The sequence below is a fragment of the Halomonas hibernica genome, assembly GCF_013183775.1.
Lineage (GTDB): Bacteria > Pseudomonadota > Gammaproteobacteria > Pseudomonadales > Halomonadaceae > Vreelandella > Vreelandella citrativorans.
This window is the reverse complement of record NZ_VIFN01000002.1, coordinates 288,181-345,851: the sequence shown is the minus strand read 5'-3', so window position 1 is coordinate 345,851 and position 57,671 is coordinate 288,181. Positions and strand designations below refer to the sequence as shown.

48 protein-coding genes and 2 pseudogenes (2 of these 50 only partly in view) are annotated in these 57,671 nt (G+C 50.0%); 17 read left to right on the top strand and 33 right to left on the bottom strand.

Going from position 1 to position 57,671, the window contains the following annotated elements; genetic code table 11:
* The 28 genes from FKN99_RS18100 to FKN99_RS05750 all read right to left on the bottom strand — a co-directional run.
* Positions 1-551: the 5' portion of a glutamine--fructose-6-phosphate aminotransferase gene (locus FKN99_RS18100; RefSeq protein ID WP_406565415.1), read on the bottom strand. It extends 433 nt beyond the left edge of the window; only the first 551 of its 984 coding nucleotides appear in the window; it begins with the start codon at positions 549-551; its stop codon lies beyond the left edge, outside the window.
* Positions 552-797: 246 nt separating this feature from the next.
* Positions 798-2,777, bottom strand: coding sequence for a polysaccharide biosynthesis protein (locus FKN99_RS05880; protein ID WP_172117018.1), 1,980 nt, complete (start codon positions 2,775-2,777; stop codon positions 798-800).
* Between the two features lie 165 nt (positions 2,778-2,942).
* Positions 2,943-4,109 carry a nucleotide sugar dehydrogenase gene (locus tag FKN99_RS05875; RefSeq protein WP_172117017.1) on the bottom strand — a complete coding sequence of 389 codons (1,167 nt, stop codon included), beginning with the start codon at positions 4,107-4,109 and terminating at the stop codon, positions 2,943-2,945.
* Positions 4,110-4,139: 30 nt separating this feature from the next.
* The gene (locus FKN99_RS05870) at positions 4,140-5,366 is read right to left on the bottom strand and encodes a DegT/DnrJ/EryC1/StrS family aminotransferase (protein WP_172117016.1); all 1,227 of its coding nucleotides are present in this window, start codon (positions 5,364-5,366) and stop codon (positions 4,140-4,142) included.
* An 83-nt stretch (positions 5,367-5,449) separates the two neighbouring features.
* Complete coding sequence (locus FKN99_RS05865) at positions 5,450-6,457, bottom strand: ATP-grasp domain-containing protein (RefSeq protein ID WP_172117015.1); 1,008 nt, start codon at positions 6,455-6,457, stop codon at positions 5,450-5,452.
* A complete protein-coding gene (locus tag FKN99_RS05860) occupies positions 6,454-6,987 on the bottom strand; it encodes a GNAT family N-acetyltransferase (RefSeq protein WP_172117014.1) in 534 nt (177 codons plus the stop codon). The genes FKN99_RS05865 and FKN99_RS05860 overlap by 4 nt, the downstream gene beginning before the upstream one ends.
* Positions 6,977-7,600, bottom strand: a complete 624-nt coding sequence (locus FKN99_RS05855; RefSeq protein ID WP_172117013.1) for a sugar transferase — start codon at positions 7,598-7,600, stop codon at positions 6,977-6,979. The genes FKN99_RS05860 and FKN99_RS05855 overlap by 11 nt, the downstream gene beginning before the upstream one ends.
* A gap of 27 nt (positions 7,601-7,627) precedes the next feature.
* On the bottom strand, positions 7,628-8,344 hold the full coding sequence (locus FKN99_RS05850; protein WP_172117012.1) for a hypothetical protein: 717 nt from the start codon (positions 8,342-8,344) through the stop codon (positions 7,628-7,630).
* A complete protein-coding gene (locus tag FKN99_RS05845; RefSeq protein WP_172117011.1) occupies positions 8,344-9,384 on the bottom strand; it encodes an AAA family ATPase in 1,041 nt (346 codons plus the stop codon). The genes FKN99_RS05850 and FKN99_RS05845 overlap by 1 nt, the downstream gene beginning before the upstream one ends.
* Positions 9,378-10,463, bottom strand: coding sequence for a DUF262 domain-containing protein (locus tag FKN99_RS05840; protein ID WP_172117010.1), 1,086 nt, complete (start codon positions 10,461-10,463; stop codon positions 9,378-9,380). The genes FKN99_RS05845 and FKN99_RS05840 overlap by 7 nt, the downstream gene beginning before the upstream one ends.
* A 49-nt stretch (positions 10,464-10,512) precedes the next feature.
* Positions 10,513-11,658, bottom strand: coding sequence for a glycosyltransferase (locus tag FKN99_RS05835; protein ID WP_172117009.1), 1,146 nt, complete (start codon positions 11,656-11,658; stop codon positions 10,513-10,515).
* Positions 11,659-11,673: 15 nt separating this feature from the next.
* The gene (gene wecB, locus FKN99_RS05830; RefSeq protein WP_319941238.1) at positions 11,674-12,807 is read right to left on the bottom strand and encodes a non-hydrolyzing UDP-N-acetylglucosamine 2-epimerase; all 1,134 of its coding nucleotides are present in this window, start codon (positions 12,805-12,807) and stop codon (positions 11,674-11,676) included.
* Positions 12,808-12,821: 14 nt separating this feature from the next.
* Positions 12,822-13,940 carry a UDP-2-acetamido-2,6-beta-L-arabino-hexul-4-ose reductase gene (gene wbjC / locus FKN99_RS05825; protein WP_172117008.1) on the bottom strand — a complete coding sequence of 373 codons (1,119 nt, stop codon included), beginning with the start codon at positions 13,938-13,940 and terminating at the stop codon, positions 12,822-12,824.
* 3 nt (positions 13,941-13,943) lie between these two features.
* Positions 13,944-14,981 carry a polysaccharide biosynthesis protein gene (locus FKN99_RS05820; protein WP_172117007.1) on the bottom strand — a complete coding sequence of 346 codons (1,038 nt, stop codon included), beginning with the start codon at positions 14,979-14,981 and terminating at the stop codon, positions 13,944-13,946.
* 12 nt (positions 14,982-14,993) lie between these two features.
* A complete protein-coding gene (locus FKN99_RS05815) occupies positions 14,994-16,136 on the bottom strand; it encodes a glycosyltransferase family 4 protein (protein ID WP_172117006.1) in 1,143 nt (380 codons plus the stop codon).
* Positions 16,137-16,219: 83 nt separating this feature from the next.
* Positions 16,220-17,176: a hypothetical protein gene (locus FKN99_RS05810; RefSeq protein ID WP_172117005.1), complete on the bottom strand. Its 957-nt coding sequence runs from the start codon at positions 17,174-17,176 to the stop codon at positions 16,220-16,222.
* An 80-nt stretch (positions 17,177-17,256) separates the two neighbouring features.
* Positions 17,257-18,141: a glycosyltransferase gene (locus FKN99_RS05805; protein ID WP_172117004.1), complete on the bottom strand. Its 885-nt coding sequence runs from the start codon at positions 18,139-18,141 to the stop codon at positions 17,257-17,259.
* 259 nt (positions 18,142-18,400) lie between these two features.
* Complete coding sequence (locus FKN99_RS05800; RefSeq protein ID WP_172117003.1) at positions 18,401-19,963, bottom strand: hypothetical protein; 1,563 nt, start codon at positions 19,961-19,963, stop codon at positions 18,401-18,403.
* Positions 19,964-20,539: 576 nt separating this feature from the next.
* Positions 20,540-22,345: a tetratricopeptide repeat protein gene (locus tag FKN99_RS05795; protein ID WP_172117002.1), complete on the bottom strand. Its 1,806-nt coding sequence runs from the start codon at positions 22,343-22,345 to the stop codon at positions 20,540-20,542.
* Positions 22,346-22,366: 21 nt separating this feature from the next.
* Positions 22,367-23,176, bottom strand: a complete 810-nt coding sequence (locus FKN99_RS05790; RefSeq protein WP_172117001.1) for a DUF3037 domain-containing protein — start codon at positions 23,174-23,176, stop codon at positions 22,367-22,369.
* Positions 23,173-23,910: a HipA family kinase gene (locus tag FKN99_RS05785; RefSeq protein ID WP_172117000.1), complete on the bottom strand. Its 738-nt coding sequence runs from the start codon at positions 23,908-23,910 to the stop codon at positions 23,173-23,175. The genes FKN99_RS05790 and FKN99_RS05785 overlap by 4 nt, the downstream gene beginning before the upstream one ends.
* The gene (locus FKN99_RS05780) at positions 23,907-24,767 is read right to left on the bottom strand and encodes a hypothetical protein (protein WP_172116999.1); all 861 of its coding nucleotides are present in this window, start codon (positions 24,765-24,767) and stop codon (positions 23,907-23,909) included. The genes FKN99_RS05785 and FKN99_RS05780 overlap by 4 nt, the downstream gene beginning before the upstream one ends.
* A gap of 293 nt (positions 24,768-25,060) precedes the next feature.
* A complete protein-coding gene (locus tag FKN99_RS05775) occupies positions 25,061-25,975 on the bottom strand; it encodes an ATP-grasp fold amidoligase family protein (protein ID WP_172116998.1) in 915 nt (304 codons plus the stop codon).
* Positions 25,975-27,096: a CapA family protein gene (locus FKN99_RS05770; RefSeq protein WP_172116997.1), complete on the bottom strand. Its 1,122-nt coding sequence runs from the start codon at positions 27,094-27,096 to the stop codon at positions 25,975-25,977. The genes FKN99_RS05775 and FKN99_RS05770 overlap by 1 nt, the downstream gene beginning before the upstream one ends.
* The gene (locus FKN99_RS05765; RefSeq protein ID WP_319941237.1) at positions 27,097-28,350 is read right to left on the bottom strand and encodes a lipopolysaccharide biosynthesis protein; all 1,254 of its coding nucleotides are present in this window, start codon (positions 28,348-28,350) and stop codon (positions 27,097-27,099) included.
* Between the two features lie 172 nt (positions 28,351-28,522).
* Entirely contained in the window at positions 28,523-30,724 is a 2,202-nt protein-coding gene (locus FKN99_RS05760) for a polysaccharide biosynthesis tyrosine autokinase (RefSeq protein WP_216657980.1), read from the bottom strand.
* A 51-nt stretch (positions 30,725-30,775) separates the two neighbouring features.
* A complete protein-coding gene (locus FKN99_RS05755; RefSeq protein WP_172116994.1) occupies positions 30,776-31,213 on the bottom strand; it encodes a low molecular weight protein-tyrosine-phosphatase in 438 nt (145 codons plus the stop codon).
* Positions 31,214-31,256: 43 nt separating this feature from the next.
* Entirely contained in the window at positions 31,257-32,363 is a 1,107-nt protein-coding gene (locus tag FKN99_RS05750) for a polysaccharide export protein (protein WP_172116993.1), read from the bottom strand.
* Positions 32,364-33,015: 652 nt separating this feature from the next.
* Between FKN99_RS05750 and FKN99_RS05745 the strand changes: the two genes are divergently transcribed.
* From FKN99_RS05745 to FKN99_RS05700, 10 genes and pseudogenes are all read left to right on the top strand, one after another.
* The gene (locus tag FKN99_RS05745) at positions 33,016-33,369 is read left to right on the top strand and encodes a hypothetical protein (RefSeq protein WP_172116992.1); all 354 of its coding nucleotides are present in this window, start codon (positions 33,016-33,018) and stop codon (positions 33,367-33,369) included.
* A gap of 85 nt (positions 33,370-33,454) precedes the next feature.
* The gene (locus FKN99_RS05740; RefSeq protein WP_172116991.1) at positions 33,455-34,186 is read left to right on the top strand and encodes a YjbF family lipoprotein; all 732 of its coding nucleotides are present in this window, start codon (positions 33,455-33,457) and stop codon (positions 34,184-34,186) included.
* Positions 34,177-35,049, top strand: coding sequence for a capsule biosynthesis GfcC family protein (locus FKN99_RS05735; RefSeq protein ID WP_172116990.1), 873 nt, complete (start codon positions 34,177-34,179; stop codon positions 35,047-35,049). The genes FKN99_RS05740 and FKN99_RS05735 overlap by 10 nt, the downstream gene beginning before the upstream one ends.
* Entirely contained in the window at positions 35,034-37,199 is a 2,166-nt protein-coding gene (locus tag FKN99_RS05730; RefSeq protein WP_253926972.1) for a YjbH domain-containing protein, read from the top strand. Before FKN99_RS05735 ends, FKN99_RS05730 begins: the two co-directional genes overlap by 16 nt.
* A gap of 395 nt (positions 37,200-37,594) precedes the next feature.
* Positions 37,595-38,097, top strand: a pseudogene (locus FKN99_RS18095) (transposase family protein); the annotation flags it as partial.
* Between the two features lie 199 nt (positions 38,098-38,296).
* Positions 38,297-39,377: pseudogene (locus FKN99_RS05720) on the top strand (IS3 family transposase).
* A 292-nt stretch (positions 39,378-39,669) separates the two neighbouring features.
* Positions 39,670-39,987 carry a hypothetical protein gene (locus FKN99_RS05715; protein ID WP_172116989.1) on the top strand — a complete coding sequence of 106 codons (318 nt, stop codon included), beginning with the start codon at positions 39,670-39,672 and terminating at the stop codon, positions 39,985-39,987.
* A gap of 809 nt (positions 39,988-40,796) precedes the next feature.
* Complete coding sequence (locus FKN99_RS05710) at positions 40,797-41,186, top strand: hypothetical protein (protein WP_172116988.1); 390 nt, start codon at positions 40,797-40,799, stop codon at positions 41,184-41,186.
* A gap of 13 nt (positions 41,187-41,199) precedes the next feature.
* On the top strand, positions 41,200-43,581 hold the full coding sequence (locus tag FKN99_RS05705) for a hypothetical protein (protein WP_172116987.1): 2,382 nt from the start codon (positions 41,200-41,202) through the stop codon (positions 43,579-43,581).
* Positions 43,578-46,967, top strand: a complete 3,390-nt coding sequence (locus FKN99_RS05700) for a tyrosine-type recombinase/integrase (protein ID WP_319941236.1) — start codon at positions 43,578-43,580, stop codon at positions 46,965-46,967. Before FKN99_RS05705 ends, FKN99_RS05700 begins: the two co-directional genes overlap by 4 nt.
* Before the next feature lie 67 nt (positions 46,968-47,034).
* Here FKN99_RS05700 and FKN99_RS05695 read toward each other — a convergent pair whose 3' ends face one another.
* Genes FKN99_RS05695 through FKN99_RS05680 form a run of 4 tightly spaced genes read right to left on the bottom strand, consistent with a single transcriptional unit; the run spans position 47,035 to position 49,032 of the window.
* Positions 47,035-47,319, bottom strand: a complete 285-nt coding sequence (locus FKN99_RS05695) for a hypothetical protein (protein ID WP_172116986.1) — start codon at positions 47,317-47,319, stop codon at positions 47,035-47,037.
* Positions 47,310-47,630, bottom strand: a complete 321-nt coding sequence (locus tag FKN99_RS05690; RefSeq protein WP_172116985.1) for a hypothetical protein — start codon at positions 47,628-47,630, stop codon at positions 47,310-47,312. The genes FKN99_RS05695 and FKN99_RS05690 overlap by 10 nt, the downstream gene beginning before the upstream one ends.
* A gap of 9 nt (positions 47,631-47,639) precedes the next feature.
* Positions 47,640-48,803, bottom strand: coding sequence for a site-specific integrase (locus FKN99_RS05685; RefSeq protein ID WP_172116984.1), 1,164 nt, complete (start codon positions 48,801-48,803; stop codon positions 47,640-47,642).
* Positions 48,796-49,032 (bottom strand): hypothetical protein, encoded by a 237-nt coding sequence (locus tag FKN99_RS05680; protein ID WP_113270533.1) that lies wholly within the window; start codon positions 49,030-49,032, stop codon positions 48,796-48,798. The genes FKN99_RS05685 and FKN99_RS05680 overlap by 8 nt, the downstream gene beginning before the upstream one ends.
* A 148-nt stretch (positions 49,033-49,180) precedes the next feature.
* On the opposite strand from FKN99_RS05680, the gene FKN99_RS05675 reads away from it, so the two are divergent.
* The 7 genes from FKN99_RS05675 to FKN99_RS05645 all read left to right on the top strand — a co-directional run bounded on the left by FKN99_RS05675 (position 49,181) and on the right by FKN99_RS05645 (position 56,816).
* Positions 49,181-49,402, top strand: a complete 222-nt coding sequence (locus FKN99_RS05675) for a helix-turn-helix domain-containing protein (protein ID WP_172116983.1) — start codon at positions 49,181-49,183, stop codon at positions 49,400-49,402.
* 233 nt (positions 49,403-49,635) lie between these two features.
* Positions 49,636-51,072, top strand: coding sequence for an IS1182 family transposase (locus tag FKN99_RS05670; protein WP_172116982.1), 1,437 nt, complete (start codon positions 49,636-49,638; stop codon positions 51,070-51,072).
* A 404-nt stretch (positions 51,073-51,476) separates the two neighbouring features.
* Positions 51,477-52,802 (top strand): hypothetical protein, encoded by a 1,326-nt coding sequence (locus FKN99_RS05665; RefSeq protein ID WP_172116981.1) that lies wholly within the window; start codon positions 51,477-51,479, stop codon positions 52,800-52,802.
* A gap of 94 nt (positions 52,803-52,896) precedes the next feature.
* Positions 52,897-53,754, top strand: coding sequence for a pentapeptide repeat-containing protein (locus tag FKN99_RS18050; RefSeq protein WP_172116980.1), 858 nt, complete (start codon positions 52,897-52,899; stop codon positions 53,752-53,754).
* 209 nt (positions 53,755-53,963) lie between these two features.
* Positions 53,964-54,500, top strand: coding sequence for a hypothetical protein (locus FKN99_RS05655; protein ID WP_172116979.1), 537 nt, complete (start codon positions 53,964-53,966; stop codon positions 54,498-54,500).
* A gap of 403 nt (positions 54,501-54,903) precedes the next feature.
* The gene (locus FKN99_RS05650) at positions 54,904-55,881 is read left to right on the top strand and encodes a quinone oxidoreductase family protein (RefSeq protein WP_172116978.1); all 978 of its coding nucleotides are present in this window, start codon (positions 54,904-54,906) and stop codon (positions 55,879-55,881) included.
* A complete protein-coding gene (locus tag FKN99_RS05645; RefSeq protein ID WP_172116977.1) occupies positions 55,881-56,816 on the top strand; it encodes a hypothetical protein in 936 nt (311 codons plus the stop codon). Before FKN99_RS05650 ends, FKN99_RS05645 begins: the two co-directional genes overlap by 1 nt.
* A gap of 23 nt (positions 56,817-56,839) precedes the next feature.
* Here FKN99_RS05645 and FKN99_RS05640 read toward each other — a convergent pair whose 3' ends face one another.
* A protein-coding gene (locus tag FKN99_RS05640) for a LysR family transcriptional regulator (protein WP_216657979.1) crosses the window boundary here: on the bottom strand, positions 56,840-57,671 show its 3' portion. It continues 83 nt past the right edge of the window; 832 of the gene's 915 nt are visible here — the last part of the coding sequence; its start codon lies beyond the right edge, outside the window — the gene reads right to left on this strand; its stop codon occupies positions 56,840-56,842.

Sequence of the window (57,671 nt, the reverse complement as noted above, 5' to 3'; positions counted from 1 at the left end):
GTTAACCGCGCCACATCGCCGTTTTCCAGGTACACCATGCGCCGAGTGACCGAGAGCAACGCCGAGGCATCTGAGGCAGAGTAATGGCCCTGTTCGCCCACCCCCAGCATTAGCGGCGAGCCCTCCCTGGCCACCACCAGGCAGCCCGCTTCTTGTTCACTAACAACCGCCAAGGCATAAGCGCCTTTCAAGTAGGCCACGGCGCAACGCACGGCGCTGAACAGATCCTTCGCAGGCTCGCCTGTTTTTCCTGCCCCGCCTATCTGGCCTTTCCAGCACGCCTGAATCAGATGGGCAATGGTTTCGGTATCGGTATCAGAGGTAAATTCATAGCCCAACGCCTGCAGCTGGGCCTTGAGTTCGGCGTAGTTTTCGATAATGCCGTTATGCACCACCGCCAAGCCACCAGAGATATGCGGATGGGCATTACGCTGTGCCGGCACGCCATGGGTGGCCCAGCGGGTATGGGCAATGCCCACACTGCCGGCCACGCCCTGTTCCGCAACGCAGGCTTCCAGTTCTGCCACCCGGCCCTTGGCGCGAGCACGCACCAAGGCACCAGAAGCCCCGTTAGCACCGCTAACCCCGCCGAATCATAACCGCGATACTCCAACACCTTCAGGCCCGAAAGCAAAAAAGGGGTACATTCCATTGCGCCCACGGCGCCAACAATTCCGCACATAATCAATCTTGTACAAACAGGTTAAAACACAAACAGGCTAAAACGACGAAGGCCCAGGCGTTAAACGCTTGGGCCTTCGAGGGAAAACTTTTACTTCTCAGCCAAGCGTATGCCTTTACGCTTCAGCGTCAAGCAGGGTGTTCTGGCCTGGGTTAATCAGCTCGCTACGAGACTTCCACAGCCAATCGGCAATCTCACCCGTTGGTTGATACTCCAAGGGCGCCTCTAACAGCAATTCACGTAAGGCATCATAGTCAAACTGTTCGCAGGCATCGCAAAGGCGCTTCAACAACGGCTTCAATTCAGCCCATGAAAGCGACACTTCGTGGGCAGTCATCACCCGTGAATGGCGCGTTTTACTCACGTTATTGCCAATCAATAGCTCTTCATAGAGCTTTTCGCCTGGCCGCAAGCCGGTGAAAACAACCTCTACATCCCCTTCTGAGGCAGCATGGGGAAATACCTGCCCTTCATCACTCTGCGGGAAGGTGGGCTCTAACCCTGAAAGCCGAATCATATGCGCGGCAAGCTCAGCAATTTTGACAGGCTCACCCATATCCAGCACAAACACATCCCTCCCACGGGCCATTGCGCCAGCCTGCATTACCAGTTGGGCCGCTTCGGGAATGGTCATGAAATAGCGGGTAATTTCAGGGTGGGTTACGGTTAGCGGCCCACCGGCTTGAATTTGGCGGCGGAAAAGCGGCACAACAGAACCGCTAGAACCCAACACATTACCAAAACGCACCATCGAAAATAGCGTGGTTTTTTGCTTAGCCCCAAGCGCCTGGCACACAAGCTCAGCTAAACGCTTGCTCGCACCCATAACATTCGTGGGGCGCACCGCTTTATCGGTAGAAATTAAAACAAACGCTTCCGCCTTCGCGGTTATGGCCGCTTCCGCACAGGCCAAGGTGCCCAACACATTATTGCTTAAGCCTTCAACCATATTGTGCTCAACCATGGGCACATGCTTATAGGCCGCCGCGTGATACACCGTTTGAACACCAAAGGCGCACATAACCGCCTCTAAACGCGGGCGATGCTGCACCGAACCTTGCAAAGCACGAATAGGGAAATTCATGCCACCGGCATGCGCCAATGCCCTAAGCTCTTCTTCGATTCGATAAAGGCCGAACTCAGATACCTCTAACAGCAGCAGTTCACGCGGCGCTTGATAAAGAATTTGCCGGCATAACTCACTGCCAATGGAACCCCCGGCCCCGGTAACCATCACCACTTTACCGCGAATATTGGCACTTAATAGCACAGGGTCTGCTGGTACTGGGTCGCGCCCTAAAAGATCCTCCACTGCTACATCGCGCAATTCTGTTACACGCGACTTACCTGAAACTAAATCTGAGGTGCCTGGAATACTTTGCACAGGTACACTCAACGGCTCTAACATTTCCAAAATTTCACGACGCCGCGCCCGCGTAACGCTGGGCATCGCTAATAAAATTTTCTCGATGCCATAGTTTTCAATAAGCCGAGCAATGTCGTTTGGCGCATACACTTTTAAACCTTGAATAAAGGCACCCTGCAGCGGTTTATGGTCATCTAAAAAGCCAACGGGTTCATGTTCACGCCCATGGCGAAGTGACATCACCAGCTGGCGGCCCGAAAAGCCCGCCCCATAAACCAACACGCGTTCTTTATAGCGCAGTTGGTTTTTTAAATAGACCGCACGTAAAGCAAACCGCACACCGCCAATGGAAATTAAAGCCAACATGGCATAAATCGCGGGCACTGAGCGTGGCACCGGCAATTGTAATAAATAGTTAATCGCAATTAACGAAAGCGCAGAAGCACCCACCCCTGCCGCCACGGCCTTAAACGCCCGCATGCTCATGTAACGAATTACCGCGCGGTAAAACCCCAGCCGCACAAAAATCAGCAAACTGACAGGCAACATAACGGGCAACACCCACCACACGCGGGGCTCATGAATAAATGCCCAGTTATCTAACCGCAGCAACATCGCAATAAAGAAGCTTGCGCTGATAAGCCCAGCATCTACACACAGCTGAATAAAGCGCTTATAAGGGCGAGGTAACCGAAAAAGAGGCCGAAGAACTGCAGTGACTATTCCCATCGCTTTCTTCCCTAGAATCGAAGTGTTCATAAACAAATTGGCGACTACGCTTGGCGGCAGCGCAAAGAATTATCGCCACCGTAAGGGGCGCTAATAATGACAGCAGTGCTATTGGGGAAAACACAGTGCTATGGGGAGGGTCAGCATCTTTTATTGTTAGTGAGATTAATCGCTGCCGAACAGATCTCGCGTGTAGACTTTTTCCGCTATGTCATCAAGTTCAGATGCCATGCGGTTGGTCAGCACGATATCGGCCTCGGCTTTGAAAGCTTCAAGATTACGCAACACACGAGAGCCGAAAAAGGTGTCGTCTTTCAATGCAGGCTCAAACACCACCACCTCAATGCCCTTGGCTTTAATACGTTTCATCACGCCTTGCATAGCGCTGGCACGAAAGTTATCAGAGCCAGTTTTCATAATTAAGCGATAAACACCAACAACCTTGGGCTGCTGCTTGATGATTTGCTCGGCGATAAAATCCTTACGCGTGCGATTGGCATCAACAATCGCCTGAATCATGTTGTTAGGCACTTCATTGTAATTCGCCAGCAATTGCTTGGTGTCTTTAGGCAGGCAGTAGCCACCATAGCCAAAGCTGGGGTTGTTATAGTGCTTGCCGATACGTGGGTCTAACCCTACCCCTTCGATGATTTGGCGGGTATCAAGCCCGTGGCACTCAGCATAGCTATCTAACTCGTTGAAGTAGGCCACGCGCATTGCCAAGTAAGTGTTGGCAAATAACTTAATGGCTTCTGCTTCGGTGCTGTTAGTAAATAGCACTGGTGCATCTTGCTTAACAGCGCCTTGCTGTAGTAGCCCAGCGAAGGTTTCGGCGCGTTCGGAACGCTCGCCAACAATGATGCGTGAAGGGTAAAGGTTGTCATAAAGCGCTTTGCCTTCACGCAAAAACTCCGGCGAGAAGATGAGGTTTTGCGTGTTAAAGCGCTCACCAGCCTCAGCGGTGTAACCCACCGGCACCGTAGATTTAATGACCATCACCGCATCAGGGTTGATCGCTACAACATCTTGAATCACGGCCTCAACGCTTTGCGTGTCGAAGTAGTTGGTGGCAGGGTCATAATCCGTTGGCGTGGCGATAATGACAAAATCTGCCCCACGATACGCCGCTTCTTTATCAAGCGTGGCGGTAAAGTTCAGCTCACGCGTGGCCAGAAACTCACTCACTTCAGCATCTTCAATGGGCGACTGGCCCGCATTCAGCAAAGCCACTTTTTCAGGCACGATATCAAGCGCGACAACGTTATTGTGCTGAGCCAGCAGCATGGCATTAGAAAGGCCGACATAACCGGTGCCAGCAATGGCGATTTTCATTAAAACTCCCTTTAATTCATTCAATAAGCGCTATTGCACTGCCTTAGCCATCACATCGTTCAGAACACGGCAGGTTTTATCAATTTCAGCTTCAGTAAGCGTGGGATGACAAAGAAACATCAAGCTTGTTTCACCCAACTCGTGCGCTACGGGCAGTGGTTTCTCTGGGCGCCAGCCGGTGCCATCAAAAGCTTTTTCAAGGTAAACCTCAGCGCAGGAACCCGAAAAACACGGCACGCCCCTAGACACCATTTCATTCATAATGCGGTCGCGGTTCCAGCCTTCACCTAGCTTCTCAGGCTCCACAAATACATAGCACTTGTACGCTGCGTGTTCGCAACCTTGTGTTTCTGTGCAACCGCTAGCGCAAGCCGCCTGGCAATGAAGGGTGGGTACTCTTAGCCCAGGGCATTTGCTTGCGGCTTGCCATATACGTTGCGCGTTAGCTTGGCGTGCGGCCTTCCAAGCGGGCATGCGTTTAAGCTGAATGCGGCCAATGGCACTTTGCATTTCAGTCATCCGCCAGTTGGTGCCAAAGCTTTCATGCAGCCAGCGAAAACCCGGTGGGTGCTGGCGTTCGTAAACGGCTTCCCAGCTTTTACCGTGATCTTTATAGGCCCACATGTTGCGCCACAGCGCTTCATCATTCGTGGTGACCATGCCGCCTTCACCGCCAGTGGTCATAATCTTATCTTGGCAGAACGACCAGCAGCCCACGTGGCCGATAGAGCCAACTGAACGGCCCTGATAGCGCGCACCATGGGCCTGGGCGCAATCTTCAATCACTACTAAGCCATGCTGTTCGGCCAGGGCCATTAAGGCCGCCATTTCGCAGGGCCAGCCCGCCAAATGCACGGCAATAATCGCCCGCGTGTTGGGGGTAATTTTCTCGGCGACTGTGGCCGCCGTTATGTTTTGTGAATCGCGGCCTACATCGGCAAACACCGGCACCGCACCCGCCGTCACAATGCTAGAAACAGACGCTAAAAACGTGCGCGAGGTAACAATCACTTCATCTCGGCCACGCCCTTCACCTTCCCCAATGCTGAAGCCTTTCAGTGCAAGGTCTAACGCTGTGGTGCCGTTAGAAACCGCAATGGCGTATTCACACTCAGCAAACTGGGCAAACTCACGTTCAAACTCTCGGCCTTCTTGGCCTGTCCAGTAGTTCACTTGGTTAGAAAGCAGCACACGCTGCACCGCTTGGGCTTCTTGCTCAGTGAAAGAAGGCCAGGGGGAAAAGGGTCCGTTAAGCATAATGTCTCTGTTAATAGCTAAAACTTGATAGAAAGCTTGGCAGGAGGTTTAAGCGGCGGCAGGTGGGAATAAATTGATTGCCTTTAAATTTGGGCAGGCACTTCAACCAGAGTATCGCACTTGGCAAAGCCCTTACCCACTTCATACCCATAATCTCCCAGCGCTACGCCCTGATAGTCATCTAGAAGCATCTGAACGTGATTAGCGCCCGCAAGGTGGGTGAAAGGATAACCACCACCGAATCTTGGATTAAATTCCAGCAGGTAGAATTTTCCGTCCCGCTCCAGGAAGTCACAGTCCAGGTTGCCACGGTGGGGCAACGTGCTGGCAATCTTTGCAACAATGGCTGCAAACGTCTCGGGAGCGACGGTAACAGCCTTGTCAGTTTCGCCGGCCCGCATTGCCAGCTTCTTTTTTGCGGCAAAGCCAATAAAGCGCTCGTTCTTACCGTAGAGCACATCTACACCGTACTCCGGCCCTTCAATCACTTCCTGAATGATCACTGTGCTTTCGGCACCCAGGGCCACCAAAGCGCTTTTGGCAACCGCTCTCTGGCAAGCCTCAAAGCCTGCAACTAGGTCTGTTACCGAATCAATAATAAACAGGCCAATAGACGCACTGCCCCAGCGAGGCTTTACGATTAATGGAAAACGCACATCGCCAGCGTTAATGGCAGATGTTGCATCGTCAATGGAAAGGTAGGTAGCTGGGGTATGGATACCGATTTCTCTGGCGAACTGGTAGGTACGCCACTTGTCGGCACACACCTCAAGGGTCTCGACAGGAGGAACATAAACCGTTGCACCAGTTTCTTGCTCAATCAACTCTCGATTTTCGGCCAGTAAGCCTATTTCGAGATCATTTAAAGAAAAAACCATGTCGATTTTTTCTTTAATGATTACTTCTTTCAGGGTATCGAGATAACTATCTGCAAACACCCCCGGCACCTTATAAGCGGCGTCGCAGGCTTCCAGTGCAGGTGCCGATAAATCCATATCAGTGCCGACGACCCTGCCTGAATTGGATAATGCTTTCTGGAAGTAAGTTGCTAGATAGTGGCGGCGACCAGCGCAGGTGAGAAGAATGTTCATACAGTCTCGTTATAAAATTTGTCTGCGTTCAGCCCCAAGCCATCAAGGAAGATCGCCATAATAACGCGGTCCCTGTATGCGCCTCGAAACCATACGTGTTTCCTCAGCACCCCTTCGATCTCAAACCCGTTTTTCTCGTAATAACTGATTGCCTTTGTGTTATCAGCAGTAACGAACAGAGATACTTTTCGAAGATTCAGTTCAAATTCTCCATAACTCAATAGCTGTTTTAAAAACTCAGAGCCCAGGCCTTTCGAGAAAAAATCCGGATGGAGAAAAATATACAGCTCAGCAACCGCGCTTTTAGAATCAACGTTAACCAAGCCCGCAAAGCCTGCTGGCACACCATCTACTTCAAAACAGAAGTCCGCCCGGTTTGGCCGGTTGCCAACAGATTCACACCACTCCTGAGTCTTTGTATATGAAACAGGTAGGTCGATAAAAACCCATTTGGACACTTCGGGGTGAGCGAGTGCATCCCAACGGCTCTTCGCATGAATGCCATTAATATGAACCATTTTAACCGCCATCTTGCTCCCTCTCAGCCTTATGCTTTGCGCGATAACTGGATAACGAACCCTGTGGCGCGGCGTCCAGAATGTCCTCACGCTTAAAAACTTTCTTAATCGTGGTCAGGATAATCTTGAGATCAAAAAGAAGACTTTGCTTTTGCACATATTCCACATCAAGCCCAAGTTTTTGTTCCCAAGTCAGAGCATTGCGCCCAGTAACCTGCGCCAATCCAGTAACCCCAGGCCGAACACTATGCCGCAGCATTTCCTCTTCCGTGTAGTAATCCATGTATTCCATCAAAAGCGGGCGGGGGCCAACTATGCTCATTTCCCCTTTCAGCACATTCCATAGCTCGGGTAGCTCATCCAAACTGGTTGAGCGCAAAAACCGGCCAAAGGGTGTGATGCGTTCAGAATCTGGCAGCGGGTTGCCTTGTTTATCTACCGCATCGCGCATGGTGCGGAATTTGATCATCTTGAACGGCTTACCATCTTTGCCTGGGCGGGTCTGGCGGAAGAATACGGGGGAGCCGAGTTTGCGGCGTACCTGCCAAGCAACGATGAGGATAACGGGGGAAAGCAAAAGCAGGCCGCAGGCGGCGGCGAGTATGTCGAAAATACGTTTCAGCATGAAGGGCCTAATCAGAAGGGGTGGAACTTACTGGGTTACTTTCCGCACTAACAGCGTGCATTCTTTATCGGTATCGAACAGGTAATCAATGCCGCTGGTAATAACCACCTCCATCTCGCCATCAATCCTCAGGTAGCGGTCGTGGACGTTCCTGTACGCGGCGCTTGTGTCTTTCTTAACCGACCAGTCGCCGCAAATTTTCTTGATGTCGGAAATGGTTTTCTGCTGAGCGCGAGACAAAAAAATAGAAAGCGACTTCCGGGGCAACAACCCAAAAAATTTCTTGCCGCTCGGCTTCAGTGCCCCTGTTTGGCTATCGCAAAGATAGCCATCCACAACTGTGATGCTTGTAGCATCGGCCAGCAAAGCTGTAAGCCAGTCGTGAGCTTTACCACGATGCTCGCCGGCCTTACACGACATCACAAACTGGCTACTAACGTGATCGCTCTGCACACTCACATTCGGGTAAGTGGTTTGGTCTTCACTCAGCAGTATCTTGTAGCGGGTTTTACCTGCCAGTTCTTCAGCTGTTTGCTTTGTTAATCCTACACTCGCCAACTGCTGCAGTGCCGCAGGATCTTCGACACCCACCCGCATGAGCTGAGCGGCGCTGGTAATATGTGGAGGATGATACAAGCGCAAAAGATTCTGAAGGGTCGCGGTGCTGGTTTCCCCTACTGCGCCTCGTTTGAAATCGTGAAAAACCTTCAGCATTTGGTCATCCATGGCCAAGGTGTAGTCCATTACCCCATCTCCAGAAGCTCGCCGAGGGTGGAATCAAAAAAGCCCGTGGGGAAATTCACTTGCTCGCCATCGCTATTGCAAAAATGGCCCGTAGGCAGAAATCCAAGCTGCAGAAAGCGTTCTTCGGACGACTGCTTGTAGTACACCAGCGCGCCATCGGCCTTTAGCCTCTTGTGATAAACCTCATATCGAACACGGTTGATCAGGTGTTCGCAATGGGTTTCAACCACCAGCTGCACACCACGACTGGCCAAAAAGGCAAAGAACTCACCTAAGCGAGACTGAGCGCCGGGGTGCAGGTGAATTTCCGGGTTTTCGATCAGCAACAAATGCCCCGGCCGGGCTGCCAGGCACATAATCAGCAGCTTCAGCAAATAACTGTTACCGGCGCCGGTATTTAGTGGAGACACTTCACCCAAATCGCCCATCACAAAACTCAGTTTTATGCGGGTGCTGGTTACCTTGCTGGTAACCGCTTCGCATTGAGTGCCGGTTATATATCCCAGCCACCAGGCCAGTTGCGCTTTCAGGGTTTGCGCCGGCGCTTCAGAGCGACAAAGTTCGGGGCTAATTGGCTTATCCTTACGCTGCTCCAGATAACCCAAAGCGTATTGGCCCTGAGCGCCTATCTTCAGCTCTTTACTCAGTTCTGCCAGCTCTTCGGGGCCGCTACGGTTGGCCGACAGGTAGAACAGGGTTTCTTCGTACTCGTAGAGATCATCCCGATCACCAATTACCCCCTGAAGACTCTCGGTAATGAATGTCTGAAACTTGCAGTCGCCTTCACTTGTTAAGCCAATACCCACCTGATCTGCATCTGCGGTGCGGCACAATACGTCATCCAGTTGCACATAAGGTTTCACCAAGTCCCGAAGGTACGAAAGCTTCTCCTGCTTGAGATAGCTCATACCCACCAGAATGGCCTGCAAAACCGTCGATTTTCCGGAAGAGTTGGTGCCCGTTATCAGAGTTAACGGCGCAAGATCGAAGCTCTCGGCTTCAATACACTTGTAAGCCGTCACATCCAACGTTTTTAACATGCTAATTCATCCTTGAGTTGTTCAACGCGACCAAAGCGGTAGTCCACACTGCTAGTGCTGTCTACACGGTTGCGGAAGTAGTCCCCCGCATCAAATGCCCGCTTCAGCTCGTTAAGCCTGTCAGCCAGCTCTCCCTGAGTAAGCCCTTCCTGCGGCAAAATCACAAAACCATACGCCAGGCATTCAAACAGAGCCATGTTGATCGGGCGGCGGTGCGCATTTTTCATGGCAAAGCGGAACGCATCTTCACCAAGGCAATTAAAAGCGCGCTGCATGGCCCGATCAAACACCGCTTCCAATTCGTCAAACAGCTCAGCGCCGGCACTGTTCAAAAACTGCATCACAAAGGCCAGTAGCTCTTCCAGATTGCTCTTGTACGCAAACTCAATGCGATGCTGTCGCAACAGATAGAACGCCAGAAAACGCAAAATCACATACTGATCCCGCATACGTTTGGGCTGAATACTGCCGCCGGTGGCTTGAATGAAAGATGGCAGGGTGCTCAGCTCATTCAAAAAGCGAGTAGATTCGCCACAATACAGCGCATTACGCATTTCCTGGTTGTTCAGGCGTGTGCCGCCCCGGTTTACCCTGTCGAATATGTCGTACTTCACCCGCTCTGGTGTGGGAGGTTCAATCACATACACCAGCAGCTGGTAGCGTTCCAGCTTGCTGCGATACAGAGGCGGCAAATCGGCAAACCGTGCGCCGTTAAACTGGTGCAAAAGCCCCAGCTTACTCAGCGCAAACTTGTTGTTCATAAAATCAATAATGGTGCTCACACGTTGGCGGCCATCCACCATCTGTTTAATACCAAGTTCGTTTTCGAACACGTAAATAACGGGAATGGGAATGCCCATCAACAGGCTTTCAATCAGCTCTTGTTTCTGGTCGGTTCCCCATACCTTGCGCCGTTGAAAATCCGGGGCCAGCACCAGTTCTTTGGTTTCTTCCACCATGCGTTTTACTTCAAACGCGCTGTACTGATCGCGGCTGACCTTGATTACCGCATCCGGATAGACTTCCGAGGAATCGAGTTCAAAGCCGTGTTCGGCTTCGAGCTTGTCAGTGTCAGTCATTCGGGCAGGGCTCCGGGGAAATGTTCATAAGCGGCCTGTCAACAATCATTCAGGCAAACACAATATCACGTAACCTGTTGGCAAAATAAGGTATCAACAACCGTTCCCGCACCTCATCACCAACAACAAAACTCTCCCCACCACGCCCCTCAAGCGAAAAAAAGCACTTAACCAACGCACCATGGTCCGCCGGGCACACTACCCCAACCTCCAGCTGCTCCACCCACCGGGCAACACTGGTATCTTCCCCGCAAACGGCCAGCACCCCGGCACCAGACAGTGCATAACCAGACGATTTACTAGGGAAGGCGTACTTAGTAACTTCATCATCAATCGGCAGCAAAGCCCAGCGGTGTTGGTTCACCAACTCTGCTGCGTCGGTCGCTGGGATAATGCCCAGATAATCAACCTGACTATAAGCTTCAGCCAGCGCCTTCACATCTGGCACATGCACACCGCCACCGGCGAAGGTGAAGCGCAGTTTTCCGCCCTGTTGCAGGTAGTCTTGAATGGCGCTCATCAACAACGGTATTCGCTGCAAGCGGCCAGCGTTACCACAAAAAACGATATCTTTGGTACGCTGTGCCATGGGTACTGGCGTTACTTCAAAAGAGGGGTTATCCAGCAGATGAATGAGGCTTCGGGTGTCGTTGCGTTGCTGGATATACGCCTTCATATCCTCAGAGAGGGTAATAATCGCACCTGCATGGCGCAGGGTGTAATTGTCCACGGCTTTCAGCAACCGAAACACCAACCCATTCAGCTGCACCACAATGTTGGCGGCTTCCGGGTGAATGTCTTGCAGATGGTACACATACCTGGCGCCAAACAACCGGCAATACACAGCCACAATGAATGGCACCACCACAGGTGGGTTGGTGGCTACATACACATTGGCCGGTTTGGCACGCACCAGGCTGATGAACGTCCACAGCATAAAGAATATGGCTTCGGCGATGCGCTTGATCAGGCTACTGGCAGAAGTGGTATAAGCTTTACAGGCACGGATCTGAACCCCCTGACCTCGTCCTGCTGCGGTAAGCTCCTCTTTGAGGTCGCTTTCGGCCTGTGTGATAACACACACCTTACCCTCTGCCACCGCCGCTTCTGCTAACTGCAACAGGCCTTCGCCGATTGGGCTGTCATACTTAAAACTCCGATTAACAATCGCCAGAGCCGTTTTCTTACGCGCCATGGGTGGCATCCTTCCTTAATACTGCTTCCAAACTGTCTGCATTACATAATCACGATAACTATGAATAATGCGTACAACTTTATCCGCTACGTTCGGCATGCTGTAATCAGCCACCAACCGCAGGGTGCGTTCATCGCCGCAGCCCTGGGTTTCCAGAATGGCCAAGCCCTGTAATACACGTTCTTTGCTCAGGCCCACCATCATGGCGGCGGCTTCTTCCATGCCTTCGGGGCGTTCGTGGGCCTCACGGATATTCAGGGCCGGAAAGTTAAGAATGGAGGCTTCTTCGTTAATGGTGCCGCTGTCAGACAACACCGCCTTGGCGCTCAGCTGCAGCTTGTTGTAATCCTTGAAACCCAGCGGCTTCAGCAGGCGCACATTCTCATGGAACTGAACACCCATAGCATCTACTCGCTTCTGGGTTCTGGGGTGGGTAGAGACAATTACCGGGTAGTCATATTGCTCTGCCACCGCATTTAGGGTGTCGACCAGCGCCTGAAAGTTCTTGTCAGAATCCACGTTCTCTTCTCGGTGGGCGCTGACCACAAAGAACTGCCCTTCCGTAAGGCTAAGGCGCTCCAGAACATTGGAAGACTCAATGCCCTCGCGGAAGTGGTTCAGCACTTCAAACATCGGGCTGCCGGTTTTGATCACTCGGTCTGGCGGAAGGCCTTCACGCAACAGGTAATCGCGGGCGATGGTGCTATAGGTGAGGTTGATATCAGCGGTGTGATCGACAATGCGGCGGTTGATCTCTTCCGGCACCCGCATATCAAAGCAGCGATTACCGGCTTCCATATGAAAGGTGGGGATCTTGCGGCGCTTAGCGGGAATTACCGCCATGCAGCTGTTGGTATCGCCCAACACCAGCAGGGCTTTTGGCTGCACTTCGGCCAGAAGCCTATCGACGGCGATAATCACGTTACCGATGGTTTCTGCGCCACTGGCTCCGGCGGCATTCAAGAAATAATCCGGTTTGCGAATACCCAGATCCTCAAAAAAAATCTCATTTAGTTCGTAATCGTAATTCTGACCGGTGTGAACCAGAATATGGTCGCAATGTTGATCCAAAACCGGGATCACTCGCGAAAGCCGAATAATTTCAGGCCTTGTGCCCACAACAGTCATTACTTTCAGTTTTTGCATCATTGTTTCTCAACCTTTCAGGCTTTGGTGCCCACCGGGCAGGTAAACGTATCGGGGTGCTCACGGTCGAAAATCTCGTTGGCCCAAAGCATGCACACCAGCTCGCTTTCGCCTTCGTTGGTGATGTCGTGGGTCCAGCCCGGCACGGTTTCCACAATTTCCGCTTTATCGCCAGAGGTGCGCAGCTCATAGAACTCGCCCGTTAGCATGTGGCGGAAACGGAAACAGGCCTCACCTTTAATCACCAGGAATTTTTCAGTCTTGGAATGGTGATAATGGCCGCCACGGGTAATGCCGGGGTGGGCGGTAAAAAAGGAGAACTGGCCAGCATCTGGGGTTTTCAACATTTCCACAAACACACCACGCTCATCGCCATGCTGGGGCACGGTGTAGGTGAAGCTTTCCGGTGGCAGGTAACTCACGTAGGTGGAATACAATGCGCGTGCTAAGCCGGTGCCTACTGGCTCGGTAATCAGATTATCCCGGGTCGCTTTGAAGCGGTTAAGTTGGTCGACCAGTTCACCCACGGTGATGTGGTAAACCGGGGTTACATCGGCAAAGGGAGTGGGCGGCGCTACGCCTTCCAGCAGCGTCATAAAGCTGGCCACCACATCATCAACGTAAACCAGCTGAATAACGGCGGACGGATCGTTGATCTGCACCGGCAAATCCCGGGCGATGTTATGGCAAAAGGTCGCCACCGCTGAGTTGTAATTGGGCCGCGCCCATTTCCCGAAAACGTTGGGCAGGCGATAGATGTAAACCGGGCAATCTGTGGATTGGTTAAGCTCCAGCAAGGCGTCTTCTGCTGCACGCTTACTGGTTCCGTAGTCGTTATCCCGTTCCACCTGAATAGACGAGGTGTAAACTACAGGGATGTTACGACCCGTTTCTTTTAGCGCGTTACACAGCGCCTGAGTAAGGCCAGCATTGCCAGTCACGAATTCCGAAGGGTCTTGCGGGCGATTAATACCCGCCAAGTGAAACACCCAGTCCACGCCTTCCAGCAGGCCGGGCAAATCTGCCTCGGTGTGTTCACGAGTGAATGGCACAACCTCGACACCGCCCCGTTCACGCAAATGCATGTTCAGATTCTTGCCGATAAAACCGTTAGCACCGGTTACCAGTACCCGCATGGCTCACTCCTCCGTGTTGAGGTATTCACCCCGTTCCAGGGCACGAATGAAATCCAGCTTACGCAACAAGGTTTGCATACCGGCTATATCTAGGCGTTCGGTGTTGTGGGAGTTGTAATCCTCGGTGTGGGAAATTTTTTCCTCACCCTGTTCCACAAACTTGCCGTAGTTCAGATCCCGTAGATCCGGTGGTATTTGGTAATAGCCGCCCTTGTCCTGCGCGCAGGCCATTTCTTCGCGGCTCAATAACGCCTCAAACAGTTTCTCGCCGTGACGGGTACCGATCACGTTAATAGGGTGATTAGGCTTATCCATCAAATCGGTAAGTGACCGAGCCAGAGTTTCGATGGTGGCGGCAGGCGCTTTTTGCACAAACAGGTCACCATTGGAGCCATGTTCAAAGGCATAAAGCACTAGGTCCACCGCATCTGACAGGGTCATCATGAAGCGGGTCATGTTAGGGTCAGTGATAGTAATGGGCTGACCAGCACGGACCTGATCGACAAACAGCGGAATCACAGAACCACGAGAGGCCATGACGTTGCCATAACGGGTGCCGCAGATAACGGTCCTTTCTGGGTTCACATTACGGGACTTGGCCACCATTACCTTTTCCATCATCGCCTTGGAAATGCCCATGGCGTTGATGGGGTACACGGCCTTATCGGTACTCAAGCACACCACGCGTTTCACTTCGTTCTGAATGGCGGCTTCCAGCACATTTTCGGTGCCGAGAACGTTAGTTTTTACCGCTTCCATAGGGTGAAATTCGCAGGAAGGCACCTGCTTAAGCGCAGCAGCGTGAAAAATATAATCCACACCCCGGGTGGCATTCAGAATGCTTTGATAATCGCGCACATCGCCAATGTAGAACTTAAGCTTGGGATTGGCGTAGCGCTTGCGCATGTCATCCTGTTTTTTCTCGTCCCGACTGAAGATACGGATCTCTTCAATATCAGTATCTAAAAAGCGGTTGAGAACGGCATTGCCGAAGGAGCCGGTGCCGCCGGTAATCAACAGGGTCTTCTTCTTGAAGGGCATGTGGAGTAGTCCTTACTTCTTTTCGTAGGCGTATTTGAACAGGGCGATATTGGCGTCTATAGCGTCGCGTTGTGAGAATTTATTTTTGGCCCATGCAAGGACATTCTCGCGCATGTGAAGATGATCGTTGGCTGGCATAGAGGCCAATTCATCGAGCGCGGTGCTAAAGGCATGCGGGGTGTTAAGGGGAAGATCCCAACCGATACCCAGTGTTTGCAGGTTTCGCCAGGGAGTCGTGTCTGCAATTAAAATTGGTAGGCCCGCGCAAAGCGCCTCCGCAATAACGTGACCGTAGTTCTCACCCTTAGTGGGCATAAAAAATACATCGTACTCAGACATAGTTTTTACTACGATATCTGGTTTTAATTCACCTTTGTGTTCAACTTTAATGTGAGAAGGCAGTGTATTAATGATTTTCAAGCACTGCTGCCAATAATCATAATCTTCGACCGGCCCGTAAATATCATAGGTAAGTGGGTGATTAAGCTTCTGCAACATCTGCAGTGCTGCTAACAGGTTCTTCATTGGTGATATACGTGAAACAAAAACAGCCTTCAAAGGGCTTGAATCACGCAACTCTAGGCGCTCCGCAAACTCTTGCGCACCAATATCCTCAGCAACCTGAATGTCCACTCCCGAACCCAGAGCACGACGAATGTCTTCTGCTTCAAAATCACTAGACGCCTGAAACACCGTGCCCCGATGCAGCCCAAGCAACTTAAACACCGTAATGAAAACGCGTTTCTTAAAGGATTTAAGTGACAGCGCACCTTCCGAAAATTCCCCCCTTGGGCCTAGAACTACCTTTTTACGAAGTGCTTTAGCCAGCAGTAATGGGAAAAAGGAAAAACGAGGCGAGAAGAAACTGTTCAAATACACTACGTCGTAATCTTTAGCGCGCAACTGACGGGCGATCTGTGCGTAGCCGGTTTTGCCGGCTTGGGCGTAGAACACGGAGGCGTTGCCTACCGGATTCCAAGTGCCGCAGATTACCGAGGTGTAAGGTGAGGTATCGCCCAAATCTCTGTCGCTGGTGATAAGTTTAAAAGTTATTTCATCACCGGCCTGGTCGAACAGATTTTTGATGGTTTTTATGGGGCCACCGCCTTTGTAGCCGGGGAGGTAGTAGCCGGTAAACACTAAAACACTAATCATATAACTCTTCAAACCCCTTGACAGGACTTAGTTATTGAGGCTACCCATAAGGCTAGCATAGGCGCCTAAAGTAATAATCAAAGCTATGCGAAACCGTTCCCGAACAATAAAATATTGCGCACAAAACTAAAACTTTTAAATGAGAAATATAGAAGCATTAAAAGCACAAGCGGATGACGCAAACGATTTTCAGTCATCAATACCCATAGAGACAAAGTAATAGCCACCATATTTACTCTTTCTCCACCTAAAATAAGAACCAGAGGATAAAAAGGCAATAACACTACAAGCATTCTTTTCCAGTTTCTCGACGCTAATAAAGCAACAACCGTAAGCACCAGTAAATTTAAAATTACTAAAGGTGATCTATCTGCTGATGCATAAGCTAACGCTTTACTGGCTAAAGATGGAAAGAAAATTGCAAGAAAAAAAACAAAAATCACAGTAACCGAAAACAAAAAAAACAAAAACCTTCTACTAAAAAAACCTTTCTTTAAAAAAGCACGCACCTCTTCATAAAATTTACTCAAAAGTAGCGAAGGAGCAAAAACGAGAGATTGAAAGTGGGCAAGCGGCGCTGCAAAGAAAAACAACCTACTCATATTGCTGTTAAGCAAAACAGACATTAGCAAAAAAATATAGGCAAATTTAAGTCTTTCAGCCCCAGTCATAAGCACTATCAAATAATAGTTTGACAAAAAAAGTAGAATTACAACAAAGCCTGCTTTATATTTTCTCAAAAGAAGAATGACTTGCATAACAAGAATGGCGTTAAAAAAAGAAATATATTGGTCTTTTGGAAAACTAAAGCTAGAACCTAGCCATAATATAAAAATAGTAACCGGCTCACCTGCATCTACATATCCTCTAGCAAGCAGAAGAGCCTCTTTTAATGAAGCAGAATTTATGACTTCATAGAACGCTCTATAATGTACCTGATCCCCTGCAACATAATATTGAAGTAAGAACAAAGACCATATGTATGCAGCTGGAAATGCAAACACCCACAGAGCTAAGTTTAACTTATTAAAACGAACCATAAATAAAAACTCACTTAAAGCATTAAAAAACTTAACGCCTTAAAAAATAAGAAGGTTTTTAAAAGAAAATTAAATTCATCTTAATTTTTTCTTTTGTACTCATTGTAATTAAATCCCAAAAAATAAGATAGCGAACCAACCCCCCTCATTGTTCTGTCAACACCTGCCAACGCTCTTTGAAAACCAAAACATGGGAGATAAAAAAGAGCCTCGACTAAGCCTAAAGGTATTAATATAATGGCACGTAAAAACAACTTAAAACTTGAGGCACCTGTCATTAGCTTTTTCTCTATTAAACAATGCGTGAGCCCATACCTATATTGTCTTTGCAGCCTCCACCGAAGACTCTGTCGAAAACCGGACATATCTTCCTTAGCAATTGATTTATCACAATATCTTATAACAGCCCCTTTTTCTTTAGCTTGACGAAAAAAAAGAACATCAGTACCGCCAGTTAAGGGCATACTTTCATCAAACTTTAAGCTTTCTGCTAACCATGATTTAAATACAACATTGTCAGTTTCGCATCTATCACGAATACTTCCATCAGGTAAATTTCTTTTAAGCTCGACACGCTCATTATAGACTTGCATTACCTGGCCACTTACTACATCAACCCCTTCTCTATCAATTTCTTGAAGCATAATCTCAAGCCAATTGACCTTAACCTCCTCATCATCATCTATAAAGGCTATGAAATCAGCTTTATTTTCAAGGGCCTCGAACAAACATCGATTTCTTGCAAAAGGAATTCCCGGCTGAGCCTCCCAATAATAGTTTAAATCAATTAACTCTTTAAACTTATCACATACTTGTTGTGCTTTTGGTTTCGTATTATTATCAACTACTATCAAAAAAAACTCATACGTAGTCACAGACAAGCTGGCGTTTATTACTGAATCAATGCAACGAGCAAGCATTTCATTTCTATTGCAAGTTGCAACACATATTGCTATTTTTTTCACATTAACGTCTCTTTAAAATTAGTAGATAAACGCGTTTACGCATGAAGATTTAAATGAGCAAGTGCAATATATAGCTCATCAGGTAAACTATCGACATTTCCGTTGCTTGAGTAGCGCTATTTAAAAAATAATCCTAGAAATAAGTAGACTGGATATAAAGAAGTGATTTAATGGAGAACAAGCCAGTGTTCCTCGGAGAAGACGAGGCAACCTCTAAAGATTAAATTAACTTTATACTTGTACCATAATTCTGTGCCTTTCACCGCTTACTATGCCGTCTGATGGCAACCAGCAAGTGCCAAGTAAAAGTGGACGCCATTAGAGTTGATAGCAGCAGCATAAATGCCAGATGTTCTTTGTCTTGCCCCACCATTGCGTTAACCGGCAAAAAACCTATAGCAAACCCATTCAGCATATTGGTTAGCGATGCCCACCAGCAGCTTGTGGGTACTAACCATTGTTGCTTGTCATTCGCCAAAACCAAGGCAGTTACAAGGATTGTTAAAAGCAACCAGGCAGCAGGACGCAGATAATTTTGTCCGTGGTTGGAAATTTGAGCGTTTAACCAGAGTAAAATGCGCTCGCGGCGGTGCATGGGTTCGGCTTCCTGCTTCAGCTCTTTACGGTATGCCTGCAATTCGCGTGCAAAGTATTTATTGGCTTCAATATGATTACCCACAGCATCAAACGAATGTTTGATGATGCGGAAAGTTTCACGGTCAGTGCCTTGTATAGCTGTAGCTTTGAAGCGTGCGTCAAGAAAGTTGGGCTGCTCTTGCCGGTTAGTATTACGCAGGTCAAGCGGTTGATTGAAAACTGCGCCGCGGAAGTTGATAAAACTGTAAAAGGTTACGTAGTTTAAACGCACAGTCTTGGTAAAAAGTCCTTCACTACCAAAATAACAATTTTCAAAGCCTGTAAAGTCTCTAAAAATAGACTTTTTAATTAGAAAAATCTCAAACTGTGATTTATAAAAATCCGCCAACTGATTGAAATTCGTATCTTTAATAACAACCGATTGGCATTGGCAGTTGATTAATGCAAACTTTCTACTGAAGACTGTAGATGTCAGCTCAATCGACTGAAAATCCTTAACATTAGCCAGGCTGAATTTTTTATTGATAATGCAGTTTTTAAGTTTAATCTTTTTCAGCTGGGCTGGCTTTTCAACTGAAAAACTGAACAACCTTGTGTCTACTTCAGTATTTTTGATGTTGACACTATTCAGTTCACAGTTACTAAAAACAACACTATAGCCATTTACGGGAAATTGGCATAGCTCATTACCACTAATCGTAACCTTTTCAATAAACCTACAGACAGCGAACAAGGGTTTTTCATCTTCAGGTGCATCCCACTCTGCTACTAAATATTTCTGGTGAAAGGTACAACCAGTAAAGCGTGGCTGTAATAATTTCGCGTTGAAATCAGCACAATAAAAATGACAGCCAACAAAATGTATTTTAGGAACCAAAGAAAAAAGCCCTTGATAATCCCACACTCCTTCATTGTCACTTACAGGGAAGTGAATGTTCTTAACCTCAAATACTGTGGATTTTAGCTGATCTGCCAATTCATAGGCGTTGACCGCTCTCTTTTGCTCTTCATCGCGTTCGTCCATGAACATGCATTCGTAAACATTCTCCTTGATCGTATTAGAAAAATATTCTGTAAAAAGAGATTCAACAACTGCGGGCAAAATATTTAGTTGATCCGCTATGATTTTAATTAGGCAACCCCTAAACGCCTGATAAAACTCTTCACAAGCTGAGGAATCAGCCAGCCATTCGTGAGGATCAAGGGGTTTTGGGATGGTAAGCATTGGATTTTGATAGCTATTTATAGGAATTTATAGATTAAATATAAAGCAGTTAAGTACAGCATTCGCTAATCTAACTTGGTAAATATACAGCCATTTGAGTTCTTAATATAACTGACTTAAAAAAGGCTAAAACGTAACACGTAGAGCATTCAGAATGCTGGTTTTAACTTCACCGTTTTCGGCTACCAATACCGTAAGCCGGGCGTTCAGCTCTATCGTTAGGGTCTTCGCAGCAACGGAATTTTTGAGCGTGAACTTATTAACTTTCATACGATTGACCGACTATGTGGGCATGTGCATCTTTGCTTCGATTGATGCCCCAATGATAATGCTCAATATTCTTTAGAGACATTGCACGATTTCTCTATTAGTGGCTCCGAGCTGACTATAATCATCGGAACCCAAGAATCGATACACGGAACTATTGCTAGTGTTATTCGGCTAATTAGATAAATCATTATTGATTACACCAAATTAACTTTTTGCAACACTCCTCACTTTTTTCAGCGCCCTGCCAATTCTGCGCACAGTATTTGATGGGGCAGAATGATCAAGAAAAAGTAACATGCCCTGACCTTAACCCCCACCCTCCAACACCCCACAAACATATGCATAATCCTCGCGCAGCCAGGTGGCGTAATGTTCCAGCGATGGTGTGTATGTGTTCACAATGTTCATCCAGCGCGCTGCAGCAGCCCTGTCATTGCGCAGTTTCAGGTTGAAGTAGGCCAGGCCTATCAGCTGGTCTATCTGCTGACGGTGGTGTTTTATGCTTTCCATGTGTTTTGTGGCTTGGTCGAGCGCGTGCTGGGCAAGCCCTGAATATTGCTTACGCCAGCTTGGCTGTGCATTCGGTGGCAACTGGTCGTGATAGTCTAAAAGTTCATCACAGATGATTAACCAAGCCTCTATCACTTGCTGTGGTGTGCCTTGCTCGGCCAGCCATTCGGCTTTTTCACACAGGTGATTGAATAAACGCGTGAACGCTGCTTGCGTGGCGTCAGGGCCCTCGGCTAGTTCAATCTGTGCTTTATCGGCATCTGTTCGGTAACGATGCCATAGCATCAGTGGGCCGATCAATTTGGGCGACAAGGTGCTCAGGTAAGTTTCAATCGTCGCGTTGTGTGCCAGCAGTTGTTTAGCGGCACCTTGCATAAGCTTGGCCAGCCGTTCAGGCACGCTGCCGGCCTGGCTGAATACAGTTTCTATTTCCCGGCTCAGGTCATGGCGCAGTTCAACCAGGCCGGCCACACGGTCGCTTTCCGGTATGGCCGGTAACGGTTTTGCTAGCCTGCCCAGCAGGTGCTCGATTAACTCGGGGTAGTTGTCGGTTGTGCGCGGTATTCCATCATTGCGCACCATACGCAGCCGAGTGATATCCAATGCAAGCTGTTCGCGCGGTGTGCGTGTTTTTAAGCGCTCGAGCTGACGATCAAACTCTGCATAGATGTTGCGTATCCAGCCTGCATCACCGGCTTCACGCGCGGCGTGCAGGTGGTTGTTGAGCACTGCGATCACATGCGATAGCTCGGCGGTGTCACCTGCTGCCAGGGCTTCGCGCAGTACCTGTTTGGCTTCTTCTGGCTGGCCATCACGCACCAGCGCGATTGCCAGGTTGTGGTGGACAATATCGGTTAAGTCGGCTCGCGGCGCGTTGTTGAACGCCATTCGTGCGGCCTGCAGCTGCCGGAGCTGGGTATCCTTGCGCCCCAACAGGGCTTCAAGCCGTGCCAGATTATTATGTAAGAACACTCGTTCTGCAGGCGCCTTACAGCGATCCAGACCGGTTTCGAGTAGTGTCCGCGCCGGCAGAAAGTGCTCATTCAGTAACGCCAATTCAGCCTTGAGCAGCAAACAGCCGAGGTTTTCCGTGCATTCCTGGCCTGGGATAGCCGCCAGCCTGCGCTGTGCTTCGGCGGGGTTGTCGACATCAAGAAATAACTGCGCCCAAGCACATTGCAAACACAACCGCTCATCAGGTAACAAGTGCTGCGTGCCGCGCTCACTCAACGCCTCATGTGCGTTGATGAACTCCCCTTGCCAGCTATACGCCTGCGCCAACAAGGCGGCGCGCTTTACCTGATAATGCGCGCCTGCAAAACGCAGTTTTTTTTGCAAGCGGCTGATAGCGCGTTCAGGTTGTGCAGCATACAGGGCAGTTTTAGCCTCGTTAAGCCGTGCCCGTTCATGGGGCAGCAGCTTGAACCATACCAAACGTGCAAAACCAAGTGCGGCGATTATCAGCAATGCCAGAGTGACTGGCCCCTGCCCGGCTACCCCGCTACCACCCGCCAACATGAATGGCACGGTAACAATGGCGTAGCGCGGTACGGTGAGCCAGTGCAGTTTACTGGGTTGGATGAAGTCGATGAGGGATGACATGGTGTGATTGGCGCTCGCCCGCTACCCCACCACAAACTCGGCCAGCCGTTCGGTTTCCGCCATTGCGATCACTTCAGCGCCTGTTTCGGCCAACAGATCGATGGCACGTTCGTAGGCTTGAGTATGTGGCGTGCCCTGATCTACCGGCCCATCGACTGCAAATAGCATCTGTCTGGGTTGTTTGCCTCGGCGCGCTAGTTCCTTCATACGAAACTGCCACTGGCCGGCTTTTTCGACCATTTTGATGGTTTCAGGCTGGCGAAGATCCAGAGGCTTAATGGCTTTGCATACCTGCCTACCCAGCCGTGCTACAAACGGTAGTGCTACCTGGTATTCATTGTCGCCGAGCTTGGTCGCTTTGTACTGGTTTGCCAGGTCATATTGTTTTAAAAGCGTTCTGATTCTCTTTTCGAGCACGGTTTCGCGGTATTGCGGTGTTACAAAGCTGTGCTCGACGTAGTGTTCGTAAAGTTCGGCCAGGGTTTTGGTCAGGTCATCAGTTAGCACCACACCGGGTTCACTGAACCGGAACAGCGCTTCACGCGGACGGGTCAGTTCCTGGAACAGCCCTGCCGTCAGCGCCGTTTGGCTTGAGGCCAGTTGCTGGATGCGCGTCAGTTCGTTTTTCATCGCCTGGATAGCGGTCTTGTAAGTGCGGCTGTCGAGGTCCTTGAAAAAGTCGGTCAGCCGCTTGTAGCGTTTTTCCTGCAGCTGAAAGCCAAAATAGCCCGTATTACCAGCCGCCAGCACAATGCCGACGTTGGCAAATTCGCTTGTTTCGACATAGGGCATAAACCGCAGTATGGCGTACTGGCAGGCTATTCGTTTCATGGTGAATTCCAAAAATTGGTGTCAGCTACTCTGTTCAGTAACTGATGGGTCTGTTCTGTATCAAAGCCAACCGGAATAGTCATCTCATCATCAATGTACCACCACCCATCAGGTACACTTTGGATGATAGCATGCCAACTTCCCAGCGCTTGCAACATCATGTCGCGTAACATTGCCTGTGTTTCCGGGTCAGCTTGCAATAAACAGAATTGCTGGTGAAATACATGATGCGCAAGGAAAGCGGTTGCATCAAAACCGGTATCGAATGCCTGATTATGGTCAATAACGACCAGTTTCCGCTCAACCTCATCCCAGAACAGATTGGGATTACCGCCCTCGAACGATAGCGTTCGATCCTCATTGTGAATCCACCAATCGAATGCAGCGACCCGTTTCTGCAAGTTTTCGGGTATCTCGTTAATACGACTGTATGCCAGTTCAGTTACCCCGCACTCACGCGATCCAAAGGCTGGGCCTGAGCCCAAGTCTGACAAATCAAAACCACCTTGGAGCGCAAGCAATTCTTCAGGTACATCGACAATAACGAACGGGGCGATGGGGACATTCAGCAGTAATGCCAGTTTGCCCGCAATCCACTCGCAGAGCAGACTGCGGCAGCTGGCACCTTTACCCTTAACAAAGTAGATATTGTCATCATCGCCTCTACAGATATATGGGCGAGTCACCCCTTGATTAGCGCGGCGTATGACTTCAATAATCTCGACTCGTCTCATGAAGCACCCGATTTTTGCCGCAACGCTTTACCTTCTTGCGCCATAGTCGACCATCGCACCATGCCATTTTGATCTTTCCACGCTTTTGGGCGGTTCATCAGCTTATTGTAATAATCCTTATTACTGTAAAAGCACAGATGTGGACGCCCTTGGTGGTGTGACCGTGAGCGACGGACAATTAGCAGATAATCACCCATTCGTAACATCTCGATGGGCGCAATGATCAAATTACTTACGAGCGGATGCCCCTTGGCCGCTGCCAAATATTCCTGTGTAAAAAAGAAGTTGAAAAAATACATCGTCTCAACAAAGGCGTTGACATCCATATCTGCACTCGCCAAGTAGAACTCAACACGCACATACCCTGGGTCAGCGGTTGATACACTGTGGGCCTTCTTGGTTACCGGTTTGGCTTTGGAATCTTGGTTTTTGTAGCCACTTTCATACGCGAAAATAGGTACAGGTACTTGCGTACTGACTGGGAGGTGCAAACTGTCATCAAGTAAAGTGCGGTAGCATGATTTTGCTTTCAGATGCACCTTGGGCTTCATTTCACCCGCTTGCGCACCATGATAGGTCAATTCAATTGAGTCCAGCAGCCGCACCCGTTGTGGATCAGTTGGCTTGTCGGCCCATACCTGCGCATACTTGATTCCATAACCAATTATTTTGATCTGCGCATGATTTTCCTGCAGTACTTTCTGGCGTTCATGCTTTATCGAAAGTTTGAGCAGCTTGTTGCCGTGTATATTGGTCAGGTAGAAGGCTTTTTGATTTTCTTCAGTTGCCATTCGCAACATTCTGATGCGGCCTTCTACTGTGCTTGCGGGGGTAAAGTAGTCGTTTATTGTCAGCACATATTCCCCCAAGCCATCGGTTACTCCAGGTTTTGGTTAACGCCTTTGCTGATCCTACCCGCCCTACTTAACCCCAAACACCTCTGCCACGGCGGTTTTCAACTCGTCCGGCTTGCCAGTTTGAGGGATGCGGCCTTTAGTGCGGTGACTCAGTTTGGTTACCCGTTCGTAAACCTGCGGGTCTGTAGTGATAGCGGTCAAGCTGTTTGTTCAGTACCTCAGTGCAGCATTCTCTTCCAGCGTTGTCGAATAGGGCTTTTAACTCCATATTTGTTGATTCAAAGCTATTTGAATCAATTTGAGCCTTTTTTTAAGTCCATCATTTCCCCTAAGAGTTCAAGCCCATAATCATTATAATAGTTTGCCATATTTGCGGCAGGGGTAAATGTTAGCTCGCCAAATACAGGCACATCATCTTTATCATAAAAATCGACACGTACAAATGTAAATGGTTTTGCAAGGGCCTCTGCATGTCGTACCATTTCATCAAAGCAAGCAGGCTTTCCAATAGCTTTGGCACTTTCGTTTTCTTTGTGCCCAATATTGAGGCGATTCCATTCCAAGTCGAAGAAGTCTAGCTTTAAGCTATCTTCACGTTCTGAACAGACCAAAACCAGTTTTGCTACGCCATTGAAGCAGTATATTTTATAGTCGAGAGGCAGAAAACCTGCTTTGTTTTCAATATATTCTTCGACAATTATTTTTGGTTCAATCAGATCATAATGCGGCTCTAATACTTTTTCTCCAAATTTTTCACCAAGCCACTTATTAAGTTTTTTTGTAACTTCATTCCGACAAAGTTCATACTTGTTTTTCGTTACTATATTGTAGGCACAACCATGATTGCACTTCATGGCAAATTTTTCAGGCAGTTTATCCCATTCAACATCTGATGGCTTATCATAAACTGCGATTAATTTATTTAAAATTGAAGAGTCATAGTTTTCTTCTATGTATTGATAGACAGCATATTTATCGGCACATACTGCTTTTAGAGATTGATCTTCATTAAGCTTAAGCCACTGTAGCTTTTCGTTGAAATCTTTTGGATTTTTTAAGTTAATCCACTTCCCTGTTGTTTTGAAGTGGAGCAGTTTTGTTGCCAACACAGGTGATACCTTATTAAGCAACTGAAAAAACAGCCGAAATATTTGATGGTATGCTGACTTTAGTGGCTCGGGCAGAACTGTCTTAATATATTTTTTCATTAACTTTTCGCTTTAATCTCTAAGGCATGCCTTGCAGCATAGTAATACGCTTCATTACGCATAAAATGCAATTGCGTCAGCGGTTTTTTTACATGTTTTCTGCGGCCCAGAATAGTTGCCGCTATCTCTTTTAATGTGCCTCTTACAGTACCATCAAACGGTAACTTGCTGGCTGAGGTGATTAGGTTACACCTGACAATATTTTCATATGCACGTAGATTCATTTCATCATGTGCTGTTTCATAGCCTGAACCCAAAGCTTCACTCAGTTTTTTTAGATCCACTTCTTTATCAGCCAACCGTACTTTTTTGTTCTGGGTAATATGATGTACTGCTTCGAAACTGGGTGCTTTACCTTTAATCAATTCAAGCATTACAGCATATGAGTGGTTTTCATAGTTAACCGCGTAGCCATAATCGAAGTAGAAATTTCCCAAGCTATAAAAAATCAGTGATTCATTATGTTCTTCATATCCTTGTGGTACATGGGGGTGTGAGCCGATAACCACATCAGCACCCAAATCACAAAGATGCTTATAACGTACACGCCATTCCTTTTGAGGAATACTATAGTTTTCTAATCCCGCATGAGCACATACAATGACGAAGTCGCACTCCTTTTTCAGAGCGATAACTGCAGTGTCAATTTTAGGGTGGTTAATCCAAGCATAGCCTGCTTTTTCTTCACGCTGAAAATGATCTATCACGCCAAACTGCGCCTCACAGGCATTGACGATGCCAACGGTGATATCACCTATTTTCTTTATAAGTGGTGTATAAGCACTGTTCTCATCAACATCTGCACCTAAAGTCTCAATACTGGCTAAGTGTGCTGCATTCAATGTTGCAACAATCCCTTCTGTGCCGTAATCAAACATATGGTTGTTGGCTAATAACAGCAGGTCAAATCCTTGTTGCTTAAGTCCAGTGATTGTACTGGCTGGCTGTGCCAAGTGTGGGCCACTTTTCGGTTGAGGTGTTCCAAACCCAATGATGGGGGCTTCAAAATTACAGATTGAGTAGTCTGCAGACTTAACAATCGCTTCAAGATCGGGATCGCATACAATGCCATCTTTGTTTTGGTAGTTGACTACATCACCACATACAAAAAGCTTTGTCATTTAACCCCTCAACTTATCAAATTTTTTACACTTCTGTAACACGATCCCAATCAACACAACGTTCAGCAACGCACCAAGCACTGAATACGCTATTACTGCTGCCAAATCTGATTGATATATATAATAAGCAGCAGCCAATGCACCTAGTCGCAACACTATAGTGACAATGGTAAAAACCAGCTGAAAAGCTTGTGCGTCCACAACTGGAATAGCTTTTACAGATGGGTTATTAGCAAACATAAAGTACATCCAGAGTGCCAGCCAGCGTGCATATTCCCCTGCCATGGTCCATTCAGCACCAAATACAAAGGTAAACAGCCAGGGGCCAAATACCATAATCAAGCCAAAAGGCACAACGCCAACCGCTGCCAGTAGAAGAGTTGCCTTTCTCACCAGAGGATAGAGCGGCTCGCGGTTGTTGGCCGCTTCGCTTATGCGAGGGTAAAACACATCACCAACCGACTTGCCAATCAAGCCTGCCGGTATTCCCATTATGGTTCTACCCAGGGTGTAAAATCCGGCTGATGTGGGGCCAAAAAAAGCCGCCAACATCAATACAGGCAAGCCCTGAGAAGCTGCGTTAATCGTCACTTCTGGCGCACGAAACATGGGGAAATCCCGATACTTGTATGCCAGTGCCTTGATGCTGCCTGCTTTGTTTTCAGATATACCATCAGCATGCTGGCTAACCCGGCGCAAGCCTAGCCACAACAAGAGTGCATATACACCACTGGTAAGCGTTTGCAACACAATCAAAACGGCGGCTAGCGGATACCACACACCAACACCTGCCTTGGTGCTGTTGATTATCGCGGACTGTATGACTGCAACACGCGCTGTCACTTTGAATTGCTTGTGCCGTATCAGCCACTGTTCTAATACCTGATGCAGCGCTGCAAACAGCATGGCAAAAGGGATGAGCCATAAATACTGGCTGATGGTATCGGCACCGAGAAGCTGCGCTAGACTATCGCCCCAGGTCAGAGTCAACGCCAGCGCAATGGCAGACAGCCCAACAGCTAATAGCATGCTGAGCTTGGCAAGGCCTTTGGCTTCTGCATCCTCCTTTGGCAGCACAATGGCGATGGGGTACGTCAGTGCCGCCATTGGCGTTAATACTGCCATTATGGCCATGAACGTACCCAACAAGCCGAAGGCTTCTGGCCCATAAAGCCGAGTAATAATTGGCGCAAAGGCCATGGTGATTGCTTGGGCACCCGCCGTTCCGGTGGCGACTATAGCGACGTTACGCACAAACTTACTGCTAGCAAGGCGCTTAGCGTGGGTGATCACTGGTGGGAACCCGCTGTTATAAAGGCTTTTAAAGATAGCTTTGTCATTTTTTTAATAACAAAGCTAACACTAAGGTGATTGCCATTCTGCTTTTAACTCACTGGCAGGCCTGCGCTACTTACTTATACGAATATTACTTGTACGAATAGTTGTAATACCCATAGCCATAACTGGTGGCGGCCTTCTTCTCCATGGCGTTGAGGATGGTGCCTTTGGTGGTTACGCCGGCTGTTTCTAAGCGCCGCTGGGCTATTTGCAGTTCTTTAATCGGGTTTAGCTGGAAGCGCACCACCATTAGCGTAGTGCCGCACTGCTTGCCCACCACGGCAGCATCGGTAACTGCCAGAATGGGCGGGGTGTCAATCACTACCAGGTCAAAGCGTTGGCTGGCTTGTTCTAAAAATTCGCTAAAGCGCTGGTTAAGCAGTAGCTCTGAAGGGTTGGGCGGTGCGCTGCCCCGGGCAATGTAGCTTAGCCCTTGCTGGTTGCCCTGCCGAACTACTTCATCCAACGTGGCTTTGCCGGAAAGCAGCTCGGAAAGCCCGCCTTCGCTTTGTGCGCCAAAGGCGTGGTGAATGTGGCCTTTGCGCATGTCCGCATCTACCACCAGCACTTTTTGGCCTGCCTGGGCGCATACCGCAGCTAAGTTAATGGAAATAAAGCTTTTACCAATGCTGGGGCTGGGGCCGGTAATCACTAAGCGGTTATTGCCCGCTTCTAACATGGCGAAGTGCAGGCTGGTACGCAGCGAACGCAGGGCTTCAATAGAGGTATCTGCTGGGGCTAGGTCTGCCAATACGCCGCTGGAAATGTTGCTGCCGTGTTTGTCGCTGCGGTGTTTCACCCGTTTTATCAGCTTTTGCTGCTCTTCTGATAGCGGCACGGTGGCATAAACGGGCAAACCGATTTCTTCAATTTGCTCGGGGGATTCTACCCCGCGGCGCAACATGCCGCGCACTAGCACTAACCCCACTGCCAGCATGCCGCCCAGCAGTGTGGCCAGCACGACAATCAGCGGCTTTTTGGGGGCTACGGGGTGGCGTTGAACTACGGCGCTATCCAGAATACGCACGCTGCCTACGGTGCTGGCCCTTACAATGTTCATTTCTTGAATTTTATTAAGCAGCTGCACGTAAATGGCTTGGGTGACTTCTACATCCCGCGTCATTCTTAAAATTTGCTGCTGGGTTTCGGGCAAATCGCCTACGCGCTCATTCAGCCGCTGGCGTTCACGCTCTAGCTGCTGCTTTTTTTCCAGCAACGCGGCGTAGGTGGGGTGGCTTGGCGAAAAGCGCCGGGAAATATCCGTTTCGGCAAACTCCAGCTCGTTCAGCTGGTTTTCTAGATTTACCAGCCGTTCGAGTACCGATTGGGTTTCTAGGGAAAGGTCTACGCTGTCTTGCTGGGTGCGGTAGGTGTTTAGCGCATCTTCTGCTTCGCGTAGCTGTGCCTGCACCTCTGGGGTTTGTTCTTCTAGAAATTCCAGGCTTTGTTCGGCTTCAGCACTTTGGCGTTGCACGTTTTGGGTAAGGTATACCTGGCTGATGGCATTCAGGGCGCGCTGGGCGCGCTGGGGGTCGGGGTCGCTCAAGGCTAGGTCGAACAGGCCGCTGTCTCGGCCTTGCTGGCTTACGGTGAACGCGCCACGTAGTGAATTAATGGCCTCTAGCCGTGGGCGTTGCACCAGGGTGAACTCGGCCCCCGGTGCGGCCTGTATTTCAGCAATTCTTAGCTGCACCTGGCCACCTAGAAACGCGGCATTTTGGCCAATGTGGCCTTCGCCTAGGGGTTCTTCATCTAGGTAAAGGTGGTAATTATTGGCTTCGCCCGCTATTAGCGTAAAGGCTTGGCCTTGCAGGGGCGGTTCTACTTGCAGTTCGCCCACATTCAGCGCTTCACCCGCCCATACGCTGCTGTTAAACGATCCGTTTGAAAAATCAGGGCGCTCTACCCCGCGGCGTACCAAAAACTCCCCCACTACGGGCAGGCGCTTGGGGGTCACAATAATGTCTAGCCGTTCTTGGTCTACCGCACGCCCTAGCACTAACCGCGAACGCAAAATACCCAGTTCGGCTTCGGCTTTGGTTTCTTCGCCGAACATGGCGCGCACATCTTCCAGCGGGTTGCCGCCGGCTTTGCTTTCTACTTGCACTAGCGCATCGGCACGAAAAACCGGCGTGGCGAGCAGGGCGTATATTACCCCGGCGATACTGAACAGCGCGGTTATCGCAATAATTAGCCACTTGTGATCAAGCAGTAGGCCGAACAGGCGGCCTAGGTCGATTTCATCATCGGCAGATTGGGGCGGCTGAGAAGGTTGATCAGACATTGACATTGGCTCTGCTACTAGATGATTAGGGAAAACGGAATTAGAGGGAGCGCTTGCTTACAGCTTGGTGGCCCAGGTAGTGGCGGCTTGTTTGATGAGCGTGTGCACGTGCTCAAAAGCTTCTTGGCTTTTGCGGTAGGGGTCGGGTATATCGCGGCCTTGGCCGTTTTCCAACCAGCGGCCTAGCCGCAGGGTTTTGCCCAGTGCGGTTGGGTCCATTTCCCCTACTGCCCGGCGTTGGCTGTCGCTCATCACTAGCACTAGGTCGGCTTTTTGCAATAGCTCCGGCGTTAGCTGGCGGGCTTGGTGGCCGCTTACGTTGATGCCTTCGGCTTCGGCCAGCTGTTTGGCGGTGGGGTCTACCCCTTCGCCTACCCGGGCGCTTAAGCCTGCCGAGCTGATCTCGCGTTCTGGCAAGGCGGCTTTCAGCAGGGCTTCTGCCACGGGGCTGCGGCATATATTACCAATGCATACCACCAAAATGCGCTGAAACATGGGCACACCCTCCTGGTGTTAGCGGTTCTGCTAAGCATGTTGGTTACAGGTCGCGTGAGTCTGACACGCTTTCAGCCGCCACGCCGGGTAACTGCACCGAAGGCAGCAGCGAGCTAACCACACGGTTCCAGCGGGCCAGCGGTGCGGTGGTTACGTAAACCACATCGTGCGGTTGTAGCGGGAACTGGCTGCCCAGGCTAAACGCAATCGCGTTGCTAACATCTAGCTGATACACCGTGGCCAAGGCGTTTGTGGGTTCTTGATTGGGGCGCACAACAAAAATGCCGGTGGCTTCAGCAGAATTTTCATTAATGCCGCCGGCGCGGGCAATGGCATCGGTTAGGGTAATGCGTTCGTTACCCACCAGCAGGTTGCCTGGCCTAATCACCTGCCCCATGATCGCCACGCCTTGGTTGCTGGCACTGGGCACGTGCACCATGTCGCCATCTTGCAATAACAGGTTTTGGCGTTGGTCGCCTTCGCGCATTAGCGCAAACAGCGATAAATGCTGCTCTTCACCGTCTCGGGTGAGAATGATGTTATGCCAGTTGGCGTTTTCTTGGGCGCCGCCTACTTGGCTAATGGCGTCTCTCAGCGTTAATGGAACGTTGGTTACCGGCAGGGTACCGGGGTTTTCTACTGAGCCGCTAACGTATACCTTTTGCGAGCGAAAGGCCGCCACGCTGACATCTACCTGGGGTTCGGCAATAAATGCCACCAACCGGCGCGCCAGCATACTGCGCACTTCTTCTAACGTCATGCCGCCCACTTCTACCCGCCCTATAAAGGGGTAGAAGATAGTGCCGTTGGTATCTACTTGGTTGCCCGCTTCGGCAGGGCTGCGTTCCCCCCCGGCGGGAATGGTCAGTTCAGGGTGGTCGTACACCGTTACGCTGAGCACATCGCCGGGGCCAATGCGGTATTGGTAGGTTTCAAGCGCTGCGCGCAGTTCGTTGCTCATCGGCTGGGCGCCGGAAACCGTTTGACGGTAAGTGGCTACTAGCCCGGGCGTGATGGGTTCAATATCTACCAGGTCATCAATGGGTGCTGCGCGGGTGTTGGATTCGATATGCCCGCCAGGGGCAAGGGCACAGCCACTAAGCAGGCTAGCCGCTACTAAAACAAGCAGGAGAGGTCGTGGGGATTGCATGCAGTTCAAGGCCTTGGGTTTAATTCAGGCACGCTACCGCCCCGAGATACTATGGCGCATTCTCGAGGCCTGGAGGTGCTTGGCACACGCTGCACTAGCGCGTCACCGTTAAGCGAACGGCTGCTATCCAATGAGTTCAAGCATCATGGATTCAAGCTTCGCGCTTATACCTAACGGTTATGCACAGCCGTATTAATGCAAACACACGGGTAGCCAGTGTTATAAGCGTGTTTTTATTAAAAAATTAAGTATCTAAGCTGAAAAAGCTCATGCGCCAATTGGTTAACTGTTCGCACGGTATTTAAGCTTTTATTTGGGGCCGCATAGTACACAGGCATGAAAGAGTGCGCTAGAGGGATTGATTCAAGGTCGTAAAATTCGCCAGTTTTTTACGGTTTTTGTAAGAGATATCTTACAAAACGGTGTTTTTTAGCGTTAGCATTCACCTCCAAAAATTAATTAGTACAGAGGGTATAGTCAGCCTTTATTACACGAGCTACCATGCTACCGTATTAGGGGTACATGACGTTTTTCATGTTCTGTTGAGCTAGCTGTTTTTCTCAACACCCGTTGTCTCAGCATCGGCTATCTCAGTACCCTGCTGTCTCAACACCCCGCTATCTCAACACCTCACTTTGCAAAGGTAATTGTTATGATGATTAAAAAACGTTTCGCACTGCTCGCTATTGCTAGCATGCTGGCTTCACCGCTGGCGATTGCCCAAACAGAATCCGGCGCGGGAGCGGGTACTGGCGGTGGCTCAACCGCTGGCTCTACTGCTGGTACTGGCGCAGCGGGCGGTGGTGCTGGTTCAGGCGCGGCGGCAGGCGGTGCAGCAGCCGGTGGCGCAGGCGCGGCTTCTGGCGGCCTTGCAGGGCTTGCGGCGGCTACGGGTCTTTCTACTACGGCATTAGTAGGTGTGGGTATTGCCGCGACAGTAGCGGTTGGCGCTGGCGTTGCAGCCGCAACCGACAGCAGCAGCACCGGCACAACCGGCACCAACTGATTGGGTTTTCTGCATGACGCTAGTCAAAAAGTTGCAGAGTAGTAGCGAGAAGACAAGTAGCAAGAAGATAAATAGTAAGAAGAGCATGAGCAAAAAGAGCCGCCAGCAGGCGGCTTTTTTACGTTTCTCTTTTTTAATTTCTTCTTTACGCATGCCTAGAGTAGCGACGCTAAGGGCCGTTAGCGTGGTGGTGGGTGCGGGGCTGCTTAACGGCTGCGCCAGCGGGGGAAATTCACCGCTTGATGAGGCGTTAACCGCTTTGTTGCCGGATAAGGCGGCGGCTAACGCGCAGGCTTCTGAAATCTCGTTTGCTTCTTTGATGGTGAATACCAGCGACCGCCAGGGCTTGTTGGTGCTGGGCGCTATGGGCGGGCCGGCCACGTTCTGGCCTACCGGCAACAACAGCATGATCAGCCTTTACCATGGCGGCTTACAGGCCACGGCGGGCCTGCCTGAAGATTTATTAACCACCCGCTATTTCCCCCTAGACGCAACAGAAGCCGCAGATTACGTGCCTTGGCAACAAGCCACTCCCGTTGAATATCGTCTGGAACGCCTTTGGGAAGATAATGAAGGCCTAACACGGGCGCTAGGCGCTACGGCGCGGCTAACCTGCGAGGCGCCTACGGTAGTGGCATACCCCTTGGGCGAACAGCGGGTAGAACGCTGTGTTTCGCACCGCCAATGGGATGATGGCAGCAACACCCGCGCTACCCTATGGCGCGATGCCCACAGCAAGCGCCTATGGGCGGTGGATGAAGTTCCTTGGCCTGAAGGGCCCCGCATTCAATGGGAGGTTGCTCGGCCATGGTGGTAAAACGCGTTTTTAAGCGGTTTTTAAAACAGATAGCTAAACAGATCGTTAAACAGGCAGCCAAACGGCTTACATGGCAAAAAACGTGGCGAAATGTTGCCGTTGTTGCGGCGGCGTTCGCTTTTTATGCGCCTTTAACGGTAAACGCGCAGCCTGGCGCCCCCAGCCTGGTTGAAGGGTGGCAGTTAACCCTTGAACAACACACCGCTTCCATACCTTGGAGCCATGCCTTCGCTTTGCGCCAAGATGAAACCGCGCACCTGCCCGAAAAACATCGTCGGCTTATTCACGAACTGGAAACCTTGCGTATTAGCGCTCGGGTTGCTAACCAACCTGAACTGGCTGCTGGCTTGGCGCATTGGAAGAACGCGATAAGCGGGTTTTCTGCCCAGCACGCTAGAACACCTGGGCGCTTTGACCTGCCATGGCTGGGCGCCCACCTGCGCCAGGTGCCGCCGCTTTCAGCCATTGCTGTTTGGGGCTTTTGCCAGGTGCCCGATTGGGTGGAAGTGTGGAGCCTAGATGGCGTGCAGCGCGTACCCTGGCACGCTGAGCTTTACTTGGCAGAGCTAACCCGTGGGCTTTCAAAAGCGGCCAGCCAGGCTGACCACGCCGCGCTGATTATGCCCAGCGGCAACGTGCTGCGCCGTGGCGTGGCTAGCTGGAACCGCGAGAAAACGCCGCTGGCCCCAGGCAGCCGGGTGTTTTTTGAACTGCCCCACCACCAGGGCCTGCGTAGTGCGCTACCACGTGCGCTGCCGCTTCCCGATATTGACACTGAGCGAACGCTGGTTAACCAGTTATTACCGACCTTGCTTTCTACCCGCCTGCCCGGAGACGAATGCCCCCTATGGCAAGCCAACTAATGTGCATGTTTAACGCATCCAAGCTCAAAGCACTTACGTTTCAAACGCCCAAGACCTTGCTGCCGGTGTTTACGCTGGTGATTTGCCTGCCTGCCGTGGCGCAGATTCAGCCGTTGGGTACCGGGCAAAGCGATTTTGGTGGCGTGGGGTTAATGCAAACACCTACCGCACGCATGTTGCCTACCGGCAGCATGGCGGTTAGCTGGAGCCGTACTTCCCCTTACCGCCGTTACAACGTTTTTTTTCAGCCCACCGACTGGCTAGAAGGGGGCTTTCGTTACGTTGAAGTTGAAAACCGCTTATACGGGGAAGATATCGCCGGCGATCGTCCTCTACTGGACAAGGGCTTTGATGCCAAGCTGCGTTTGCTGGAAGAAACCCGCTATTGGCCGCAGTTGGCGGTTGGTTTTCGTGATTTTGGCGGCACCACCCTGTTTGGCGCCGAATATTTAGTGGCCAATAAGCGCTGGGGCAATTTTGATGTAAGCCTGGGGCTTGGCTGGGGCTATTTGGGCACTGCCGCTGATGTGGATTCCCCGTTGGGCTGGCTTGCCGACCGCTTTGATGAGCGCCCTGCGCGTGCCGGCGGGGATTTTGGCGGCGAGTTCGCCGTTGACCAGCTGTTTAGCGGCCCCGTGGCGCTGTTTGGCGGCATTGAGTACCAAACGCCCTGGAACCCGCTGGTACTGCAGCTTGAATATGAGGGCAACGATTACAGCAACGAGCCACAGAACAACCAGCAGGAACAAGACTCGCGCTTCAACCTGGGGGCGCGCTTTGCCTTAACCGATAACCTTTCTTTGCAGGGCGGCTGGCAGCGTGGCAATACCGCCATGGGCGGGATCAGTTACACCATCGATTTGGCCGGGCTGCGCCAGGTAAAGAACGACCCTGCCCCGCTACCGCTTGATACGCCTTCCTACGAAAATTGGCAGCAGGCAAGCCAGGCGATGAACCAAAATGCTGGCGTGCGGGTTAACCGCATTACCCGCCGGGGTAACGACCTGCGCGTAGAAGCTGAACCGGTACGTTTCCGCTCGCTTCCCCAAAGTGAAGGCCGCGCCGCGCGCATTTTGAATGCCCAATTAGGTGAGGATATAGCGGGTGAAGAGATCGCGGGTGAAAACATCGATACTTTCCGCTTTCAATGGCAGGAACGGGGGTTGCCGCTACGCGAAAGCGTGCATGACCGGGCTGCCTTTGTAGATGCCGCCCAATCAGCTGAAAATGAGTATCGCCACCGCTACGGCATTTATGCCCATGCCAACCTGAACACCACCGCCGATGAGGTGCTTTATGAAGCGGACCATCAACGCTTTACCTGGGGCATAGGGCCACGCATCAACCAGAACTTTGGTGGCCCAGATGGCTACTTGTACCGCCTGTTGGTGGTGGCCGACGCTGAGTATCACCTTACGCCCAATAGCTGGTTTTCCGGCGAGGCTGCCTGGACAGCGTTAGACAACCTTGATAACTATGAATACATTGCCGATTCCAACCTACCCCGTGTGCGTACCTATATCGGCGACTATCTTAGAGAGTCTTCCCTGGGCATTGAGCATTTGCAGTACACGCACACCCGCAAGCTGAGTGACAATGTTTTTGCCATGGGGTATGGCGGCTTACTGGAAATGATGTATGCGGGTGCCGGGGGCGAGGTGCTTTACCGGCCTTTCGATAGCTCATACGCCTTTGGCGCTGACCTGAACTGGGTGCAGCAACGCGAGTTTGAGCAAGGCTTTGGGCTGCGTGATTACACCACTTGGACAGGCCATCTTAGCGCTTATATCGACACCGGTATTGAAGATGTATTAGCCAAGGTAAGCGTGGGGCGTTACCTGGCGGGGGACGTGGGCGGCACGCTGGATTTCTCGCGGGAGTTTGATTCTGGTGTGCGCCTGGGCGCTTGGGGCACCTGGACCGATGCAGGCGATGACTTTGGTGAAGGCGGCTTTGATAAAGGGCTTTACTTGTCGATTCCTTTTGATGCTTTCTTTACACGTTCAAGCCGCGAGCGGGCCAATATTGCCTGGCAACCGCTTACCCGCGATGGGGGTGCTCGCCTGGAACGACGCTACAACCTGTATGACATGACGCTTGAGCGTGACCTGGGCCGTTACTGGGATGAATATAGTAAAAGCTGGGATTGAAAAATGTCGGGGCGCGGTCGTGTGGTGTACAACAAGCCCCTCGAACTCATGCTCGACATCGCTCAGAAAGACTTGGCCTTTGCGGGTGACTGCAAGGCAGTTATACAAGACCCTCAATAATCATCCCCCGAAGGAGCGAATCGTTCTGGCTAAGAGCTTCCCGAGCGCATCGGGCCTTAACAAACAACTGACGCAGTGGAAGAAAGTGTCGGAACTTACGATCCTTTTGTGGGCTCAAGCGTGAGTTGACGAAAATCGGCCATCCTTCAGAGTAATCTTAGCAAAATCCCGCGTAAACCCTCGCCCGGTTGAGGGCAATCGCACGTCGTGATCCATTCTCAATTGATTTATACAGAATGATTCGATATAGCGAGGGCATTTGGCCAGAGGATGCTATGCCCCAGACTGCCGTGCCTATCCTGGACATCTTCGCCAGCGTTACCGATCCGCGTCATCCCAGCAAGGTGCAGCACCTCTGGCTCCGCCAATACCTCAGCTTGCCCAATGGGGTTCCGTCGCATGACACCTTTGCCCGACTCTTCGATCTGATGGCCCCCACGAGTTTGAAGCGGCATTTCGCCACTGGATAGAAGGCGTCCTGCCCAACGTGCCACCACAGGTCGTCGCGCTGGATGGCAAAACCAGCCGACTGTCAGCCAAATCAAACAAGAAGACCACCATTCCGGATCTGCTAGCCACACTGGCGCTGGAAGGCTGCATTGATGCCATGGGCACCCAGCCTTCGATTGCCCAGGCGATTCGCGACCGTTGCGCCGCACCGGCAACGCAGACGCCGCATCAGGTCAAGGAGGAAGTCAGCAAGGAGCATGGCCGCCTGGAGACACGACGCTGCTACGTGTTCGACGCGCTGGGCTGCTTGCTGAAGCCCACTCGCTGGCCGGATCTACGCTGCTTCGCCGTCATCGAGTCGACGTGTGAAAGCCAAGGCAAGAGGGAACAGGAGCGCCGTTATTACATCAGCAGTCTGGCGCCCAATGCCGACCGACCTGCTGGCCCAGGTGGTGCTGTAATCCCCCCGAAAAACCAGGGTGCTCAAAAGTAGAATTTTCCGTAAGCTAAACGCAGGGAGATTCTGCATGAAAAAATCACGTTTTTCTGACAGCCAGATCCTGTCGATCCTCAAGCAAGCCGAAGGCGGTACACCTGTCCCAGAGCTATGCCGTGAACATGGCATGAGCAATGCGACCTTCTACAAGTGGCGAGCTAAATTCGGCGGCATGGATGCGTCCATGATGGCCCGGCTGAAAGAGCTAGAGGATGAAAACCGGCGGCTCAAGAAGATGTACGCTGAGGAACGATTGAAAGCGGACATCCTCAAGGAAGCCATCGAAAAAAAGTGGTGAAGCCGTCTCGACGCCTTGAGATGGCGCAGAAAGCCGTCAATGAGAAGCGCATCAGTATTCGACTGGCTTGCTGGATGTTCAGCATCAGCGAGACCTGCTATCGCTACCGGGCCAAACTCAGCAGCGAGAATGCCGAGATCGCCGACTGGCTGATCCGGTTGACCCATCACCAGCGAAATTGGGGCTTTGGCCTGTGCTTTTTGCACCTGAGAAACGTCAAAGGGTTTGGCTGGAATCACAAACGCGTTTACCGAATTTATCGGGAGCTAGAACTGAACCTGCGTATCAAGCCTCGTAAGCGGCTGGTCCGTGAAAAGCCCGAGCCGCTGGTAGTGCCCACGGCCATCAACGTCAGTTGGTCGATGGATTTCATGCACGACCAGCTAGACGATGGGCGTAGCTACCGGCTATTCAATGTGATCGATGATTACAATCGGGAAGGCCTGGGCATTGAGGTGGATCTGTCTCTGCCCTCAGAGCGGGTAATGCGAGCCCTCGATCAGATCATTGAGTGGCTGGCTCCAACCTGCTTATTCAGCAAGTACTACGGCCCGGAATACATCAGCGCCACCCTGGGCCAACAAGCACGAGATCAAACTGGTCTTTATCCAGCCCGGCAATCCACAGCAGAACGCTTATATCGAGCGTTACAACCGCACCGTACGTTATGACTGGCTGGGCTCACTACCTGTTCAGTTTCATAGAGGAAGTGCAGGAATATGCAACGCGATGGTTATGGACCTACAATCACGAACGACCGAACATGGCGCTTGGGGGGATAACCTCACAACAGAAACTAGCCGCTGCGGCCTGAGCTCTACTTTTGAAGCCCGCTAAAAATGGGGGATTACCATTAAGCCTGATAAGTTCTCCACCACAAGTACAGGCCATAGTCACTCCATGGCGTGTACTTGGTCAGTCTCACCTGAGGCCAATCGCTGGGCAAATATGATACACTCATAGCATTCAACAATGGTGTAAAAACACGGCTAGTGCTAGCTAGGAAAATATTATCTGTGGCCTAGCGGTCTTAATGAAAGGCACTACTGTTTCGAGCTTTATCTTAAGCACAAAGCTCGTCCTAAATATCGAAGAGGAGCATATACATGCTATCGCCTGATGGTTTGGCTATTCTACTCCCTCTCGGCATTCTTTTTGCCGCTCTTCTTATGTTTGGGGGCGGCCTTGTTTGGGCCAGATACCGCGATCGACAAAATAAAAGGCAAGATCGACAAACGTTGGTTCAAGATATATTGATCCAGATCGAGCCCTGGGCAGGCTCCCGGGCAGCCGCCTGGGCGTGGTATCAAACATACCCCATTGCTGCCCTCGGGGGACTAACAGCCGAGCAACTGATTGCTCGGGGAAAAGCTGACGAGGTCACGGCTTATATCGCTCACATTCGTCAAGGCGGATATGCCTAACCAGGCTATCGCTCATTGTTGCAGCCATATGCTGTTTTTTTAAGCTTCAGAAGACAACCACCTTTCCGCATTGAGTGCTGTGACAACTGATTTAAAAGCACTAATGCACCCGCTCCCATTACCGGCAATGTGTACAAACGCTTCTACTCCGCTCAAGAGTTTTACTGATAAGCTGCATGCGACGTTGTGGCTCGTATGGGTGATTACCCAGGCTGTCAGTTTGTTCCTCCGATACCTTTCCTTTTTTCCTGCTGCCACCCTTGACCTGTAACTGCATGCATTATCAATGTAGCTAAATAGGCGGTGTCCCAGGGTTTCAGTCATCCAGCTATGCTCGTGAGCTCATCGCCGAAGCATGCTGGATTCCGCCATTGGAAATGCTGATAACTTGAAGCACTAGCCCCCTAGCCATTCTACCGATCTTGTCGGGTAGAAGCGGTTTATATAAAAATAATTCAAAATTGGCTACATTTTTATTTAAACAACGCTAATAAATATCATTCAAATTTCTACATATTTAACATGATCACTAAGGCGGCCCTTCTCACTTTAAAGCTTTCCATGATTTTTGAGTCCAGGGGTTACGGTTATAAGAAAACGTGATAAAAGGGTGGATTAAATACACTTCATAGTCAGTCGACTATCTTGCAGGCAAGGCTTACCCTAAATGTCAAACAGGTATTTTAATGCTAAATGATCGAGGATCAAGAAGGGTTTCACTATCTCATATTAAAATCAGCCATCATTTATCTGCCCCTGTGCTTCGCGTATTTCTAGCTCGTTCATCGCTCTTACGGGATGTGCAATGCATGTCTCAAGAGGCCATAAAAATCTATATACTTCAGCACCCTCCGGTCGTTTATGAAAATAAAAAGGGTAAGGACGGCACTCCTCTCGTATGCATTGCCAACCTGTTCCCTTTATATCTTGCCCAACGCTGCCTCTCTGGAAGTGAAAAAATTCGAGTCACTTTAGTTGAAGCACCGCTCAGTAAGAATACAGAGGCCTTAGCACTTTCTTTAGCACTTTCCGCAGAAACGTGCCATGCGCTTTCTCCAAAAGATCTCTCTCCCTACATCATGTCGTTATGGGAATGCTTAGCCTCTTCTGACCCCCAAGCGTTAATAAGCCTGTCTGAAAATTTTAACAGTAAGGCTTCTTTCTGTGAGGCCCTTAACATCAATCGACGGGTCGTTTAAGGACTTTAAATTTATGGAAGGTAATGCACAACTCACCGCTCTTCTTGAGGATGTCCTTCAACCCCGCGATGGCTACTTTGCTATCGAGACGATTCAGCCTGTACTGGTACACACTATTGAAAAATTGGCCAGCATTGAAGACGACGCATGGGAATCACCGGCACTTTCGGGACTAGCAGAAGCCATAACGAGTGAACAGTTAGTACTGAAGTCATTGCCGAACCAGAAAGAGAAAGGCATCCACGGCACTCACCCCATCCATGGCGCTTTATATAAACTGGCTAAAACGCAAAGCGATATAGCAGGGCTTAATGATCGTCTGCATTTACTGGCGCACATCATCAATGCGGCACTTCACTGGCGCAACGACATACAAGACCTTGAAGCCAACCAAGGTTTTACTGAGCAGCGTAAAAAACGCCTCACGCAGACGACTTACCTCAAAAACCTAGAGGCTGCTTGCAAAGTCGCAAGGCGTATTGATGCTGAGTGGCTGGAATTACTGACCCCTTTCGATCGGCCGACAGAGCAACTGCTTAAATGGTGTGATAGGTACCAAGCAGACGGAGAAAAAAAACAGCAAGAAAGCTATATCAAGGAGTTAGGACGTTTCCTTGCCTATGCGCTTAATAGCCGTCAACCACGCCAAGGCTATCAGGAAACAGGCTCTGATGAATCGACACAACGCAAGCGTCGCTTCGATGAGGATCCTGATGAAAGCTGGAACGAGACAGCCATTTCAGCTATCACCCTACCACCCGATATAGACGAAAAAACGAAAGACACACTGCGTACCTCCGGGTTATCTATCGTGGAAGAAAGTCCGGCCGCTGAGCTGACCCATAATGACGCCCCTATCAAAGCGGCGGAGGGTGATAGCTCTTTACAGGCCGTATTTCGCGCACGCAGCCAGCAAATATTTCAAGATAAAGCCGCTCAACTGCTACCAGGGCGCTGGGAGCAGTTAAGTGCATTTGACCTTCATCAGTTAATGCAGGAATTGGAGCAAAAGAACCCCCCTCTACGTCAATGGCTTAAGTGTATGGTCGGGCTGCTATTAATGACAGGTCGTAGCCTAGACAGTGTGCTGGACACACAGGTAATCAAACACGTTGAGTGGATCCCAAAGGTCATTACAGACCAGGCAATTTATGTTCTACCCAGTGAGGTAGCGTATTGGGTATCAGGGATTTATCGACCAGAAAATAGTCGCCAGTTGACAGGAGATTGGCCCGCTCACATGCGCATCACACAAAATCGTCTAGCGCTGCCCGCCCCGCCAATGTGTTGGCGACTCATGAAACTAAAAATACACCACATTGCTTCAACAGTTAATAAACGCTCTGTGCCACTGTTTCCAAAAAACTATCGGGAAGAGCTGAAAAATGAGTTGAAAGCACTGCTCTCTGACACTAACCGTAACACTGGGTCGCGGTTAACCGCCCATCGCTTGGGTACCCACCTTTTTAATACGCTCAACCGGGGTGATGCAGATTTAACGGCGGCGTGTTTCATAACAGCGCGAGTGCCCTCATTCGGCCAGCAAGCATCGCTTTATTACTATGCACCGCACATGAAACGCCTTGAACAGCAATATACCCGAGCCATGGAGGCCATCGCACAGCAATGTTCTACTCATCCGTCATCAGAAGCTGAGCCTTGCCATGCTATCGCATGCGCTACTTCTCACTCTGAAGCAGCCAACTATGTGGGGTCTAACCTAGTACCCAAAACAGCATACGTAACCGGCCTTGTCGCAAACATGCAACAGAAGATTAAGGTAGCTAAAAAAGGGGCGAGGCCGGCCGCACTGTTTAGCATGCATAATGCATATGTGGCCTATACCGTGGCTATGCTGATGTTCTCGACCGGTTATCGAAGCGTTCGTGATCCACTGCCAAGCTGGAACAATATTTCGCTATCGCGGCGCATGATCGTCATTGCGGACAAAACCGATGATCAACAAAGCCATGCGCGTTTTTTGCCGCTGACGCGCCTTATGGTTGAGCAACTACAGCACTATCAACGCCATCGCCAAGGTCTACTTGGGCGCTTAACGTTTTTTCTAGAACACCAGTGGGAAACGCCGTTCATGTTCTTGGATTACTACGGCAATCCAAAAGAAGTCACCCCGACTCGGCTACATGACCAGTTGCGGTGGATCGACTCCCCGCCTTTAAATATCAACCGGCATTATTTGCATACGCGGTTAAAAGAGAGTGACTTATCGTCGGAGGTTGTCGATGCCTTTATGGGTCATTGGGACTCAGGCCAAGAGCCTTGGTCCAGCTACTCGACATTTTGCCCACGTGAATATCAGCACCTTATCGCTTCAGTTATAGAGCCCCTGATGGTGCAACAAGGCTGGAAGGCATTGAAAGGAGCGGCGCTGTGAGTGACAAGACACTCTGGTCAGGATGGCGACTGCCTCGCCCCCAAAAAATGGCAACCGACGGCCAAGAAGAGCGCCGCTATCAACGTGATCGTGAACGCTATCAATTCCTGATGGGCATTCTCGAAACCTTGGAGCAAAAGGTGCCCGGTACCAGGGAAGGCAAACCGAACCTCTTTTTTTCAGACGCCGATACCGCTGCGGTGTTTGAAGCCTTGCACCAGAACACGCCACCCAAGGCGCTGCGCAAAACGCACAATTTTTTAGTGCAAGGCTTGGAAAATGGCCATAAAAAACTGAAATGGCATGTAACCATCCCAAGTCCATTGGTCACTGTCGCCCGCAAGCCTCCAACGGTCACCACCTCTTCGTTCTCAGACCTGCATCGTTGGGATGCCCTCGTAGAAACACATGACGCAATGTTTAGTGTGGAAAACCTTAGCGGCAAGGCACTGCGTAAATGGATGGTGGGCCGATGGTTATTTCAGTTGATTCGCGAAGGTGCTCTGCTGCATAAGCGTTACCTTGAGCAGGTGCCCCAGGCGTTTGAACAAGGTATTTCTTTTGCTCCAGGCACAGGGTTTCTCATATTATCGGACTGCATTCATTCAGCTAATGTGGACGAGGAAGAAAAAGAAGAAGCCGACGAAGTATCTCATGCGAATCCGTCTCCCAAATCGCTCTCTGAAACTCCCCTCGAAAAAGAGCTGCGATTTCACTATCGGCGACTATGTTTAAGTCCGATGAGCCAGTTGCTACTCCTAAACACCTACCAGCATATAGGCAACGCATGGCCAAGAACCGCTTCTAAAAGCTTGGTGCCTGTCGAGCAGTGCCTGACGTTTTATATCAAAAGCATTGCTGTCGATACACCGCCAGCAAACATCTCAACTCTGCTAACGATGGCAAAAACAGCATCGGCGCTCGATATGCCACCGTTACTGACACACTACACCAGCAAAGCCGACTCCTCGCACTCGTTACGCCCGTCCTCATGGAAGCGTTTGCTTAACCGCAATGTGTTAATAGCCCCTTCAATAGACACCCACGAAGAAGACGTCTACCTCGATTTCCAAACAACTCACCAGGCCAGCGCTACCCCTTCCGACCAGCTAAAGCAGCTTCGTCAGTTGCAGCAATGCTTTTCAGCTTCGTTAGTAGGACAAACGGGCAGACGTGAAGCAATCGACAATATCAACGCATTTCTAGCGGTTTCAAATAGTAACGGTGTCATGGTGACGATGCTCGCCAGCTGGTGTAAAAAGCTGATGCAAAAAGGTGGCCGGGTTAAATCCAAACTGGCTGCAAGCACTGCAGAAACGTATTTATCGAACATTGCACGCCCGCTGGTAGCGCACAGTCAATCCCTTGGTGACATTCAAGCTGCCAGTGCCGATCAGTGGGAAGCGCTGTATGAAAACGTATTAAACAGTGCTAAAAATCCCACTTCCAGAGCGAAAATGCGAAATCGTCTTAATGATTTTCATCATTTTCTCGTTGATTCCTTCGCACTCCCCCACATCGACCCCGACAGTGCCAATGCAGAAAAACAGCGCGTCGATGTGAATATCATTACACCCGCCGAATTTCGCCGCGCCTTGGCGCTGATTGAGTCCTCACAGCAGCCCGAGCGCTTTCGCACGATGCAAAAGCTTGCTTTGATACTGGGTTACCGTCTCGGGATCCGCCGCAGCGAGTGCGCGGGGTTGCAAATAAAAGATGTCGCCTACCTATTTGATAACGACGCTTTCGATGGCGAGATCATCATTCGATCCAATGAATACCGAAAAGGCAAAAGCTATTCAGCAACACGACGGTTGCCGCTATGGTTACTGATGCCAGAAGAGCGAAAGCAACTTATCGAGTGGGTAAAACGTCGCCAGGGCGAAATCACTACCCAACAGGTAACTAAACAACTGCTTTTCTGTCGCAGCGGCAATGGTCGACTGCTGCTGGAAGATAAGGCACTTTTTAAACCGATACAAACTGCTTTAAAAACGGCCAGTGGCGACAATACCCTGCGCTACCATCACTTGCGGCATAGTTTCGTGACGTTCACTTTATTGCGTCTATTGGAGCAAGTTAATGGAGAGCTCCTACCACGCGCGTGGGTACTGGATGATCATCGCAATATAGCGATGCCGAACACCGATGCCGATATTTCGGCCTTAGCTGGTCTTGCGCCTCAATACAGGCCTTCGCGTAAACGGCTTTGGCAACTCGCACTCTGGGCGGGGCATGCAAGCCCCGATGAGACGCTTAGCTCGTACACCCACTCTCTCGACTGGATCCTTGGGCAAAACTTGCGTGAACGTTTTAACCCCACCCTCAATATCGATCAACAATTCACACTACTTAATTTATCGACTAGAACAGCATTGAGCAGTTGGCGTAACCGTCGCGGGCTCAAAGGACAGACGCAAGCCGGCGTGCTATTGCAATATATGCAGGATGAGTGGCAGCCATATCTGGCAAATGACCCGCTGGAGAAAGAATGGCAGCCCTATCAACCGCCCACCGAGAACCCGCTCGACAACCCTTTCGAAGCCTCGTTCGACTGGCCCGAAGCAACGACGATTTATCAAAGCCTACGGCTTGTTGAACAACAAGAGATTAATGGCATATCGCTTGGCGACGCTATTAACCGTACAGCCAAACGATTCGTACTCGACCCAGAGCAGCTATCTCTCTGGTTGGAGCATGGCGAAGCATTAATGCAACGTAAAACACGAAGAACCAATCAACAGTTTAGCCGCGAAGATAACCGCAATGACCGTTCTCGGCGCGTGGCATCGCAACGTATCTATATGCCAGAGCTTCAACGCTGTATGGCACCGCCTATCAAGCCAGCGGTACTAAGAGAGACCGGGCAGTTTTTTCACCGCCTGCTCGACTGGCATCAGTCACAGTCCGATATCGCGGAAGAAAGCCTAATGACGTTACGCAATCATATGCAACGTAGCACCGGGCAGATCGAGCTACCCAATGCTGATGCCATTAACAGTGTCCGCGGACTATTGCGTCCGCTGCGTTGTTTTGAGCAAGTTTACCTCGTGGTCGAAGCCGAGGTAGTGGCCAAAGAAAAAAGCATCAAACGCTACTGGTCCAATGCGACCGACATTTCCCACAAGCGCATTGAGTTGATTCCAACGCCCTCGCCATCTGGCCGGACACGTCATTGGTATGGGAATGCCAATCTCAAAATCACGCGGGGACATTACAAAGACCGTCATCAACCCTTATGGGAAGCCGTACGCTTCGCTGCCTTTATGACGATGCTGGTATTGGGTCTGGGAGACGACGAGCAGCTGCCAGAGACATCATCATTAACTAACGGCGGTAAGGAACCCATCGGGAATCAAAGAGCCCGGCTTAACGTTGGGGCTTAAAAACTTATCCCCACCGCTTAATTTAGAAGTGGTGGGGATAAGTTGAATAGTAAGCAACGCTCTTAGACTAGCTGCTCAGCACCTCGTACGCGTTAATAAAACAAAGCTTCTGACTAGCGAAATTAGCCCACTTGGCGGTTACCTGTATGCGCTGGCCCATTAGCGGTACACCTTGCTCGGTAATATGGCGATCTGTGAGATAAAAACGACAGTTTCCCTTTTCACAAATCAAGTAAAGCGACCAAACCTGATGCTGCATCAACCATTCAGGCCCTTCGGCGCCAGCAACGTAAACCTCACCTTCAAACTGACGTCCTGCCTTTTGAGTAGTTATCTGCGATGTTACTGCCATGCTTGATCCTCCCAGGCCCAAAGCGTGCGCTCTAATTCCGCAAGAAGACGCGGGATCGCTTGGCGATTAGCGTCCAGGCCAAGTTGTTGAAGGGTGCGCCCTACCCAGGTCGTTAATGCATCCAGGTTACTGCTCTCTTGCCCATCACCAAGCCACATCACGAGTGCACAGCCATGGGCCAAACTGGTGGCAGCGGCCAAGGACTCCGCCAAGCGACGTTCAAGACGACGCTGAGATTGGATAGCTGCCGTAACGCGCAGGGAGTGTTCGATATCGTCGCGGTTCAATTTTAGAGTATTGAGCTGTTTCAACGTCTTCTCCTAGGCGCGTTTCTGGTTAAGCATGCGCTCAAACGCAGAACCGTCTTGGCGCGTTAGGTTGGGCACAAAGCGTGAGTAAACACGGAAAAGCATTTCCGTCGTGGTATGGCCCATCTGGCGTGCAATCCACTCAGGGCTCTCGCCTGCCGCCAACCATAATGTCGCCGCGGTATGGCGTGTCTGATAAGGTCGACGCTTATTCATCCCTAGTTCTTCTAGCAATGGATACCAGACGCGCTTAGTGACGTTATGGTGTGAAAGCGCGGTGCCTTTACGTGTGGTGAAGACCAGACCTGTCTTCCCTGTGACTTCAAACTGAGCTTTCAAGGCATCAAAGACCGGCTGCGACATATCAATCGCACGAAAGGACCCATCGTTCTTAGTGGGCACAACCTTGCCGTTCACCATCGCTTGATGCACTAGAACCTGACGTCGGGAGAAATCCACATGCTCCCAGGTTAAGCCGTCAATCTCGCCAGTCCGCATGCCGGTGAAGAAGCGCACAGTATAGTACTGACGAAAGTCGTCGCGGACGTTACTGATAATCCGCTGCACCTCATCTAGGGAAAACGGTTCCACATCGGTGCGTGGCACATTGAGCGATTTAATCCCGCGGTACGGTGAGCTAAACTCATAGCGGTCGGCGGCTTCATTCAGCATCATGCGCAATGGCGTCATGATGTGGTTGATACGGCTAGCAGAGAGTTTCTTGCCGCTCCGGGTATTTACTTTGGCGAGTGACGCCCGGAATTCAAGAATTTCTGCACGGGTGATGCTGCCGACTTCCTTATGCCCTAACGCTGGCAAGATATGGCGATCCAGACACCCCTGCACGGTGACGATCTGTGACTCGCGCCATTCGATCTCTTTCTCCGCAAACCACGCCTCAGCAAACTCGTGCAGTAATGGCGTCGCTTGATAACCTCCTAAGGAAGTCAGCGCCCGTTTGCTTAACGTCTTTGCTCGCGGGCTATCCGGGAAGTAGCGTCCATAATCAAACGAGCCCAGCGTAATCTCCGCTTCAATTTTCTCCAGAATCCGCTCAAGCTTTTTCCGGTTAGCCGCCGTGTTATCTAATGACGTTTGTTCGCGGCAGCGTTTGCCCAGATAGTTAAAGTCAAAAAACAGCTTCTTAGTTTCTTTCCTGACCGCAATTCTACCCATGGCACAGTCCTCCTCCAGCCATCGGTACACCGATGCTTTCCTCCTTTGAATGCAATTGCATATCGCGCTCAATGGGCTCCCAAAGGTACAAAATCTTACGGCCGCCAAATGGACGAATGTAGTGAATACCTTCTAGCAACACCTCATCTTTTAAACGTTCGCGAATAGTGCGCGCATCGTATTTGATGCGCTTGGCGAGCTCGGCCGTGGTGAGGTAGCAATAAGACATTTTTGGTCTCCTTATGATATGTTCTTAGAAGTTCATTAAGCATCCCAGAGGGCCCTAATGACCTCCTGGAGAACATAATAGACCAAAAGAGACCATCTGCAAGCATTTTTGCTCTACAGACGATCAAATAATTCTACAGAGAGACATTATGATCAAGTGCCACTTATCTCGGATCATGGGTGAGAGAAAGCTGAAAATCGTCGACGTGGCCCGTGAAACCGGCATCAACCGAGGAACGGTTACACGGCTGTATCACGAAACAGCAAGTCGAATAGAGCTTGAAGCTGTGGAAGCGTTATGTCGGTATTTTGACTGTCAGGTGGGAGAATTATTTGAATATCAGGTAGATAAAAACGCTGATTCAAATTGAATGCTAATTAATTCAACCTACGTAAAAGACGGTGCTTAACTCGGCCATTCGGAATGCAAAACTTTCAGGCTTGCTAGATCGGGCCTTTTGCTAGATCAAGGTGACCCAAGCACTCCGATTGAGTAAACTTAGCCTAGCCTGCGCTGGAGACATAATAGAGTCAGATAACGACCGAGGCTGTGTGAAAACGTAGTGGCCGCTATACTTTGCCAAGGTCCCCAGAGGAAATGGTGATGAAGCGATTCGTGGTAGGCGAGGCCCGAGACCAAAGCACGTTATTCCCTACGCTTTTGGACGACTTCATCGCCGAGGATAACCCGGTTCGTGCCATTGAGGCATTTGTTGAGGGGCTCGACCTTAAAGATATGGGCTTCAAAGGTGTTGATCCGCACGCTACCGGGAGACCGGCTTATCATCCGGCTGTTCTTCTGAAGCTCTACATCTATGGTTATCTCAATCGTATTCAATCAAGCCGCCGATTAGAGCGCGAGACCCAGCGTAATGTCGAGCTAATGTGGCTGACTGAGCGTTTAACACCCGATTTCAAGACGATTGCCGATTTTCGAAAGGACAATGGCGATGCCATCCGCCGCGTGTGTCGAGAGTTCATCTTGCTTTGCCGGCGACTGGAGCTGTTCTCCCAAGCCATCGTGGCCATCGATGGCAGCAAGTTCAAAGCCGTCAACAACCGTAATCGCAATTTCACAGCGACCAAGATGAAGCGTCGCCTTGAGCAGATCGAAGAAAGCTTCAACCGATATCTCAGTCAGCTAGATACAGCCGATCACACGGAGCCCGCCTTGGCCGAGGCCAAGACGAAACACTTAAAGGAGAAAATTATAAAGCTGAAGGAAGAAACGGCACGATTACAATCTGTTGAGGAACAGCGGCTGCAATCTCCGGATCAGCAAGTATCTTTGACGGATCCAGATGCTAGGTCGATGGCCACCAGTGGCAGAGGCACCGGGACAGTAGGCTACAACGTGCAGACAGCTGTTGATAGTCAGCACCATTTAATTGTGGCTCATGAGGTGACCAACGTCGGGCATGACCGTGGGCAGCTCTTCAATATGGCGAAGCAAGCTCGGGAAGCCACTGGGATCAAGGAGCTGAAGGTCGTAGCTGACAGAGGCTACTTCAAAGGTGAAGAAATTCTCGCCTGCCATAAAGAAGGGATAACGACCTATCTCCCCAAGCCGATGACATCTCCAAACCAGGCAAAGGGCTTTTTCCCAAGAGACGCATTCCGATACTTTCCTGAAAGCAATGAATATTCCTGTCCTGCTGGTCAGCGGCTGATATGGCGATATGAAACGATAGAAAAGGGAATGAAGCTACATACTTACTGGAGCTCAGCATGTGCAAGCTGTGCTATGAAAGAAAAATGCACGACTGGCAAGCAACGACGGATCAGACGCTGGGAGCATGAAGATGTGCTTGAATCTGCACAGTCACGTCTCGATTGGAATCCAGAGGTGATGCGTCTAAGGCGACAAACCGTGGAGCATCCGTTCGGCACGCTAAAGGCGTGGATGGGTGCGACACACTTCGCGACAAAGCGTTTTAGAAATGTGGGCACGGAAATGAGTCTTCATGTGCTGGCGTACAACTTGAAGCGCGTCATAAAGATTTTGGGAGTCAATGAGATAATGAGGGCTACGAGGGCGTAACAGCCCTTTTTTCTCTTTATTTTAGGGCTGTGATAGCGACTGTAGCTGGTTTCTGATAGCTCAATGATCTTCAACATCAGTGGTCGGCAATTATAGGAGCCAAGGCTTAGATGAGGCTAACGGGCAGCTGAAGGCAAAGGTTCTTGAGTCGGGCCAGATTTTTCTGTTTTCACACGGCCAGGACCCTAAACGGTCATGCCAGCAGAAGCGGCATGCTGGTTCAGACGTGTTATGCAGCCGGCACGATAATCTAAGTTATTCTGTCTGTTTATACTTAATTTATCTTAATTTCAATGGCATAGATCGAGAATTATGGGCTGTATAACCTCAATGAACGCGCCGCCGGGTTCATTCAGGCTATGTAGAGGTGGGTATAATCACTGTTGTATTTTTATGGAGATAATGTGAGTAGGCATGCGATAAATCTCTTGATTGATTCAGGATTGCTTACAGCGGCAGGAAGACCTGTAGATCTGTCTGGCCTACCAGATGATGAGGTCTCTGCTCGAATTTCTCAGTATATAAACGGTAGGGTTCAAACGATTGATGATGAGTTGGGGTTCTTTGAGCCTTCAACAAGTCTGAATGCGCTTTTTGGGTCTGAGTCCACGGAAGCATCAAAAACTAAAATCCTACCATCAGCTCTTATTTATGAATCGATTATAATTGATGACCCGTTAGTCTCAGCGAGTTCGAGCATTAGCTATGACTCTATTGAAAAGGGTTTGCGGCTATTTTGTGAGTATTTTCAACTAATTAAAGCGGATTTCATTAAGGTAGTTCCCCTTTCACTATTTAATAGACCAAGCGATGAAGTTCCATTACTGATTTCAGATGATGCATTTAGGTCGAGCATCCCTGATGACCTGCATGACTTCATACATAGTCGTGCTCATCTTAAATCTGTGGTTCGAGATGAAAAGGGAAGAATGCTAGTTTTGAATGAAGACGCTTCGAAGAAGCGCAGGCCAGCTTTAAGTGTAGGGTTTGGCGCAGATTTCTGGAAAAAAGGTGTTCAGCTATATCTTTTCCAAACAATCGAGAAAGTTGGTGAGGCTGATGGCGGCATTGAGTGCAGGCAGGTGTGGGAGCCAGATAAATTCTTAGATGAAGAAACATTTGAACGGTGGTCATATCAAACAATCAATCAGGCCATGAGAGTTAGGCTGAGGAATATTTATAATGAAACGAAGCTTGCTGGTGACTTAGGCCACACATATATCACGGAATCTGAGTTTGAGTCTGATCTACTAAGCCGTTCTGGAACCGAAAACATTTCTCCATCGAATAGACCTTGCAGGTTTCTTGACGCTAATAAAGCATTGATCAATGTAGCCACTCCTGAAATGGTTGTTGAATTGCGTGAAAAATACCCGGTAGCCTTTGAAAGATTCAATTCGTCTGTGCTTTATGCAGTAGAGCATCTTAGAGATGTTGAGCCAGAGAACTTTGAAATCCAGGCCCAGCTATACTTCAATAATGAAATATTGCCTCAGATTGATGAGTTGAGAAGAAATGTTCGTACGATTGCTCGGTCAGCTACCAAGGGTGTACTGGTCTCGTTAGGCGGAATAACGACCGCGATGCTCTCGGGGTCATCTCTCCCTTTGGTTCCATCCCTCTTGGTCGCCGCAGCGGGAGGCGCTTCCGAAACATTGGACTCAGTGGGTCGACATCAAGACTTTAAGAAAACGCCAGTCTACATATGGCATCGAGTAACCAAAACATAACCAGGCCAAGCACAGCGACAGCTTTTTCGTTGCGGCTTCGCCTTCACTACAAAGCTGCGCGTGTTGGCGGCGTTAACTATTTCAGAGGAAGCATGTGAAGCATATATTCAGTAGCCCGGTTAGAACACTGTTGGCGCTATCAGTGCTCCTGACGCTAGTGCTTTTCTTAGTCACCATATTTTGGGATTTTTTAAGCTCTGTAATATTGCCCAACACATCTATTGGGCTCTACAGTAAAAGCTTTTGGGAAAGCTTTCTCGTGGAAATGCATGGGATAGCATTCGAGTTGTCAGTTATTGGTGTTCTCTTAATATGGCTAGACACAAGGAGAAATAAAACAAGTGGAATCAAACGTCTGCAAGAAGATCTAGATGATTATGCTATGCTGGATTTTCCAGAGGTAAATGTCAAAAAACTAGGTCATATTAAGCGCCTCAATGACTATGGCATAACTAGCGTTAATGTCCAAAACCTGATATTGAATGAATTGAAGCTGAAAGGAATAAAAATCAATGGAGGGAATCTTATAGGATTGAAAGTTATCAATGGTTCGATTGTTGGTTCTATTTTTACCAATGTAAAGATGCGATCCTCAAACTTTCAGGGAAGCACAATTAAATCTACGCCTTTTAAAAATTGCCATTTATTGAAGAGTAACTTTGTAAGTGCGCACTGTAAAGGCGTAGACTTCTCAGGCTCATGTCTTGAGAGAGTTGATTTCACCAACACGGACTTACAAAGCAGCATCTTCAATGATTGTGATGTTCGAGAAGCGAAATTTGAAGGTGCTAATCTAAAACATGCCAGTTTTCACGGAGCAAGCTTCTTAAAAGCACAAGATTTGGCAAGAGCTAAAAATCTGGACTATATAAAAGTCCCGGAGGCAGTCTTAGAAGAGCTGATAAAGCTGAGACAAGATATGAAATACCAAATAAAGAAGGGCCGGCCATGAGGGAATTGAACCCTCACACAGCTAAAGCTCAAGGCTATAGCTGCTGACCAGCATCCGGCCTATAGATGCGAAGAATAATACTTGGGGTGAATGCTGAGTGTCAATAGTTAACAAGGCCAGTCACAGCGACGGCTTTTAACATTGCGGCTTCGCCTCCATTTCAAAGCCGCACGTGCTGGTGGCGTTATGTACAGAGTTGGTAGGTGCTGATGTTTGAGAAGATCAAAAAAATGTTCCTCGGCCGTTCGTCTAATGATTTGCTCGAAGCAGAGGGTGAATCAGCGAAAAAACAAGTTCGCTACACAATGCGGGATGGAGAAATTGTCGAGACAGACTCCGTGTTCGGTGCTTGGACATCCGGTGACATAGCCCAGATGCGAGCGGCTTTGGCGGAGAAAACGAACCTTGTTGATAGGCACTTTCTTTTGATGAGCCTAGTTGATAAAACCTACAAGCAGCGTACAGATGACCCGGAACTAGAAAAGCTCTGCGCAGAAATATCGGAGCAACATATACAAGAATTCCCAGAGATCAAGCCAGCGCTTGTTAAAAGCCTAGACGGGATACTCCCAAGGGTTACAACCTTTCAAAAATATGCCACTTTGCTCACGGAGCAGAATAATTTCGACCGTGCTGTCGAGGTATGTGAAGTGGCTATCTCCCATGGTCTCCATGACGGAACGAAAGGCGGGTTCGAAGGACGAATTGAACGGATTGAGCGTAAGGCGGCAAAGCATAGTGCATAACTAATACAGGCACGGCGACGCCCATTGCATTGCGCCTTCGGCTCCATTCCATGTGCGCGCATGCTGCAGGCGTTATATCAGCATTACCTTAACGTCCGGTTTTGGCCGACATCGGAAGAGATCTTGCCTCCGTCGAAACCGACAATGACCTGGCAGCCTTTACAGCGTGAAAAGAGGGCGATCAACTAGGTACATTTTGAGCCAACTTCCTCATGCCTGATGAAATAACGAGGCTAGCTCTTTTCCCAACCAAAGCCAAAGCAGCCGTTCTGCCCTGAGAGATGAAACAGCCCTTCGTCATTCCTGTGTTCTATGCAGGTGTTAAGTGCAAGCTTTTCTGTTGCCCTCACACTTCGTTTTATCGAATATCTTCGTAAGAATTCATTTGGATACGGAGGAAGGCATGGCACACGAAATCCATATCACCAAAACAGGAAGCCCAGATGTTCTGCAGCTTCGCGAGGTCAGTCGCTCGAAACCTGCTCCGGGAGAGACTTGGATTGCACAGGAATCCATTGGCGTTAACTACCTGGATGTGATGCAACGTAGTGGCGCTGTTCCAATTCCCCTACCCGGAGGAATAGGGCTTGAAGCGGCGGGGCGTGTCTTGGAAGTCGGTCCGGATGTTACTAATGTCAAAGAAGGGGATCGAGTCGCCTATGCCCTTGGCCCACTTGGGGCTTACGCGAGCGAACGTGCTTACCCAGCTAATCGATTGATTGCGCTTCCCGAGTCTCTATCCTTTGATGATGCGGCAGCGATTACTTTCAAAGGGATCACCGCTCAATATCTTTTGAAAACCACCTATCCCGTTGGGCCTGGAAAGGTTTTGCTTATCTATGGTGCTGCCGGTGCACTCTGCCAATTCATGATTCCCTGGGCGAAGCATCTCAACGCCTATGTGATCGGCGTCGTTTCCAAACAATCCAGCGTCGAAACAGCTCGCCAGCGAGGTTGTGACAACGTTCTCGTTTGGGGTGAATGCGATTTACCATCGGAAGTCAAAGCTCTGACCGGAGGCGAAATGGCCGATGTCGTTTACGACGGCATAGGTAAAGATACATTTGATGCATCACTATCATGCTTGCGCACCCGTGGCACCATGGTCTCCATCGGGGCCTCAAGCGGTGCACCACACTCGGTCGAAGTCGGCACGTTGAATAGCCGTGGCTCCCTGTTCCTGACTCGCCCTTCAATCGCTGCACATGCAACGGATATTAACGAATACCAAGCGCGGGCGGCGGAGGTCTATGCCGCTGCCGAGGCCGGTATCTTAGCTGCGGATATCTGGAAAACATATTCGCTCACGCAGGTGTCTGACGCGCACCAGTCGTTAGAAAGCCGAAAAGCCATGGGTCCGATCGTTCTAAGGCCTGAATAGTGGAAGCCATTATAGTTATAGTGCTCGAAGCAGGCCGGAACGCTGTCGATGTTGCCCTCTATACACTGCTGCCTATCATGGTAGTAACGATGATTCTGCTTCGTTTTTTTGAAGTCAGCGGTGGGTTAGAGAAGTTTATGACCGCGGTGGCGCCCATTGCCCGTCCCTTTGGCCTGAACGGATTAGGGGTGTTGGCGATGCTGCAGATAAGTTTCGTAAGCTTCGTCGCGCCGCTCCCAACGCTGGTTCTGATGGAAAAAAGAGGCGCTGCCAACCGGCATCTTGCGGCGGCACTTGCCGCCATACTTGCCATGGCACCCGCCAATGCCGTTTTTCCACTCGCAGTGATGGGGCTGAATGCCGGTGAAGCGCTAATGATTTCTCTACTCGGCGGATTGACGGCAGCATCCACGACTTACTGGCTCTGGGGAAGAAAGCTATCTAGGGAGCCCCATAATGCTGAGGATTTGGAACAGAAAACTGCGGAAAAATTTTCAATTCTCAAAATCATTAACGGCAGTGGCGGTGAGGCCATTCAGATTGTCATTAATATCATCCCTATGCTGTTACTGTCTCTCGTTGTAGTGACAGCTTTGAAGCATACGGGAGCCATCGGTAGCCTACAGGCATTAATGGCTCCCGTTATGAACATAATAGGTGCGGAGCCTGAACTCCTATTACCGTTCTTGACTAAATATTTGGCGGGCAGTACAGCGTTAGTGGGCGTCATGCACGATCTGAACGGTCAGGGGCAGCTCAATTTATCGTTGGTGAGCTTGACCAGCGCGGGGTTTTTGCTGCACCCACTAGACTTGCCGGGAGTCGCCATTCTGCTATCCGCTGGTGCGCGTTTAGGCAGAACCGCTCTCCCTGCTATTTTAGGAGGCGTTATCGGTATCACGCTGCGTACTTTTCTTGGCACCATAATGAGTTAGAACGACAGCCTCATCTGGTGACTTTACTGGGAGAGCCAAGGCGGTCCGTTTTCGAAGCAACCGACGATCCATTCAATAAATGCTTCTGTTCGAGCGGGCGCGAAAACGGCAGACGGGCGTACCAAGTATATTCCACCGCTGGCGTCAAAAGACCAGTTGGGCAACACCGGCACCAGAGAACCCTGGGCAAAGTCTTTGGCCATTAGCCAATCGCCTGCGCCTAAAATGCCGATGCCCTGGCGTGCGGCCTCCAGTAGCGCGAGACTATCGTTAGACAGTAAAGAACTCTTCGTTATGACTGACTCTACACGATCACCATTTGAGAGCTGCCATTCTGGAAATGTTGCCAAGGCGGGAAACGCCAAACAGTTGTGATAGATGAGGTCTCTAGGTTCGCTTGGTAGCCCATATTTAGCTATATACTCCGGCGACGCGCCAAGCACCCGTCTTTGATGCCAAAGCTTGCGGGCCTTCAATCGGCTATCCTGAAGCACACCAATTCTAATGGCCGCGTCGAACCCTTCTCCGACCAGGTCCACGTACTGCTCGCTGTAAAAGACGTCGACTTTCAGGGCAGGGTACATCTTCAGAAATTCGGGCAGCATTGGTGCAAGCCATAAGCGCCCCATCGTGGCTGGAAAGGCCAATCGCAACTTGCCACGAAGATGTTCAGCGCCATCGCTCGCCTCTAGCTCTGCATTATGAAGCGAGTCGAGGACTGATTCCGTTTTGTCTGCCAGCCGTCGCCCTGCATCGGTCAGGCGGATTTGGCGCGTTGTTCTTTCGACCAGCCGCACCCCAAGCCGAGCTTCAAGTGAAGCAATACGTTTGGAGATGATAGTGGGATGACGATGT

Coding starts and splice junctions, on each gene's coding strand:
- wbjC (WP_172117008.1), bottom strand. CDS start 13,940: ATGCGGGTACTGGTAACCGGTGCTAACGGTTTTATCGGCAAGAATCTG.
- FKN99_RS05670 (WP_172116982.1), top strand. CDS start 49,636: ATGAAGCGATTCGTGGTAGGCGAGGCCCGAGACCAAAGCACGTTATTC.
- FKN99_RS05845 (WP_172117011.1), bottom strand. CDS start 9,384: ATGTTAAAAACGTTGGATGTGACGGCTTACAAGTGTATTGAAGCCGAG.
- FKN99_RS05880 (WP_172117018.1), bottom strand. CDS start 2,777: ATGGGAATAGTCACTGCAGTTCTTCGGCCTCTTTTTCGGTTACCTCGC.
- FKN99_RS05760 (WP_216657980.1), bottom strand. CDS start 30,724: ATGTCAATGTCTGATCAACCTTCTCAGCCGCCCCAATCTGCCGATGAT.
- FKN99_RS05675 (WP_172116983.1), top strand. CDS start 49,181: ATGATCAAGTGCCACTTATCTCGGATCATGGGTGAGAGAAAGCTGAAA.
- FKN99_RS05695 (WP_172116986.1), bottom strand. CDS start 47,319: ATGGCAGTAACATCGCAGATAACTACTCAAAAGGCAGGACGTCAGTTT.
- FKN99_RS05820 (WP_172117007.1), bottom strand. CDS start 14,981: ATGCCCTTCAAGAAGAAGACCCTGTTGATTACCGGCGGCACCGGCTCC.
- FKN99_RS05795 (WP_172117002.1), bottom strand. CDS start 22,345: ATGTCATCCCTCATCGACTTCATCCAACCCAGTAAACTGCACTGGCTC.
- FKN99_RS05855 (WP_172117013.1), bottom strand. CDS start 7,600: ATGCTGAAACGTATTTTCGACATACTCGCCGCCGCCTGCGGCCTGCTT.
- FKN99_RS05685 (WP_172116984.1), bottom strand. CDS start 48,803: ATGGGTAGAATTGCGGTCAGGAAAGAAACTAAGAAGCTGTTTTTTGAC.
- FKN99_RS05740 (WP_172116991.1), top strand. CDS start 33,455: ATGAGCAAAAAGAGCCGCCAGCAGGCGGCTTTTTTACGTTTCTCTTTT.
- FKN99_RS05835 (WP_172117009.1), bottom strand. CDS start 11,658: ATGGCGCGTAAGAAAACGGCTCTGGCGATTGTTAATCGGAGTTTTAAG.
- FKN99_RS05715 (WP_172116989.1), top strand. CDS start 39,670: ATGCTATCGCCTGATGGTTTGGCTATTCTACTCCCTCTCGGCATTCTT.
- FKN99_RS05785 (WP_172117000.1), bottom strand. CDS start 23,910: ATGAGACGAGTCGAGATTATTGAAGTCATACGCCGCGCTAATCAAGGG.
- FKN99_RS05730 (WP_253926972.1), top strand. CDS start 35,034: ATGGCAAGCCAACTAATGTGCATGTTTAACGCATCCAAGCTCAAAGCA.
- FKN99_RS05735 (WP_172116990.1), top strand. CDS start 34,177: ATGGTGGTAAAACGCGTTTTTAAGCGGTTTTTAAAACAGATAGCTAAA.
- FKN99_RS05710 (WP_172116988.1), top strand. CDS start 40,797: ATGTCTCAAGAGGCCATAAAAATCTATATACTTCAGCACCCTCCGGTC.
- FKN99_RS05875 (WP_172117017.1), bottom strand. CDS start 4,109: ATGAAAATCGCCATTGCTGGCACCGGTTATGTCGGCCTTTCTAATGCC.
- FKN99_RS05790 (WP_172117001.1), bottom strand. CDS start 23,176: ATGAAACGAATAGCCTGCCAGTACGCCATACTGCGGTTTATGCCCTAT.
- FKN99_RS05755 (WP_172116994.1), bottom strand. CDS start 31,213: ATGTTTCAGCGCATTTTGGTGGTATGCATTGGTAATATATGCCGCAGC.
- FKN99_RS05770 (WP_172116997.1), bottom strand. CDS start 27,096: ATGACAAAGCTTTTTGTATGTGGTGATGTAGTCAACTACCAAAACAAA.
- FKN99_RS05865 (WP_172117015.1), bottom strand. CDS start 6,457: ATGAACATTCTTCTCACCTGCGCTGGTCGCCGCCACTATCTAGCAACT.
- FKN99_RS05840 (WP_172117010.1), bottom strand. CDS start 10,463: ATGACTGACACTGACAAGCTCGAAGCCGAACACGGCTTTGAACTCGAT.
- FKN99_RS05815 (WP_172117006.1), bottom strand. CDS start 16,136: ATGATTAGTGTTTTAGTGTTTACCGGCTACTACCTCCCCGGCTACAAA.
- FKN99_RS05680 (WP_113270533.1), bottom strand. CDS start 49,032: ATGTCTTATTGCTACCTCACCACGGCCGAGCTCGCCAAGCGCATCAAA.
- FKN99_RS05800 (WP_172117003.1), bottom strand. CDS start 19,963: ATGCTTACCATCCCAAAACCCCTTGATCCTCACGAATGGCTGGCTGAT.
- wecB (WP_319941238.1), bottom strand. CDS start 12,807: ATGATGCAAAAACTGAAAGTAATGACTGTTGTGGGCACAAGGCCTGAA.
- FKN99_RS05850 (WP_172117012.1), bottom strand. CDS start 8,344: ATGGACTACACCTTGGCCATGGATGACCAAATGCTGAAGGTTTTTCAC.
- FKN99_RS05870 (WP_172117016.1), bottom strand. CDS start 5,366: ATGCTTAACGGACCCTTTTCCCCCTGGCCTTCTTTCACTGAGCAAGAA.
- FKN99_RS05810 (WP_172117005.1), bottom strand. CDS start 17,176: ATGGTTCGTTTTAATAAGTTAAACTTAGCTCTGTGGGTGTTTGCATTT.
- FKN99_RS05745 (WP_172116992.1), top strand. CDS start 33,016: ATGATGATTAAAAAACGTTTCGCACTGCTCGCTATTGCTAGCATGCTG.
- FKN99_RS05650 (WP_172116978.1), top strand. CDS start 54,904: ATGGCACACGAAATCCATATCACCAAAACAGGAAGCCCAGATGTTCTG.
- FKN99_RS05655 (WP_172116979.1), top strand. CDS start 53,964: ATGTTTGAGAAGATCAAAAAAATGTTCCTCGGCCGTTCGTCTAATGAT.
- FKN99_RS05750 (WP_172116993.1), bottom strand. CDS start 32,363: ATGCAATCCCCACGACCTCTCCTGCTTGTTTTAGTAGCGGCTAGCCTG.
- FKN99_RS05860 (WP_172117014.1), bottom strand. CDS start 6,987: ATGGCGGTTAAAATGGTTCATATTAATGGCATTCATGCGAAGAGCCGT.
- FKN99_RS05705 (WP_172116987.1), top strand. CDS start 41,200: ATGGAAGGTAATGCACAACTCACCGCTCTTCTTGAGGATGTCCTTCAA.
- FKN99_RS05775 (WP_172116998.1), bottom strand. CDS start 25,975: ATGAAAAAATATATTAAGACAGTTCTGCCCGAGCCACTAAAGTCAGCA.